Annotated in this window: 51 protein-coding genes and 2 pseudogenes; 24 read left to right on the top strand and 29 right to left on the bottom strand. The window is 71.8% G+C overall.

The annotated features are described in order from the left end of the window. Positions 1 to 181, top strand: a pseudogene (locus tag ABZ318_RS16230) (class F sortase); the annotation flags it as partial. A gap of 12 nt (positions 182 to 193) precedes the next feature. Here the strand turns inward: ABZ318_RS16230 and ABZ318_RS16225 are convergent. After that, on the bottom strand, positions 194 to 979 hold the full coding sequence (locus ABZ318_RS16225) for a TSUP family transporter (RefSeq protein ID WP_356903103.1): 786 nt from the start codon (positions 977 to 979) through the stop codon (positions 194 to 196). Between the two features lie 170 nt (positions 980 to 1,149). Here ABZ318_RS16225 and ABZ318_RS16220 point away from each other — a divergent pair, with 170 nt between their 5' ends. From ABZ318_RS16220 to ABZ318_RS16200, 5 genes are all read left to right on the top strand, one after another. Continuing rightward, positions 1,150 to 2,340: an FAD-dependent oxidoreductase gene (locus ABZ318_RS16220; RefSeq protein ID WP_356903102.1), complete on the top strand. Its 1,191-nt coding sequence runs from the start codon at positions 1,150 to 1,152 to the stop codon at positions 2,338 to 2,340. Continuing rightward, positions 2,337 to 4,871 carry a nitrite reductase large subunit NirB gene (gene nirB, locus ABZ318_RS16215; RefSeq protein WP_356903101.1) on the top strand — a complete coding sequence of 845 codons (2,535 nt, stop codon included), beginning with the start codon at positions 2,337 to 2,339 and terminating at the stop codon, positions 4,869 to 4,871. The genes ABZ318_RS16220 and nirB overlap by 4 nt, the downstream gene beginning before the upstream one ends. Continuing rightward, entirely contained in the window at positions 4,868 to 5,245 is a 378-nt protein-coding gene (nirD, locus tag ABZ318_RS16210; RefSeq protein ID WP_356903100.1) for a nitrite reductase small subunit NirD, read from the top strand. The genes nirB and nirD overlap by 4 nt, the downstream gene beginning before the upstream one ends. Before the next feature lie 38 nt (positions 5,246 to 5,283). Beyond that, positions 5,284 to 5,868 carry a TetR family transcriptional regulator gene (locus ABZ318_RS16205; protein WP_356903099.1) on the top strand — a complete coding sequence of 195 codons (585 nt, stop codon included), beginning with the start codon at positions 5,284 to 5,286 and terminating at the stop codon, positions 5,866 to 5,868. A 73-nt stretch (positions 5,869 to 5,941) separates the two neighbouring features. Further along, a complete protein-coding gene (locus ABZ318_RS16200; protein ID WP_356903098.1) occupies positions 5,942 to 6,706 on the top strand; it encodes an SDR family oxidoreductase in 765 nt (254 codons plus the stop codon). A gap of 16 nt (positions 6,707 to 6,722) precedes the next feature. On the opposite strand, the gene ABZ318_RS16195 is transcribed toward ABZ318_RS16200, so the two are convergent. Then, a complete protein-coding gene (locus tag ABZ318_RS16195; RefSeq protein ID WP_356903096.1) occupies positions 6,723 to 7,136 on the bottom strand; it encodes a VOC family protein in 414 nt (137 codons plus the stop codon). 112 nt (positions 7,137 to 7,248) lie between these two features. Next, positions 7,249 to 7,692, bottom strand: coding sequence for a group III truncated hemoglobin (locus tag ABZ318_RS16190; protein WP_356903095.1), 444 nt, complete (start codon positions 7,690 to 7,692; stop codon positions 7,249 to 7,251). A 412-nt stretch (positions 7,693 to 8,104) separates the two neighbouring features. Here ABZ318_RS16190 and ABZ318_RS16185 point away from each other — a divergent pair, with 412 nt between their 5' ends. Next, positions 8,105 to 9,262, top strand: a complete 1,158-nt coding sequence (locus ABZ318_RS16185; protein ID WP_356903093.1) for an alkaline phosphatase PhoX — start codon at positions 8,105 to 8,107, stop codon at positions 9,260 to 9,262. Positions 9,263 to 9,321: 59 nt separating this feature from the next. Here the strand turns inward: ABZ318_RS16185 and ABZ318_RS16180 are convergent, their stop codons facing one another. The 3 genes from ABZ318_RS16180 to dusB all read right to left on the bottom strand — a co-directional run bounded on the left by ABZ318_RS16180 (position 9,322) and on the right by dusB (position 15,057). After that, positions 9,322 to 10,356: a helix-turn-helix domain-containing protein gene (locus tag ABZ318_RS16180; RefSeq protein ID WP_356903092.1), complete on the bottom strand. Its 1,035-nt coding sequence runs from the start codon at positions 10,354 to 10,356 to the stop codon at positions 9,322 to 9,324. A gap of 495 nt (positions 10,357 to 10,851) precedes the next feature. Continuing rightward, complete coding sequence (gene ppdK, locus ABZ318_RS16175) at positions 10,852 to 13,563, bottom strand: pyruvate, phosphate dikinase (protein ID WP_356903091.1); 2,712 nt, start codon at positions 13,561 to 13,563, stop codon at positions 10,852 to 10,854. A gap of 357 nt (positions 13,564 to 13,920) precedes the next feature. After that, complete coding sequence (gene dusB, locus ABZ318_RS16170; protein ID WP_356903090.1) at positions 13,921 to 15,057, bottom strand: tRNA dihydrouridine synthase DusB; 1,137 nt, start codon at positions 15,055 to 15,057, stop codon at positions 13,921 to 13,923. 52 nt (positions 15,058 to 15,109) lie between these two features. Here dusB and ABZ318_RS16165 point away from each other — a divergent pair, with 52 nt between their 5' ends. Next, the gene (locus tag ABZ318_RS16165) at positions 15,110 to 16,594 is read left to right on the top strand and encodes an MFS transporter (RefSeq protein WP_356903089.1); all 1,485 of its coding nucleotides are present in this window, start codon (positions 15,110 to 15,112) and stop codon (positions 16,592 to 16,594) included. On the opposite strand, the gene ABZ318_RS16160 is transcribed toward ABZ318_RS16165, so the two are convergent. Further along, on the bottom strand, positions 16,570 to 17,472 hold the full coding sequence (locus ABZ318_RS16160) for a helix-turn-helix domain-containing protein (protein WP_356903088.1): 903 nt from the start codon (positions 17,470 to 17,472) through the stop codon (positions 16,570 to 16,572). The two genes, ABZ318_RS16165 and ABZ318_RS16160, sit on opposite strands and share 25 nt — an antisense overlap. A 101-nt stretch (positions 17,473 to 17,573) precedes the next feature. Between ABZ318_RS16160 and ABZ318_RS16155 the strand changes: the two genes are divergently transcribed. The 4 genes from ABZ318_RS16155 to ABZ318_RS16140 all read left to right on the top strand — a co-directional run bounded on the left by ABZ318_RS16155 (position 17,574) and on the right by ABZ318_RS16140 (position 21,530). Further along, entirely contained in the window at positions 17,574 to 19,016 is a 1,443-nt protein-coding gene (locus ABZ318_RS16155; RefSeq protein ID WP_356903087.1) for an MFS transporter, read from the top strand. A 53-nt stretch (positions 19,017 to 19,069) separates the two neighbouring features. Continuing rightward, positions 19,070 to 20,113: an aldo/keto reductase gene (locus tag ABZ318_RS16150; protein WP_356903086.1), complete on the top strand. Its 1,044-nt coding sequence runs from the start codon at positions 19,070 to 19,072 to the stop codon at positions 20,111 to 20,113. Between the two features lie 16 nt (positions 20,114 to 20,129). After that, a complete protein-coding gene (locus ABZ318_RS16145) occupies positions 20,130 to 20,720 on the top strand; it encodes a TetR/AcrR family transcriptional regulator (RefSeq protein ID WP_356903085.1) in 591 nt (196 codons plus the stop codon). Between the two features lie 114 nt (positions 20,721 to 20,834). Beyond that, positions 20,835 to 21,530, top strand: coding sequence for a VC0807 family protein (locus tag ABZ318_RS16140; RefSeq protein WP_356903084.1), 696 nt, complete (start codon positions 20,835 to 20,837; stop codon positions 21,528 to 21,530). 69 nt (positions 21,531 to 21,599) lie between these two features. On the opposite strand, the gene ABZ318_RS16135 is transcribed toward ABZ318_RS16140, so the two are convergent. After that, positions 21,600 to 22,979, bottom strand: coding sequence for a glycine--tRNA ligase (locus tag ABZ318_RS16135; RefSeq protein ID WP_356903083.1), 1,380 nt, complete (start codon positions 22,977 to 22,979; stop codon positions 21,600 to 21,602). Positions 22,980 to 23,133: 154 nt separating this feature from the next. On the opposite strand from ABZ318_RS16135, the gene ABZ318_RS16130 reads away from it, so the two are divergent. The 4 genes from ABZ318_RS16130 (at position 23,134) to ABZ318_RS16115 (ending at position 26,271) form a co-directional block, all read left to right on the top strand. Then, on the top strand, positions 23,134 to 24,102 hold the full coding sequence (locus ABZ318_RS16130; protein WP_356903082.1) for a metal ABC transporter substrate-binding protein: 969 nt from the start codon (positions 23,134 to 23,136) through the stop codon (positions 24,100 to 24,102). 23 nt (positions 24,103 to 24,125) lie between these two features. Further along, positions 24,126 to 24,890 (top strand): metal ABC transporter ATP-binding protein, encoded by a 765-nt coding sequence (locus ABZ318_RS16125; protein WP_356903080.1) that lies wholly within the window; start codon positions 24,126 to 24,128, stop codon positions 24,888 to 24,890. A gap of 2 nt (positions 24,891 to 24,892) precedes the next feature. Then, positions 24,893 to 25,789 carry a metal ABC transporter permease gene (locus tag ABZ318_RS16120; protein WP_356903079.1) on the top strand — a complete coding sequence of 299 codons (897 nt, stop codon included), beginning with the start codon at positions 24,893 to 24,895 and terminating at the stop codon, positions 25,787 to 25,789. Between the two features lie 71 nt (positions 25,790 to 25,860). Further along, complete coding sequence (locus tag ABZ318_RS16115; protein ID WP_093876193.1) at positions 25,861 to 26,271, top strand: Fur family transcriptional regulator; 411 nt, start codon at positions 25,861 to 25,863, stop codon at positions 26,269 to 26,271. 58 nt (positions 26,272 to 26,329) lie between these two features. Here ABZ318_RS16115 and ABZ318_RS16110 read toward each other — a convergent pair whose 3' ends face one another. The 6 genes from ABZ318_RS16110 to ABZ318_RS16085 all read right to left on the bottom strand — a co-directional run bounded on the left by ABZ318_RS16110 (position 26,330) and on the right by ABZ318_RS16085 (position 30,386). Then, positions 26,330 to 26,548, bottom strand: a complete 219-nt coding sequence (locus ABZ318_RS16110) for a YcxB family protein (protein WP_356903078.1) — start codon at positions 26,546 to 26,548, stop codon at positions 26,330 to 26,332. A gap of 313 nt (positions 26,549 to 26,861) precedes the next feature. Next, entirely contained in the window at positions 26,862 to 27,686 is an 825-nt protein-coding gene (locus ABZ318_RS16105) for an isoprenyl transferase (RefSeq protein WP_356903077.1), read from the bottom strand. A gap of 12 nt (positions 27,687 to 27,698) precedes the next feature. Continuing rightward, entirely contained in the window at positions 27,699 to 28,448 is a 750-nt protein-coding gene (recO, locus tag ABZ318_RS16100) for a DNA repair protein RecO (RefSeq protein ID WP_356903075.1), read from the bottom strand. A 70-nt stretch (positions 28,449 to 28,518) separates the two neighbouring features. After that, the gene (locus tag ABZ318_RS16095) at positions 28,519 to 29,820 is read right to left on the bottom strand and encodes a S8 family serine peptidase (RefSeq protein WP_356903074.1); all 1,302 of its coding nucleotides are present in this window, start codon (positions 29,818 to 29,820) and stop codon (positions 28,519 to 28,521) included. Positions 29,821 to 29,952: 132 nt separating this feature from the next. Next, the gene (locus ABZ318_RS16090; protein ID WP_123452141.1) at positions 29,953 to 30,168 is read right to left on the bottom strand and encodes a hypothetical protein; all 216 of its coding nucleotides are present in this window, start codon (positions 30,166 to 30,168) and stop codon (positions 29,953 to 29,955) included. After that, on the bottom strand, positions 30,165 to 30,386 hold the full coding sequence (locus tag ABZ318_RS16085) for a hypothetical protein (RefSeq protein WP_190156855.1): 222 nt from the start codon (positions 30,384 to 30,386) through the stop codon (positions 30,165 to 30,167). Before ABZ318_RS16085 ends, ABZ318_RS16090 begins: the two co-directional genes overlap by 4 nt. A gap of 132 nt (positions 30,387 to 30,518) precedes the next feature. On the opposite strand from ABZ318_RS16085, the gene ABZ318_RS16080 reads away from it, so the two are divergent. Next, positions 30,519 to 31,109: a Scr1 family TA system antitoxin-like transcriptional regulator gene (locus ABZ318_RS16080; protein WP_356903073.1), complete on the top strand. Its 591-nt coding sequence runs from the start codon at positions 30,519 to 30,521 to the stop codon at positions 31,107 to 31,109. Here the strand turns inward: ABZ318_RS16080 and ABZ318_RS16075 are convergent. Further along, entirely contained in the window at positions 31,015 to 31,434 is a 420-nt protein-coding gene (locus tag ABZ318_RS16075) for a hypothetical protein (RefSeq protein WP_356903072.1), read from the bottom strand. The two genes, ABZ318_RS16080 and ABZ318_RS16075, sit on opposite strands and share 95 nt — an antisense overlap. Positions 31,435 to 31,477: 43 nt before the next feature. Between ABZ318_RS16075 and ABZ318_RS16070 the strand changes: the two genes are divergently transcribed. From ABZ318_RS16070 to ABZ318_RS16060, 3 genes are all read left to right on the top strand, one after another. Beyond that, positions 31,478 to 32,275, top strand: coding sequence for a hypothetical protein (locus ABZ318_RS16070; RefSeq protein ID WP_356903071.1), 798 nt, complete (start codon positions 31,478 to 31,480; stop codon positions 32,273 to 32,275). Positions 32,276 to 32,412: 137 nt separating this feature from the next. Beyond that, positions 32,413 to 33,786 (top strand): FAD-dependent oxidoreductase, encoded by a 1,374-nt coding sequence (locus tag ABZ318_RS16065; protein WP_356903070.1) that lies wholly within the window; start codon positions 32,413 to 32,415, stop codon positions 33,784 to 33,786. Positions 33,787 to 33,991: 205 nt separating this feature from the next. After that, positions 33,992 to 35,698 carry a LuxR C-terminal-related transcriptional regulator gene (locus ABZ318_RS16060; RefSeq protein ID WP_356903069.1) on the top strand — a complete coding sequence of 569 codons (1,707 nt, stop codon included), beginning with the start codon at positions 33,992 to 33,994 and terminating at the stop codon, positions 35,696 to 35,698. Positions 35,699 to 35,747: 49 nt separating this feature from the next. Here the strand turns inward: ABZ318_RS16060 and ABZ318_RS16055 are convergent, their stop codons facing one another. From ABZ318_RS16055 to leuA, 3 genes are all read right to left on the bottom strand, one after another. Beyond that, a complete protein-coding gene (locus ABZ318_RS16055) occupies positions 35,748 to 36,440 on the bottom strand; it encodes a TerB family tellurite resistance protein (RefSeq protein WP_356903067.1) in 693 nt (230 codons plus the stop codon). A gap of 132 nt (positions 36,441 to 36,572) precedes the next feature. Beyond that, on the bottom strand, positions 36,573 to 37,841 hold the full coding sequence (locus ABZ318_RS16050) for a choice-of-anchor A family protein (protein WP_356903065.1): 1,269 nt from the start codon (positions 37,839 to 37,841) through the stop codon (positions 36,573 to 36,575). A 215-nt stretch (positions 37,842 to 38,056) separates the two neighbouring features. Then, complete coding sequence (gene leuA / locus ABZ318_RS16045) at positions 38,057 to 39,829, bottom strand: 2-isopropylmalate synthase (protein WP_356903064.1); 1,773 nt, start codon at positions 39,827 to 39,829, stop codon at positions 38,057 to 38,059. Positions 39,830 to 40,122: 293 nt separating this feature from the next. Between leuA and ABZ318_RS16040 the strand changes: the two genes are divergently transcribed. Then, positions 40,123 to 41,169, top strand: a complete 1,047-nt coding sequence (locus ABZ318_RS16040) for a M4 family metallopeptidase (RefSeq protein WP_356903063.1) — start codon at positions 40,123 to 40,125, stop codon at positions 41,167 to 41,169. 20 nt (positions 41,170 to 41,189) lie between these two features. Further along, positions 41,190 to 41,444, top strand: a complete 255-nt coding sequence (locus ABZ318_RS16035) for a protealysin inhibitor emfourin (RefSeq protein ID WP_356903062.1) — start codon at positions 41,190 to 41,192, stop codon at positions 41,442 to 41,444. A gap of 140 nt (positions 41,445 to 41,584) precedes the next feature. Here ABZ318_RS16035 and era read toward each other — a convergent pair whose 3' ends face one another. The 6 genes from era to ABZ318_RS16005 all read right to left on the bottom strand — a co-directional run bounded on the left by era (position 41,585) and on the right by ABZ318_RS16005 (position 47,160). Further along, on the bottom strand, positions 41,585 to 42,526 hold the full coding sequence (era, locus tag ABZ318_RS16030; RefSeq protein ID WP_093876178.1) for a GTPase Era: 942 nt from the start codon (positions 42,524 to 42,526) through the stop codon (positions 41,585 to 41,587). Positions 42,527 to 42,556: 30 nt separating this feature from the next. Then, the gene (locus ABZ318_RS16025) at positions 42,557 to 43,513 is read right to left on the bottom strand and encodes a DUF916 domain-containing protein (protein ID WP_356903061.1); all 957 of its coding nucleotides are present in this window, start codon (positions 43,511 to 43,513) and stop codon (positions 42,557 to 42,559) included. Positions 43,514 to 43,583: 70 nt separating this feature from the next. After that, the gene (locus ABZ318_RS16020) at positions 43,584 to 44,918 is read right to left on the bottom strand and encodes a beta-xylosidase (RefSeq protein ID WP_356903060.1); all 1,335 of its coding nucleotides are present in this window, start codon (positions 44,916 to 44,918) and stop codon (positions 43,584 to 43,586) included. A gap of 190 nt (positions 44,919 to 45,108) precedes the next feature. Beyond that, a complete protein-coding gene (locus ABZ318_RS16015) occupies positions 45,109 to 45,588 on the bottom strand; it encodes a hypothetical protein (RefSeq protein ID WP_356903059.1) in 480 nt (159 codons plus the stop codon). Positions 45,589 to 45,844: 256 nt separating this feature from the next. Then, complete coding sequence (locus ABZ318_RS16010) at positions 45,845 to 46,207, bottom strand: cytidine deaminase (protein ID WP_356903058.1); 363 nt, start codon at positions 46,205 to 46,207, stop codon at positions 45,845 to 45,847. A 65-nt stretch (positions 46,208 to 46,272) separates the two neighbouring features. Then, the gene (locus tag ABZ318_RS16005) at positions 46,273 to 47,160 is read right to left on the bottom strand and encodes a helix-turn-helix transcriptional regulator (protein ID WP_356903057.1); all 888 of its coding nucleotides are present in this window, start codon (positions 47,158 to 47,160) and stop codon (positions 46,273 to 46,275) included. A 102-nt stretch (positions 47,161 to 47,262) separates the two neighbouring features. Here ABZ318_RS16005 and ABZ318_RS16000 point away from each other — a divergent pair, with 102 nt between their 5' ends. Next, positions 47,263 to 48,693 carry an MFS transporter gene (locus ABZ318_RS16000; RefSeq protein ID WP_356903056.1) on the top strand — a complete coding sequence of 477 codons (1,431 nt, stop codon included), beginning with the start codon at positions 47,263 to 47,265 and terminating at the stop codon, positions 48,691 to 48,693. An 85-nt stretch (positions 48,694 to 48,778) separates the two neighbouring features. Here the strand turns inward: ABZ318_RS16000 and ABZ318_RS15995 are convergent, their stop codons facing one another. The 5 genes from ABZ318_RS15995 to ABZ318_RS15975 all read right to left on the bottom strand — a co-directional run bounded on the left by ABZ318_RS15995 (position 48,779) and on the right by ABZ318_RS15975 (position 53,178). Continuing rightward, positions 48,779 to 49,132, bottom strand: coding sequence for an MmcQ/YjbR family DNA-binding protein (locus ABZ318_RS15995; protein ID WP_356903055.1), 354 nt, complete (start codon positions 49,130 to 49,132; stop codon positions 48,779 to 48,781). After that, positions 49,129 to 50,424, bottom strand: coding sequence for a hemolysin family protein (locus tag ABZ318_RS15990; protein WP_356903054.1), 1,296 nt, complete (start codon positions 50,422 to 50,424; stop codon positions 49,129 to 49,131). Before ABZ318_RS15990 ends, ABZ318_RS15995 begins: the two co-directional genes overlap by 4 nt. A gap of 5 nt (positions 50,425 to 50,429) precedes the next feature. After that, complete coding sequence (gene ybeY / locus ABZ318_RS15985) at positions 50,430 to 50,927, bottom strand: rRNA maturation RNase YbeY (protein WP_041129173.1); 498 nt, start codon at positions 50,925 to 50,927, stop codon at positions 50,430 to 50,432. 12 nt (positions 50,928 to 50,939) lie between these two features. Next, positions 50,940 to 51,953 carry a PhoH family protein gene (locus tag ABZ318_RS15980; RefSeq protein WP_356903053.1) on the bottom strand — a complete coding sequence of 338 codons (1,014 nt, stop codon included), beginning with the start codon at positions 51,951 to 51,953 and terminating at the stop codon, positions 50,940 to 50,942. 106 nt (positions 51,954 to 52,059) lie between these two features. Beyond that, positions 52,060 to 53,178 (bottom strand): PfkB family carbohydrate kinase, encoded by a 1,119-nt coding sequence (locus ABZ318_RS15975; protein WP_356903052.1) that lies wholly within the window; start codon positions 53,176 to 53,178, stop codon positions 52,060 to 52,062. A gap of 255 nt (positions 53,179 to 53,433) precedes the next feature. Between ABZ318_RS15975 and ABZ318_RS15970 the strand changes: the two are divergent. After that, a pseudogene (locus ABZ318_RS15970) lies at positions 53,434 to 53,745 on the top strand (hypothetical protein); the annotation flags it as partial.

Below are 53,745 nucleotides of genomic sequence, written 5' to 3'. Positions count from 1 at the left end.
CGCCGTCTTCACGGTCGACGCGATCGAGGTGTACGACAACAAGCACTTCCCGGACCGCAAGGTGTACGACGAGGCCGACCGGGCCGAGATCAGGGTGATCACCTGCGGCGGCGGCTTCTCGAAGAAGAACGGCTACCAGGGGAACGTGGTCGCCTTCGGCCACCTCATCGGGGTGAAGTAGCCCCGGCCCCGGTCAGCTCCACTGGTCGAAGGCCAGCTTCGCGACCAGCGACAGGACCACGACGAGCAGCACCCCGCGGACGAACTCGGCGCCCTTGCTCAGCGCCATCCGGGCGCCGAGCGTCCCGCCGACGAGGTTGAAGACGGCCATGACGGCCGCGAGCTGCCAGTACACGGTGCCCTGGTAGGCGAACATGGCGAGCGCGCCCGCGTTGGTGCAGACGTTGACGATCTTCGCGGTGGCGGAGGCGGTCACCAGGTCCAGGTGGAGCACGGCGGTCAGCGCGAGGACCAGGAAGGTGCCGGTGCCGGGCCCGAACAGTCCGTCGTAGAAGCCGATCCCGCCGCCGACGACCACGATCGCGGTCACGATCCGCGCCCGGGTCAGCGGCGCCCGCTCCTCCCCCTCGGCCTTCGCGCCGAAGGAGGGCCGCAGCATCACGAAGGCCGCGACGCCGAGCAGCACCACCATGATCACCGGGCGTAGGACCTCACTGCTGATCCCGGCCGCGAAGAAGGCGCCGGCCATGGAGCCGGCGAGGGCCGCGAGCCCGATCCGCACCGCCGTCCACACCCGCACGGGCGCCTTGCGGAGGTAGGTGACGGCGGCCCCCGTGGTGCCCACGATCGAGACGGCCTTGTTGGTGCCGAGGACGTACGCGGCCGGGACGTGCGGAAGACCGAGCAGCAGGGCGGGCAGCTGGAGCAGCCCGCCACCGCCCACCACGGCGTCGATCCAGCCCGCCACGAGCGCGGCGATACAGAGCAGGACAAGGGTGGTCAGTGAGATGTCGGGCATGACCGTGAGCCTAGGGAGGCGGTCGTTGCCCCGTCCATCGATCGCCTGATCGTTGAGCTGGTTCAGAGCTTGCGGCCTCACAGCGGCCCCCGGCCCGGGCGGAGATCAGCGTTCCGTACGGGAAACAGTCGGGATGCCGACGGGTAACACCGGCCCCGCACCCTTCCGGTATGAGTACACGGATCGTGGTGGTCGGGGGCGGGACGGCGGGCGCCCGGCTCGCCCAGCGCCTGCCCGTCACCCTCCTCGGCGAAGAGCCGCACGCCCCCTACAACAGGGTGCTGCTCGCCGACGTCCTCGCCGGACGGTACGCCCCCGAGGTGATCGCCCTGCCCGGGACCCGCGAGCCGGTACGGCTCGGGGTGCGGGCGGTGCGGATCGACCGGGTTGCGCGGACCGTCGAGTGCGCGGACGGCTCCCTCGTCGCCTACGACCGGCTCGTCCTGGCCACCGGCTCCAACCCCGTGCTTCCGCCGCTGCGCGGACTGCGCGGGGCGGCGCTCCCGGCCGGCGTCCACCCCTTCCGCACCCTCGACGACTGCCTGGAGCTGCACGCCCTGGTGCGGCCCGGGGTGCGGGCCGTGGTCATCGGCGGCGGGCTCCTGGGGGTCTCCGCCGCGCGGGCCCTCGCCGAGCGGGGCGCGGACGTGGTCCTCACCCAGCAGGGCGAGCGCCTGATGGAGCGGCAGCTCGACGAGCACGCCTCGGCGCTGCTCCGGGAGCACGTCGAGGCCCTCGGCGTCGAGGTCCACACCGAGTGCCGAGTCAGCGGCCTGCGGCAGCGGGACGGGGCGGTCACGGCGGTCGAACTCGCCGACGGCTTCGTCCTCGACGCGCAGGTCGTGGTCCTCGCGTGCGGGGTGCGGCCCCGGGTCGCGCTCGCCCGGGAGGCGGGCCTGGAGGTCGCGACGGGGATCGTGGTCGACGACGAGCTGCGGACGTCGGACCCGTACATCCACGCGATCGGCGACTGCGCGGAGCACGGGGGGCGCGTGTACGGCCTGGCGGGCCCGGCGCTGGAACAGGCGGACGCCCTGGCGGACGTGCTGCTGACGGAGACCACCCGCTACACCGGCACCCGCGCCCTCACCCGGCTCACCCTCGGCGGTCCCCGCCCCCTCGATCTCGCCGCGTTCGGCGAAGTCACCGCCCGCCCCGGTGACGACGTCGTCCAGCTCACCGATGCCACGCGCAGCGCCTACCGGAAGGTCGTCGTCCGCGGGGACCGGCTCGTCGGGGGCGTTCTCCTCGGCGACCTGGCCGCGGTCGGCGCGCTCGCAAGGGCCTGGGAGGGCGACGAAGCCCTGCCCGACGAGGCCCCCCTGCTCCACCTGCTCACCCACGACGGAGGCTCCTCATGACCACTCCCACCATCGTCCTGGTCGGCCACGGAATGGTCGGCCAGCGGTTCCTGGAGGCGCTCGCCGACCGTGGCGTCACCGAGCGGGCCAGGATCGTGGTCCTCTGCGAGGAGCCGCGTCCGGCCTACGACCGCGTCCAGCTGACCTCGTACTTCTCCGGCAAGACGCCCGACGACCTGTCGATGGTCGAGGCCGGTTTCATGGAGAAGCACGGCATCGAGCTGTACACGGACGACCCGGCCGAGACCGTGGACCGGGAGGCCCGGACCGTCACGGCCCGTTCGGGCCGGGTCTTCGCGTACGACACCCTCGTCCTCGCGACCGGCTCGTACCCCTTCGTGCCTCCCGTCCCCGGCAAGGACGCCAAGGGCTGTTTCGTCTACCGCACGATCGAGGACCTGCTCGCGATCGAGGAGTACGCGAAGACGGCGACGACCGGCGCGGTCGTCGGCGGCGGTCTGCTCGGCCTGGAGGCGGCGGGCGCGCTGAAGGGCCTCGGCCTGGACACGCACGTCGTGGAGTTCGCGCCGCGTCTGATGCCGGTGCAGGTCGACGAGGGCGGCGGCGCGGCCCTGCTCCGCACGATCGAGAAGATGGGCCTGACCGTGCACACGGGGACGGGCACGCAGGAGGTCGTGGCGGCGGACGGCGCCGTGACGGGCATGAAGCTGTCGGACGGTTCCGAACTGGCCACGGACATGGTGGTGTTCTCGGCGGGCGTACGGCCCCGGGACCAGCTGGCCCGCGACTGCGGCCTGACGGTCGGCGAGCGCGGCGGCATCGCGGTCGACGAGCTGTGCCGTACGTCGGACCCGGCGGTCTTCGCGATCGGCGAGTGCGCGCTGGCCTCGGACGGCCGGGTGTACGGCCTGGTGGCGCCGGGCTACGAGATGGCGCAGACGGCGGCGGCGGCGATCGCCGGGGAGGGGGCCGGGGACGGCTTCACGGGCGCCGACATGTCGACGAAGCTGAAGCTGCTCGGCGTGGACGTGGCCTCCTTCGGCGACGCGCACGGGACGGCCGAGGACTGCCTCGACGTCGTGTACTCCGACTCCCGCTCGGGCGTCTACAAGAAGCTGGTGGTCTCCACCGACGGGGTGCTGCTGGGCGGTGTCCTGGTCGGCGACGCCGAGCAGTACGGTCTGCTTCGCCCGCTGACCGGCACCGTGCCGCCGGTCTCGCCCGAGCAGCTGGTGCTCCCGGCGGGCGCGGGCGCGCCGGTGGCGCTCGGCCCCTCGGCGCTGCCGGACGACGCGGTGATCTGCTCCTGCCACAACGTGACCAAGCACGCCATCGGCCAGTGCGAGTCGCTGGCCGAGGTGAAGAAGTGCACCAAGGCCGGTACGGGCTGCGGCAGTTGCGTGAAGGTGATCGAGAAGCTGCTGCCGGCTCCCACGGACAAGGGGCTCTGCGGCTGCTTCTCGTACACCCGGAGCGAGCTCTACGAGATCGCCCGCACCCTGCGGCTGACCTCCTTCGCGGCGCTGCTCGACTCGCACGGGCGGGAGGAGGCGCGGGGCGGCGAGGGCTGCGAGGTCTGCAAGCCGACCGTCGGGTCCATCCTCGCCTCCCTCGCCCCGACAATCGGTTTGGGCGGTTACATCCTCGACGGCGAGCAGGCCTCCCTCCAGGACACCAACGACCACTTCCTCGCCAACATGCAGCGCAACGGCTCCTACTCGGTGGTGCCGCGCATCCCCGGCGGTGAGATCACCCCGGACAAGCTGATCGTGATCGGCGAGGTGGCCCGCGACTTCGGGCTCTACACGAAGATCACCGGCGGTCAGCGGATCGACCTCTTCGGCGCGCGGGTGGACCAGCTGCCCTCGATCTGGACGCGGCTCGTCGACGCGGGCTTCGAGTCGGGGCACGCGTACGGCAAGGCGCTGCGCACGGTGAAGTCCTGCGTCGGGCAGACCTGGTGCCGCTACGGCGTCCAGGACTCCGTGAAGATGGCGATCCAGCTGGAGCTGCGCTACCGGGGCCTGCGCGCCCCGCACAAGCTGAAGTCGGCGGTCTCGGGCTGCGCCCGCGAGTGCGCGGAGGCGCAGTCGAAGGACTTCGGGATCATCGCGACGGCCAACGGCTGGAACCTGTACGTCGGCGGGAACGGCGGCGCGACCCCGCGCCACGCGGACCTGCTCGCGCAGGACCTCTCGGACGCCGAACTGGTCCGCCTCATCGACCGGTTCCTGATGTTCTACATCCGGACGGCGGACCGCCTGGAGCGGACTTCGACCTGGCTGGAGCGCCTGGAGGGCGGGCTCGACCACCTCAGGGACGTGGTGGTGCACGACTCGCTCGGGCTCTGCGACGAGCTGGAGGCGCTGATGGCGGCGCACGTCGAGGACTACCGGGACGAGTGGGCCGAGACCCTGGACGACCCGGAGCGGCTGCGGCGCTTCGTCTCCTTCGTGAACGCGCCGGGGGCACCGGACCCGTCGGTCCGGTTCGTGCCGGAGCGGGACCAGATCAAGCCGGACCTCACGATTCTCACGATCGGAACGCTGGAAGGAGCCACCTCCCGATGACGACGACACTCGAACCGGCGGGGACACTCGAACTCTCCCTGTCCCCCGACCTGTCCGACGACTCCTGGATGGCGGTCTGCGAGGAGGCCCGGCTGACCCCGGGCCGGGGCGTGGCGGCGCTGCTGCCGGACGGCCGGCAGGTGGCGGTCTTCCGGGACCGGTCGGGCCGGACGTACGCGATCGACAACCGCGATCCCTTCACGGGGGCGCAGGTGCTGTCCCGGGGTCTCGTCGGTACGGCGGGCGGGCGGCCGTTCGTGGCCTCGCCGCTCCTGAAGCAGCGCTTCGACCTGGAGACGGGCCGGTGCCTGGACGACGACGAGGTCGCGGTGGCGGTGTACCCGGTCCGCGTGAACCAGCCTGCCCACTCGTAAACTTGACCGATCGTTCCAGATGGTCGTACGGTCTTCTCGTGGCCAGGACCAAGGAATTCAATCCGGAGGCCGCGCTCCAGTCAGCCCTCGAACTGTTCTGGGCGCGCGGCTACGAGGCGACGACGATGTCCGACCTCGTGGAGCACCTCGGCATCGGCCGCGCCAGCATCTACGCGACCTTCGGCAACAAGCACGAGCTGTACCTGAAGGCGATGGACCGCTACGCGGAGGCCCAGGATCCGCGGATCGTCGAGGAGCTGTCCGCGCCGGGCCCGGCCCTGCCGGCCGTGCGGGCCCTCGTCCGCCGCTTCGCCGCCGAGGCGGCGGCGGACGGGGGGCGGCTGAACGGCTGCTTCGTCACCAACTCGGCGGCGGAGCTGGGGCCGCACGACGCGGTGGTCGCCCGGCGGGTCGAGCTGAGCTGGGAGCAGATCGAGACGCTCCTGCACGGGGCGCTCGTCCGGGCCCGGGCCGGGGGCGAGCTCCCGGCCGACAGGGACCCGCGGGCCCTCGCCCGGATGCTGCTCGTGCTGCTGCAGGGGATCCGGGTGGTCGGCAAGGTGTCGAGCGAGCCGGGCCGGGTCACGGACGCGGCGGAGCAGGCGCTGGCACTGCTGGACTGAGGAAGGGGCGCCCACGGGGCGCCCCTTCTCCGGCACTTATTTTGGAATGTACGGTCAAGTTCAAGGAGCTCTCATGTCCGCACGCTTCACCGGTCGCACCGTCCTCGTCACCGGCGCCGGTTCCGGTCTCGGCCGGGCCATCGCCCTCGCGTTCGCCGCCGAGGGCGCGAAGGTCGTCGCCGCCGGCCGTACGGCGGAGTCCCTCGACGGGACGGTCGCCCTGATCGAGGCCGCCGGGGGCACCGCCGCCGCGGTCACCGCCGACGTGTCGAGCGCCGGGTCCACCAGGGAGCTGGTCCGGCGCACGGTCGAGCTGTTCGGCGGCCTGGACGTCGCCGTGAACAACGCGGGGGTCTTCCGGGGCGGCGGCCACAGCGCCGCCGACTTCCCCCTGGAGGACTGGCGGACGCTGCTCGACATCAACGTCACGGGCGTGCTGCACGCCCTCCAGGCCGAGGTCGGCCACATGCGGGCGAACGGCGGCGGGGCCATCGTGAACATCGCGTCCAACCTGGGTCCGCACGTCCGGTTCCCCGGCGTCTTCGGCTACCAGGTCTCCAAGGCGGCGGTCTCGGCGCTCACCCGGGCCGCGGCCCTGGACCACATCGGCGACGGGATCCGGATCAACGCCGTCAGCCCCGGCGCCGCGGAGTCCACGATGTCGCTGCAGCCCGGCGAGACGGAGGCCGAGCGCGAGGTCCGGATGAAGGAGCAGTCGCCGCTGGGCCGCATCTCGTCCGCGGCCGAGGTGGCGGCGGCGGTGCTGTACCTCGCGTCGGACGACGCGGGCTCCGCCGTCGGCACGGACCTGGTGATCGACGGCGGCGTCTCGGCCTGAGTACGGCTCCGGGCGCTCAGCCCTGGACGGCCGCCGGGTCCATCCAGAAGACCTCCCAGTGGTGGCCGTCCAGGTCGGTGAAGGAGCGGCCGTACATGAAGTCCATCTCCAGCGGCTCCTTCGCCGGGCCGCCGCCGGCCGCGAGGGCGGCGTCGGCGAGCCGGTCGCACTTCTCCCGGCTCTCCGCGCTCAGCGTGACCAGGACCTCGGTGGTCCTGGTCGCGTCGGCGACCTCCTTGCCGGGGGCCATGAACGACGTGAACTTGGGCTCTTCGAGGAGCATCACGAAGATCGTGTCGCTGATGACCACGCAGGCCGTGGTCTCGTCGCTGAACTGCGGGTTCGAGGAGTAGCCGAGCTTCTCGAAGAAGGCCTTGCTGGCGTCGACGTCCTTGACGGGCAGGTTCACGAAGATCATCTGGGGGGCCATGGCGCTCTCTCTTCCGTCGTGCGGTGCTGTCGAGAGGTAAGACGGCCCCGCCCCTCGGAACTCATCGCCCCCGAAGAAACTTTTCTCCCCTCGCTCCCGGAGAGTCCTTCGCTCAGGCCACGGAGCGCAGTGCGAGGGCCGCCAGCGGGACGAAGCCGCCGCCCGTGCCCTCCGTCGACCCGTCGCCCAGCCGCCTCAGCATGGCCAGGGCGATCCGCTCGCCCTGCGCCTTGGCCCGCTCGGCCCGGGGCCCGCTGTGGAGTCCGTCGACGCTCGCGCGCCAGAGCTGCACCCAGCGGCCGAAGTGGGCGGCGGTGAGCGGCCGGGCGGTGTGCAGGGCGGCGTGCGGGGCGAAGGCGTCGCGGCCGTAGTCGGCGGTACGGAAGAGGGCGCGCTCCCAGAAGTCGGTGATGCGCGGCAGGTGGACCTCCAGGTCGGTCCCGGCGATCTCGGTGAAGAAGGGCCCGATCAGCGGATCGGCGAAGGCGGCGCCGTAGAAGCGCCGCAGCAGCACGTCGAGGTCGTGGCGGTCGCCGATGTCGGGGGTCTCACGCATGCCCCCAGTGTGCCCCGCCGCCGGGCGGGGCCCCAGTGCCGAAGGTCCCCCAGGTCGTGGACCTCCAGGCCGTCGCCGTGGAACAGCAGGGCGCGGCGGGTGCCGTCCCGGCGGCTCTCGTAGACGTCGCCGTTGACCAGGCTCCGGGCTCCGGGCTCCGGGCTCCGGGCTCCGGGCAGCCGTACGGAACCGCTCAGGTGCGCGTGAATCGACATGGCGGGAACCTGGCGGGTGTCTTGTCGATCAGGCCGGGCTCGCGACGCCTGGCACCGCGCCCCGCACCGACAGCAAGACCCCGTCTCCCCGTCACCGCTCGTTGACGCGCAGTCAACTCCGTACTCCTAGGTTCCGGAAGCGCGCGACCCCGTCGCCGACCGGTGCGGCGGGGCACCACCCTTCTCGGGAGTGAGACGTGGAGCGACGCACTTTCCTGCGTGGAGCGGTCATCGGCACCTCGGCCGCCGCCTTCGGCGGCAGCCTGTGGCAGAGCGCGGCCGTCGCCGCCCCCGCCCAGCCCGGCGCCGGCCCGTACGGGGCGCTCGGCGCGGCCGACGCGAACGGCATCCAGCTGCCGGCCGGGTTCAGCAGCCGGGTGATCGCCCGGTCCGGCCAGACCGTGACCGGCACCTCGTACGCCTGGCACAGCGCCCCCGACGGCGGCGCCTGCTTCGCCGACGGCACCGGCTGGATCTACGTCTCGAACTCGGAGATCAACCCCGGCGGCGGCGCGAGCGCGGTGCGGTTCGACTCGGCGGGCGCGATCACCGGCGCGTACCGCATCCTCTCCGGCACCCGCCAGAACTGCGCCGGTGGCAAGACCCCGTGGAACACCTGGCTGTCCTGCGAGGAGGTGTCCCTCGGCTACGTCTACGAGACGAACCCGTGGGGCGGCACCGCCACCCGCCGGGACGCGATGGGCCGGTTCAAGCACGAGGCGGCGGCCGCCGACCCGGTGCGCCGGGTGGTCTACCTGACCGAGGACGAGACGGACGGCTGCTTCTACCGCTTCGTCCCCACCGCCTGGGGCGACCTCTCCTCCGGCACCCTCCAGGTCTTCACGGCCGGCACCGGCACGTCCGGCACCTTCGGCTGGCAGAACGTGCCGGACCCGGACGGCTCCCCGACCACCACCCGCACCCAGGTCTCCGGCGCCAAGCACTTCAACGGCGGCGAGGGCTGCCACTACGCGAACGACACCGTCTGGTTCACCACCAAGGGCGACAACCGGGTCTGGCAGGTGAACCTCGCCGCCGGCACGTACGAGCTGGCCTACGACGACTCGCTGGTCGTCGGCGGCGGCGCCCCGCTGACCGGCGTCGACAACATCACCGGCTCCTCCTCCGGCGACCTGTACGTCGCCGAGGACGGCGGCACCATGGAGATCTGCCTGATCACGCCGGACGACGTCGTGACGCCGTTCCTGCGGATCAACGGCCAGTCCGGCTCCGAGATCACCGGACCGGCCTTCTCCCCCGACGGCACGCGCCTGTACTTCTCCAGCCAGCGCGGCACGACCGGCAGCTCCTCGGGCGGCATCACCTACGAGGTGAAGGGCCCGTTCCGCGCGTAGCCGCGAGGTGAAGGGCCCGCTCCGCACCCGGTGACGGGGCGGGCCTTCTCCGCGCGTAGCTATGGCGTGACCTGCCCGTTCCGCGCGTAGCCGCCCGGGTAGCAGCGCAGGTCCACCGCTCGCTGGGCGCCGCCGAGCAGGGCGGCGCCCAGCGGCGTCAGCGTGTGCAGGACCGCGTTGCCGTGGCGGAGGGTCGCGATGAGCCCGGCCTCGCGCAGCACGCCCGCGTGCTGGCTGGCCGAGGCCAGCGACACCCCGGCCCTGCGGGCCAGCTCACTGGTCGTCCCGCCGTCCCCGATGGCGTGCAGGACGGCCGAGCGGGTCTGGCCGACCAGCTTGGCCAGCGAGGAGCCGCCCGGCGCGCGGACGGTCGGCGCCTCGCCGTGCGTGACGGGGTAGACGAGGACCGGCGGCAGCGCGGGGTCGCGCAGCACCACCGGGGTCCCCCGGCAGAAGAACGAGGGCTGGAGCAGCAGCCCGCGCCCGTCGAGGTGGACGTCCCGGTCGACCGGGTAGTCCGCCTCCAGGACGGGCGCGCGCCAGCGCAGCATCGGCGGCAGCGAGGCGAGCAGCTCCTCGGCGCCGCCGTCCAGGAGGGCCCGGCCGCGGCGGGCCCGGTCGGCCTCGACGCGGGCCCGGATGTGCGGCCAGTACGGTTCGATCGCGGCCCGGTGGTAGCCGCGCAGGGCCCCCACGAGCCGGTCGAAGGGCTCCGCCCCGCCGTCGGCGAGGGCGCGCAGCGAGTGGGGCACGGTCCGGCCGCCGGAGCGGTCGGCGGCGAGCAGCGAGAGTTCGCCGCGCAGCCGGCCGGGGTCGGTGGCGCGGATCGCCTGGAGGCCCTCGTCGAGGCCGTGGACGCCTTCGGCGGGCGTCAGGAAGTCGGGGAAATAGCCGCGGCTGGGAACGAGCGCGGCGAGGAGCCGGGTCTCGCCGCCGAGCCGCATCCGGGCGTCGGAGCGCCATTCTCCGTACACGACGGAGCCGCGCCGGTCCCTTAAACGGTGAAAGCTCAGAATCGTTTCCCACAGAACGTCCGGCCGGGCGGCCGTCCGCACTCCCGCCAAGTCGTCTCCGGTGAAATGAATCCGCAGCATGAACGTCCCCACCTGTGCACTCGCAACCACCCCCGACGACGAGTATGCACAGCATCACTGCACGTTACCAGGGTGTTTCAGCCACAGTTGAAAGGCATCGCGGCGATCAGGGGGGAACCGAAAAGCTGTACGGGTCGGGCAGGAAACCTTCAGGACCGAGGTGACGTGGTGAAGACCGTGGGGGGCTTTGCCCGTCCGGCGGCGGTCGGCGAGGTTGTGGCTCACCTGCCCGGCATCGGTAAAGGGCGCGGCCTCCGGGTGGGGATCCGGAGGCCGCGCCGCCCCGTTCTTTGCGCCGAGGAATCCAACAAGTTCAATGGCCAATAATCCAATCAGCCGCAATTGAACATTGACTCACATCAGCTCGACCAACAAACGAACAAAGAACGGGACGGACACCTCCGCACAAAGGTGTCCGTCCCGTCTCTTTTGTGAATCCGGAGCCGCCGCCCGTCGGTGAGGGTCAAGGCGTGACCGACGGCGGCCCCGGTGGACTCAGCGGCTGTCGCTGCCCTTCGCCTCGGCCGCGGCGCGGCCGGCCTCCAGGCGCGCCACCGGAATCCGGAAGGGCGAGCAGGAGACGTAGTCGAGGCCGACCTCGTGGAAGAAGTGCACCGACTCCGGGTCACCGCCGTGCTCGCCGCAGACACCGAGCTTGATGTCGGGGCGGGTGGCCCGGCCGGCCTGGACGGCGCTGCGCACGAGCGCGCCGACGCCGTCCTTGTCGATGGTCTCGAAGGGGCTGACGCCGAAGATGCCCTTCTCCAGGTACGCGGTGAAGAACGAGGCCTCCACGTCGTCGCGGGAGAAGCCCCACACCGTCTGCGTCAGGTCGTTCGTGCCGAAGGAGAAGAACTCCGCGGCCTCGGCGATCTGACCGGCGGTCACGGCGGCGCGCGGCAGCTCGATCATGGTGCCGAGCGCGAGCTTCAGCTCGACGCCGGTCTGCGCCTGGACCTCGGCGATGACCTGCTCGGCCTCCTCGCGGACGATCTCCAGCTCCTGGACGGTGCCGACGAGCGGGATCATGATCTCGGCGCGCGGGTCGCCCTTGGCGTCGATGCGGTGGGCCGCGGCCTCCGCGATCGCCCGGACCTGCATGGTGAACAGGCCGGGGATGACCAGGCCGAGGCGGACACCGCGCAGACCCAGCATCGGGTTCTGCTCGTGCAGCCGGTGCACGGCCTGGAGCAGGCGCAGGTCGTTCTCGTGCGGCTCCTTGCGGGACTCGGCGAGGGCGACGCGCACCGACAGCTCGGTGATGTCGGGCAGGAACTCGTGCAGCGGCGGGTCGAGCAGGCGGACCGTGACGGGCAGCCCGTCCATGGCCTCGAAGAGCTCGATGAAGTCCTGCTTCTGCAGCGGGAGCAGCGCCTTCAGCGAGTCGTCGCGCTCGGCGTCCGTGTCGGCGAGGATGAGCCGCTCGACGTACTGGCGGCGCTCGCCGAGGAACATGTGCTCGGTGCGGCACAGGCCGATGCCCTGGGCGCCGAAGCGGCGGGCGCGCGAGGCGTCCTCGGCGTTGTCGGCGTTGGCGCGGACGCGGAGGCGGCGGACGCGGTCGGCGTAGGCCATGATCCGGTGGACGGCGGCGACGAGCTCGTCGGCGTCGTCGGCGCCGGCGTGCATGCGGCCCTCGAAGTACTCGACGACCGGGGACGGCACGACGGGTACCTCACCGAGGTAGACCTTGCCGGTGGAGCCGTCGATGGAGACGACGTCGCCCTCCTCGACGACCTGGCCGTCGGCCGTGGTCATCCGGCGGCGCTTGGTGTCGACCTCCAGCTCCTCGGCGCCGCAGACACAGGTCTTGCCCATGCCGCGGGCGACGACGGCGGCGTGGGAGGTCTTGCCGCCGCGGGAGGTGAGGATGCCCTCGGCGGCGATCATGCCGTCCAGGTCGTCCGGGTTGGTCTCGCGGCGGATCAGGATGACCTTCTCGCCGGAGCGAGACCACTTGACGGCCGTGTACGAGTCGAAGACGGCCTTGCCGACGGCGGCGCCCGGGGAGGCGGCGATGCCGCGCCCGATCTGCTCGACCTTGGCGTTCTCGTCGAACTTGGGGAACATCAGCTGGGCGAGCTGGGCGCCGGTGACGCGCTGGAGCGCCTCGGCCTCGTCGATCAGGCCCTGGTCCACGAGCTGCGTGGCGATGCGGAAGGCGGCACCGGCGGTGCGCTTGCCGACGCGGGTCTGGAGCATCCAGAGCTGGCCGCGCTCGATGGTGAACTCGATGTCGCAGAGATCCTTGTAGTGGGTCTCCAGCGTCTCCATGATGTGCATGAGCTGGTCGTACGACTTCTTGTCGATCGACTCGAGGTCGGCCAGCGGCACGGTGTTGCGGATGCCGGCGACGACGTCCTCGCCCTGCGCGTTCTGCAGGTAGTCGCCGTAGACGCCCTGGTGGCCGGAGGCGGGGTCGCGGGTGAAGGCGACGCCGGTGCCGGAGTCCGGGCCGAGGTTGCCGAAGACCATCGAGCAGACGTTGACGGCGGTGCCGAGGTCGCCCGGGATGCGCTCCTGGCGGCGGTACAGCTTGGCGCGGTCCGTGTTCCAGGAGTTGAAGACGGCCTCGATGGCGAGGTCCATCTGCTCGCGCGGGTCCTGCGGGAAGTCGCGGCCGGTCTGGGCCTTCACGATCTTCTTGAAGTGCTTGACGACCTTCTTGAGGTCGGCGGCGTCCAGGTCGGTGTCGCTGGCGACCTTCTTCGCGGCCTTGGCCTCGTCGAGGGCCTCCTCGAAGAGCTCGCCGTCGACGCCGAGGACGGTCTTGCCGAACATCTGGATCAGCCGGCGGTACGAGTCCCACGCGAAGCGGTCGTTGTCGGCCTGGCGGGCGAGGCCGTTCACGGACTCGTCGGAGAGGCCGATGTTGAGGACGGTGTCCATCATGCCCGGCATGGAGAACTTCGCGCCCGAGCGGACGGAGACGAGCAGCGGGTCGTCGGCCTGGCCGAGCTTCTTGCCCATCTTCTGCTCGAGGGCGTCGAGGTGGGCGGTCACCTCGTCGCGGAGCTCGACCGGCTCCGAGCCGCTCTCGAGGTAGACCTTGCACGCCTCGGTGGTGATCGTGAAGCCCGGAGGCACCGGCAGGCCGAGGTTGGTCATCTCGGCGAGGTTGGCGCCCTTGCCACCGAGCAGGTCCTTCAGGTCCCTGTTGCCCTCGGTGAAGTCGTACACGAACTTCTGATCAATGTTTCCCGACACGGGTCTCGACTCCTCGACGACTCGGTTGGCTGCCCTGACGGCGAGGAACATACCCAGATCGAAGGCTTCTAGGGAGGTACGCCTGCCGGTCACACGGTCTTAACCACCCATCCGCCAGCACTTCGAAAGTTACCGATGCGAAGTATCCGGTTTCACGGCCCGAAGGCCAGTTGACCCAAACCAGGAAGGAGACGCTCTTATGAGCGCCCAATCGAGCATTTGCGTTCAACTCTTGAATGCAAAAGGGGTGGCACCCAGTGCCACCCCTTCAGGCTGTACAACCGACCCCGATGTGCTCATCTGAGCGCAACCCCCCTCAGGGGTGGCGAGGATCACTCCCCCGGGAGGGGCTGAATCTCAGCCTCCGGACGTGTCCAGCTCGGCGTCCTCGCTCACTCCGGCGCAGTCGTACGGGTCCTTCAGCCACCCATCCGGCAGGACAACCCGGTTGTTTCCGGACGTACGACCCCGGGGGCCGTCCGCACCCACCGGCCACGGCTGGTCCAGGTCGAGCTCGCTCAACTGAGCACGCAGCTCGTCCAGGGAAGAGGTGATCGCGAGCTTCTTGCGCATCTCGGAGCCGACCGCGAAGCCCTTCAGGTACCAGGCCACGTGCTTGCGGAAGTCGATGACACCGCGTGCCTCGTCGCCCAGCCACTCGCCGAGCAGCCGCGCGTGCCTCACCATCGCGTCCGCGACCTCCCGGAGGCCGGGCTGCGCGTAGGCGCCCGTACCCTCGAAGCCCGCCACCAGGTCCCCGAAGAGCCAGGGGCGGCCCAGGCAGCCGCGGCCCACGACGACGCCGTCGCAGCCCGTCTCGCGCATCATCCGCAGGGCGTCGTCCGCCGACCAGATGTCGCCGTTGCCGAGCACCGGGATCTCCGGCACGTGCTCCTTGAGCCGCGCGATCGCGTCCCAGTCGGCCGTGCCGCCGTAGTGCTGCGCCGCCGTCCGCCCGTGCAGGGCGATCGCCGTGACGCCCTCCTCGACCGCGATCCGCCCCGCGTCGAGGTAGGTGATGTGGTCGTCGTCGATGCCCTTGCGCATCTTCATCGTGACCGGCAGGTCGCCCGCGTTGCCCACGGCCTCGTTCAGGATCGCCCGCAGCAGCGGCCGCTTGTAGGGCAGGGCCGAGCCGCCGCCCTTCCGCGTCACCTTGGGGACCGGGCAGCCGAAGTTCAGGTCGATGTGGTCGGCCAGGTCCTCGTCGACGATCATCCGCACGGCCTTGCCGACCGTCACCGGATCGACCCCGTACAGCTGGATCGAGCGCGGCTTCTCCGTCTCGTCGAAGCGGATGAGCTGCATCGTCTTCTCGTTGCGCTCGACCAGGGCGCGCGTCGTGATCATCTCGCTCACGAACAGCCCCTTGCCGCCGCTGAACTCACGACAGAGGGTACGGAAGGGGGCGTTGGTGATGCCGGCCATGGGGGCGAGCACCACCGGGGGCTGCACGATGTGCGGCCCGATGGCGAGAGGGGTGAACGCGGTCATTGGGCCATTGTCCCGCACTGCGGAGTTTCTTAGACAGCCATACGATCCGCACATGCCCGAGCTCACACGCGGTCGCCGCCTCGTCGTCCTCGCGATCTGCTGCATGAGCCTGCTGATCGTCAGCCTGGACAACACCGCCCTCAACGTCGCCCTGCCCGCCATGCGCCGCGACCTCGGCGCCACCGTCGCCGGCATGCAGTGGACGATCGACGCCTACACCCTGGTCCTCGCCTCCCTGCTGATGCTCGCCGGCTCCACCGCCGACCGGATCGGCCGCCGCAAGGTCTTCGTCACCGGCCTGACCGTCTTCGCGCTCGGCTCGCTGCTCTGCTCCCTCGCGCCGAACCTGGAGGCCCTCATCGCCTTCCGGGCGGTCCAGGCCGTGGGCGGCTCGATGCTGAACCCGGTCGCCATGTCGATCATCACCAACACCTTCACGGACCCGGCGGCACGCGCGCGTGCCATCGGGGTCTGGGGCGGGGTCGTCGGCGTCTCCATGGCCGCCGGACCCCTGGTGGGCGGGGTGCTCGTCCAGTCGGTCGGCTGGCGGGCGATCTTCTGGGTGAACCTGCCGGTCGCCCTCGCCGCCCTGCTCCTGACCCTGCGGTACGTCCCCGAGTCCCGCGCGCCCCGGCCCCGGCGCCCCGACCCCGTCGGACAGGTCCTGGTGACGGCACTCCTCGGCTCGCTCACGTACGCGATCATCGAGACCGACCCGCTCTTCGCCGGGATCGCGGCCGTGGCGCTCGCCGGTCTCCTCCTCTACGAGCCCCGGCGCCGCGAGCCCCTGATCGACCTGCGGTTCTTCCGCAGCGCGCCGTTCGGCGGGGCCACCGTCATCGCGGTCTGCGCCTTCGCCTCGCTCGGCGGCTTCCTCTTCCTCAACACGCTGTACCTCCAGGACGTGCGCGGGCTCTCCCCGCTGTCCGCCGGACTCTGGATGCTGCCGATGGCCGGCATGACCTTCGTCTTCGCCCCGCTGTCGGGGCGGCTCACGGCGGCGCGCGGGCCGCGCGCCTCGCTGCTGCTCGCGGGGACGGCGATGGCGGCCGGGCCGCTGCTCTTCGCGGCCTTCGCCGCCGAGACGAGCGACGCGCTGCTCTTCACCGGGTACGTGGTCTTCGGCATCGGCTTCGGCCTGGTGAACGCCCCGATCACGAACACCGCCGTCTCCGGGATGCCCCGCGCGCAGGCCGGGGTGGCGGCGGCGGTGGCCTCGACGAGCCGCCAGGTCGGGCAGACGCTGGGGGTCGCGGTGATCGGCACGGTCCTGGCGGCGGGGGTCGGCGCCGTGCCGCACGCGGACGCGTTCGTGGCGGCGGCCCGCCCGGGCTACTGGATCATCACGGGCTGCGGGCTCGCCGTCCTGGCGGTCGGCGCGCTGACCAGCGGTCCGTGGGCCCGGCGCACGGCGGAGCGGACGGCACGGTGCCTGGCGTCCGAGGACGGCCGGGAGGAGACCAGGGAGGGCGGCGGGGAGGAGACCCGGGAGGGCGGCAGGGAGGGCGGCCCTCAGACCGCCGTCAGCACGCCCTGAGCCGCCCGCTCCCGGACCACCAGGTCGAGGAGGCGGGCGACGCCGTCCTGGGTGGCGTCGTCCACGGGGACGTACGTGACGAGGCGCATCCCGGCGTTCGGGCCGAGCCAGAGGTTGGTGTGCTCGAAGCTGAGGAGACCCACGCGGGCGTTGCGGATGATCTTCACGCGGCCGCCGGGGGCGACCACCTCGTGCCGGGCCCAGAGCTCCCGGAACTCGGGCGAGGCCTCTTCGAGGCGGCGTACGAGCTCCTTCCAGGCGGGCTCGGCCAGGTGCTCGGCCATGGCGGCGCGGAGCTTCCCGGCGAGCGCGCGCATGACCTCGGGCAGGTCGGTGACGGAGGCCCGGAAGTCCTCGTTGGTGAAGGCCAGCCAGAGGGAGTTGCGGTCCTCGCGGGGCAGCGCGTCGAGGTCGCAGAAGAGCTGCCCGAAGGTGCGGTTGTGGGCGAGGAAGTCGTAGCGGCTGTTCTGGATCGCGGCGGGCACGGGCTCCAGCTGGTCGAGCAGCCGGCGCAGGGTGGGCGTGACGGCGGAGCAGGACGCCTCGGGGTGCGGGTCCGCGGCTCCGGCGAGGGCGAAGAGGTGGCTGCGCTCGGTCGGGTCGAGCAGCAGGGCTCCGGCGAGGGCGTCCAGGACCTGCGGGGAGACCTGGATGTCGCGGGCCTGTTCGAGCCAGGTGTACCAGGTGACGCCGACGGCGGAGAGGTGCGCGACCTCCTCGCGGCGCAGGCCGGGGGTGCGGCGGCGCCGGCCCCGGGGCAGGCCGGCCTGTTCGGGGGTGATGCGCTCGCGCCGGCTGCGCAGGAAGGCCGCCAGTTCGTGGCGCCGCACGTCGGTCTCGCTCGGTGCCTCGGGTCCGCTCATCGCCATGACGGTCATGCCTCCAGGGTGCCGGGGTGGTCAGCCGGTTTCCAGGTAGTGCTTGTACCAGGATAAAGACACTCTGGTACCAGGCTGAGCGGAGGCGGAGGCTCGGTCGCGTGACTACGACCTCCACCCCCGTCCGCACCGCGGCCCCGGCCGGCCGCCAGGCGCCGCCCGCGGCGCTCGGCGCCCTCGGCCTGTTCACCGTCCTCCTCGGCGCCGCGCTCCCCCTCATCGACTTCTTCATCGTCAACGTCGCCCTGCCGTCCATCGACCACGACCTGGCCGCGGGACCGGCGCTCCTGGAGCTGGTCGTCGCCGGGTACGGCCTGGCGTACTCGGTGCTGCTCGTCCTCGGCGGGCGCCTCGGCGACCTCTTCGGCCGCCGGCGCCTCTTCCTCGTCGGCATGGCCGCCTTCGGCCTGACCTCGCTCGCCTGCGGGCTCGCCCCGGACGCCTGGACCCTGGTCGCGGCCCGGGTGGCCCAGGGCGCGGCGGCGGCGCTGATGCTGCCGCAGGTGCTCGCGACCATCCACTCCTCGACGGAGGGGCCGCGCCGGGCACGGGCGCTGAGCCTGTACGGGGCGACGGCCGGTCTCGCGATGGCGGGCGGCCAGATCCTGGGCGGGGTGCTGGTGACCGCCGACATCGCGGGCTCCGGCTGGCGCGCGGTGTTCCTGGTGAACGTGCCGGTGGCGGTGGCGGGTCTGGTCCTCGCCCTGCGTACCGTGCCGGAGACCCGTTCGGACCGTCCGGCGCCGGTGGACGTGCCGGGCACGCTGCTCCTGGTGCTGGCGCTGCTGGCCCTGCTCGCGCCGCTGACGGAGGGCCGGGCGGCGGGCTGGCCGCTGTGGACCTGGGTGTCGCTCGCGCTGTTCCCGTTCGCGGCGGGGGCCTTCTGGTGGGTGGAGCGGCGGGCGGACCGCCGGGGCGCCGTGCCGCTGGTCCCGCCGAGTCTGCTCGCCCTGGTCCCGCTGCGGCGCGGGCTGATGGTGGTGCTGCCGCTCTCGCTGGGCTTCAGCGGCTTCCTGTTCGCGGTCGCGGTGGCGCTCCAGCAGGGCCTGCAGACGGGTGCGGTGGCCTCGGGCATGGCGATCGTGCCGATGGCGCTGGCGTTCTTCGGCGCCTCGCTGGCGGGGCCGCGGCTCGTGCGGCGCTGGGGCACCCGGGTGGTGCCGGTGGGGGCCCTGCTCCAGGGGCTCGGGGTGGCCGCCATCGCGTGGTCGGTGGGGCACGACTGGCAGGGGCTCTCTGTGTGGGACCTGGTGCCGGGCATGGCGGTGGCGGGTCTCGGTCAGGGGCTCCAGCTGCCGGTGCTGTTCCGGGTGGTGCTGTCCGAGGTCCCGTCGGAGCGGGCGGGCGTGGGCAGCGGGGTCATGGTGACCACGCAGCAGTCGGCGCTGACGCTGGGCGTGGCGACGCTGGGTTCGCTCTTCCTGTCGCTGGCCTCGTCGCCGGCGGAGATGGGGACGGCGCTGAGGACGACGCTCCTGGTCCAGCTGGGGGTGGTGGCGCTGACGCTGCTGCTGAGCCTGCGCCTGCCCCGTACCGTGAAGTGATAGATGGAGTGACAGATATTGAAATCTGTCATCGGTCATGTCATGATTGTTCCATGACCACGACACCGAAGAGCCCCATCTCCAAGACCTCCGTCCCCACCCGCCCGCTCGGCACCACCGGCCCCGCCGTCTCCGCGCTCGGCCTCGGCTGCATGGGCATGTCCGCGCTGTACGGCGAGAGCGACCGCGCGGAGTCGATCGCGACGATCCACGCGGCCCTGGACGCCGGGGTCACCCTGCTCGACACCGGCGACTTCTACGGGATGGGCCACAACGAGCTGCTGATCAACGAGGCGCTGCGCACGGCGCCGGCGGCCGCCCGCGAACGGGCGCTGACAAGCGTGAAGTTCGGCGCCCTGCGCACGGTCGAGGGCGGCTTCACCGGCTACGACGGCCGCCCGGCCGCGGTGAGGAACTTCGCGGCGTACTCGCTCCAGCGCCTCGGCACCGACCACATCGACGTCTACCGGATCGCCCGCGTCGACCCGGACGTGCCGATCGAGGAGACCGTCGGCGCCATCGCCGAGCTGGTCGAGGCCGGGCACGTCCGACACATCGGCCTCTCCGAGGTCGGCGCGGACACCCTGCGCCGGGCGGCGGCCGTCGCCCCGATCGCGGACCTCCAGATCGAGTACTCGCTGATCTCCCGGGGCATCGAGGACAAGATCCTGCCGACCGCCCGCGAACTGGGCATCGGCATCACCGCGTACGGAGTCCTCTCCCGCGGCCTGATCAGCGGCCACTTCACCCGGGACCGCGAACTGGCCCCGGGCGACTTCCGCGGCTTCAGCCCGCGCTTCCAGGGCGAGAACCTCGGCCGGAACCTGGACCTGGTGGACCGGCTGCGCGCGGTCGCCGAGGCCAAGGGCGTCACGGTCGCGCAGACCGCGATCGCCTGGGTCCTGGCGCAGGGTCAGGACATCGTGCCCCTAGTCGGCGCCCGCCGCCGGGACCGGCTCGCGGAGGCGCTCGGCGCCCTGGACGTCACACTCGACGCCGCCGACCTGGCCGCCGTCGAGGAGGCCGTCCCGGCGGGCGCGGCGGTCGGCGCCCGCTACCCGGAGGCCCAGATGGCCCACCTGGACAGCGAGCACTGACGGGTACTGTCGTCACATGGCCGCCACCGAGACCCTGACCGCAGAGCGCATCCTCGAAGCCACCGAGGAGGTGCTGCGACGCTACGGCCCGGCGAAGGCGACCGTCGTCGACGTGGCCCGGGTCCTCGGCGTCAGTCACGGCAGCGTCTACCGCCACTTCCGCACGAAGGCGGCGCTGCGCGAGGCGGTCACGGAGAGGTGGCTGGAGCGGACGATCGTCGCGCTCGGGCCGTACGTCGAGGCCGGGGGTCCGGCGGACGAGCGGCTGACTGACTGGCTCGCGGCCCTCTTCGCCCTGAAGCGCAAGAAGGCGGGCGGCGACCCGGAGCTGATGGCCACCTTCCAGGTGCTGATCGGCGAGAACAGCGCGGTGGTCGACCGGCACGAGGAGCATCTCGTCGAGCAGATCGCGCGCATCCTGGAGGACGGTCACCGCGAGGGCCTGTTCGCGGCGCCGGAGCGGGACTTCACGAGCACGGCGCGCGCCGTCTTCCACGCCACGGACCGCTTCCACAACCCGGCGCACGCGGCCGACTGGTCGGCTCCGGAGGTCGAGGGCGCGTTCACGGCGGTCGTCTCCCTGGTCCAGCGAGCACTACGGGCCTGAAAACCTCCCGTTTTGAAGATCATTTGGCGTGGAGTTTCCCCTTCCCTGTCCGGTGCATGACTAGCGTTCTCCCGCACCGCGACCGCAAGACCGTGAAAGCACCCAGGGGGAACCATGTCCACACCCGCCAAGCCGGCCCGATCGGGCGGGGCCTCCGCGATCGGGTGGGTCCTCACCATCGGCCTCAACGTCGTCGCGCCGATCGTCACGTACAACACGCTGACGGAGGACCACGGTTGGTCCGAGTTCTCCGCCCTGCTCCTCAGCAGCGCGTGGCCGGTCCTCGACACCGCGATCATGGTCGCCTGGCGCCGCAAGATCGACGAGTTCGCCATGGTCACCCTGGTCTTCCTGGTGATCACGGCCGTGGTCTCGCTGGTCGGCGCCCACACCGCCCGCGCGCTCCTGATCAAGGACTCGTCGGTCACGGGCCTGTTCGGCCTGCTCTGCCTGGGGACGCTGCTCGCCCCGCGCCCGCTGATGTTCTACTTCGGCCGCAAGTTCGCGACCGACGGGACCCCGACGAGCACGGCCTGGTGGAACGGCATGTGGCAGTTCGAGGGCTTCCGCTCCACCATGCGCACGATGACGCTGGTGTGGGGCGTGGCGTACGTGGCGGAGGCGCTGGTCCGCATCGCCCTCGCGTACGTGCTGCCGACCAAAACCATGGTCACGCTCAGCCCGATCATGATCTACGGAGTCCTCGGCGCCCTCGGCGTCTGGACGGCCTGGTTCGGGAAGCGCCGCGCGGCAGAGGGGGCCCGGCGCCAGGCGGAGGCGGAGGCCGCCGCCGCGACCGCGACCGCCTGACGTACGAGACGCGGGAAAGCCCCCGGTTCCGAGACGGAACCGGGGGCTTTCCCGTGCAGACGATCAGATTCAGCAGCCCAGCAGACGGCTGCCCAGGTAGCCCTGGATCTGGTCGAGGGAGACGCGCTCCTGCTTCATGGTGTCGCGCTCGCGCACGGTCACCGCGTTGTCGTCGAGGGTGTCGAAGTCGACGGTCACGCAGAACGGGGTGCCGATCTCGTCCTGACGGCGGTAGCGGCGGCCGATGGCGCCGGCGTCGTCGAACTCGATGTTCCAGTTCTGGCGCAGGTCCGCCGCGAGGCCCTTGGCCTTCGGGGAGAGCTGCGCGTTGCGGGAGAGCGGGAGGACCGCGACCTTGACCGGGGCCAGGCGGTGGTCGAGGCGCAGCACCGTGCGCTTCTCCATGACGCCCTTGGCGTTCGGGGCCTCGTCCTCGATGTACGCGTCGAGCAGGAAGGCCAGCATGGCGCGGCCGACACCGGCGGCGGGCTCGATGACGTACGGCGTGTAGCGCTCGTTGGACTCCTGGTCCAGGAACGACAGGTTGGCGCCGGAGGCCTTGGAGTGGGCGCTCAGGTCGTAGTCGGTGCGGTTGGCGACGCCCTCCAGCTCGCCCCACTCGCTGCCGCCGAAGGAGAAGCGGTACTCGATGTCGGCGGTGCGCTTCGAGTAGTGGGAGAGCTTCTCCTTCGGGTGCTCGTACCAGCGCATGTTCTCCTCACGGAGACCCAGGCCGGTGTACCAGTTCCAGCGCTGCTCCATCCAGTACTCCTGCCACTGCTCGTCCTCGCCCGGCTTGACGAAGAACTCCATCTCCATCTGCTCGAACTCGCGCGTGCGGAAGATGAAGTTGCCCGGAGTGATCTCGTTCCGGAAGGACTTGCCCATCTGCGCGATGCCGAACGGGGGCTTCTTGCGCGCGGTGGTCTGCACCTGGGCGAAGTTGGTGAAGATGCCCTGGGCGGTCTCGGGACGCAGGTACGCGACGGAGCCGGTGTCCTGGGTCGGGCCGAGGTGCGTGGAGAGCAGGCCGGAGAACTGCTTGGGCTCGGTGAAGGTGCCCTTGTTGCCGCAGTTGGGGCAGTTGAGGTCGGTGAGGCTCTCGGGGAGACGGCCGTGCTTCTCCTCGTACGCCTCCTCCAGGTGGTCGGCGCGGAAGCGCTTGTGACAGGAGGTGCACTCGGTCAGCGGGTCGGTGAAGGTCGCGACGTGACCGGAGGCCTCCCAGACCTCGGTGGCCAGGATGACCGACGAGTCGATGCCGACGACGTCCTCGCGCGAGGTGACCATGTAGCGCCACCACTGACGCTTGAGGTTCTCCTTGAGCTCGACGCCCAGGTGTCCGTAGTCCCAGGCGGCGCGCTGACCGCCGTAGATCTCACTGCAGGGGAAAACAAAGCCACGGCGCTTGCTCAGGCTGACGATGGTGTCGATCTTGTCGGCGGCCACGGTGCTCTCTTCATTACGACGACGAAGTGCGAATGCCACAGGTTACCGGCGCCCGCGGCCCTTGAATCAAATCGGTTCCGCGCCGGGCCCCGGTGACCCGGAGCACAGGTAAGGCAATTGACAACCGTTTCCAGTTTTGTTGAAAATGAGTGTCATGAACGTACGCCGCCTGATACCCACCACCGCCCTCGCCGGAGCCGTCGCGCTCGGCATCGTCTCCCTCTCCGCCTGCTCCGGGACCTCCGACGCCGCGGACAAGGGGAGCGACGGCAAGCTGGACGTGGTGGCGTCGTTCTACCCCGTGCAGTACCTGGCCGAGCAGATAGGCGGCGGCCACGTCGCCGTCAACACGCTCACCAGGCCGGGCGTCGAGCCGCACGACCTGGAGCTCAAGCCGAAGCAGATCGGCGAGCTCGGCGAGGCCGACGTCATCCTCTACCTCAAGGGCATCCAGCCCGCCGTCGACGACGCCATCGCCCAGGCCGGCGTGAAGAACACCGTCGACGCCGCCACCCTGACGAAGCTCGAAAAGCACGGCACCGAGGTCGGCCACGACCACGGCCACGGCGAGGCGGGCCACGAGGACCACGAGTCCGAGGCCGGCGCCGACCCCCACGTCTGGCTCGACCCCGTGAAGTACGCCGAGGTCGCCAAGGGCGTCGGCAGCGCCCTGGAGAAGGCCGACCCGGCGAACGCCGCCGACTACCGGAAGAACACCGACGCCCTGGTGAAGAAGCTCGGCGCCCTGAACACCGAGTTCGAGACGGGCCTGAAGAACACCGCCACGAAGACCTTCATCACCACCCACTCCGCCTTCGGCTACCTCGCCGAGCGCTACGGCCTGGAGCAGGAGGGCATCTCCGGCATGGACCCCGAGTCCGAGCCGAGCCCCGCCCGCATCAAGGAACTCCAGGACATCGCCGAGCACGACAAGGTCTCCACCGTCTTCTTCGAGACCCTCGCGAGCGACGAGACCGCGAAGACCCTCGCGACCGACACCGGCCTGAAGACCGACGTCCTCGACCCCCTCGAGGGAATCACGGGCAAGTCCAAGGGCGATGACTACATCGAGGTCATGCAGTCCAACCTCGCCGCGCTGAAGAAGGCCCTCGGCGCCAAGTGACCACAGCACAGCAGGAGGCACTCGTGAGCGACGAGCCCGTCCTTTCCGTCCGCGGAGCCACGGCGGCCCTCGGCGCCCGCCCCGTCCTCCGGGGCGTCGACCTCACCGTCCACCGCGGCGAGGTCGTCGCCCTGCTCGGCGCCAACGGCTCCGGCAAGTCCACCGCCGTCCGCGCGGTCATCGGCCAGGTCCCGCTGACCGGCGGCACCATCGAGCTGTTCGGCACCGAGCGGAAGCGGTTCCGCGACTGGGCCCGCGTCGGCTACGTGCCGCAGCGCACCACCGCGGCGAGCGGTGTCCCCGCGACCGTCCGCGAGGTCGTCTCCTCCGGCCGGCTCTCCCGCCGCAGGTTCGGCCTCATGACGAAGGCCGACCGCGCCGCGACGGTCCGGGCCCTGGAGCTGGTCGGCCTCGCCGACCGCGCCGCCGACTCCGTCTCCGCCCTCTCCGGCGGCCAGCACCAGCGGGTCCTGATCGCCCGCGCGCTCGCCTCCGAGCCCGAACTCCTGATCATGGACGAGCCGATGGCGGGCGTCGACCTGGGCAGCCAGGAGATCCTCGCCGCCGCCCTGCGCGAACAGGTCGCCTGCGGCACCTCCGTCCTCCTCGTCCTGCACGAGCTGGGCCCCCTGGAGCCGCTCATCGACCGCGCGGTCGTCCTGCGCGACGGCTGCGTCGTCCACGACGGCCCGCCGCCCGAGGCCCTCGGCCAGCACGCGCTGCCCGGCCACGACCACGTACATCCGCACGCGGCCGACGAGCCGCTCCGCACGGGACTGCTGACCTGATCATGGACTTCCTCGAACCTGCCTTCATGCAGCGGGCGCTCCTCGCGGCCGTCCTCGTCGGCATCACCGCGCCCGCCGTCGGCATCTACCTCGTCCAGCGCCGCCAGGCCCTCATGGGCGACGGCATCGGCCACGTCGCCATGACGGGCGTCGGCCTCGGCTTCCTGCTGAACTCCAGCCCCGTCTGGATGGCGACCCTCGTCGCCGTCGCGGGCTCCGTCGCCATGGAGCTGATCCGGGCGTACGGCAAGACCCGCGGCGACCTCGCGCTCGCCCTGCTCTTCTACGGCGGCATGGCCGGCGGCGTCCTGCTGATCAACCTCTCGCCGACCGGCTCCAACGCCAACCTCAGCTCGTACCTCTTCGGCTCGCTCTCCACCGTCTCGACAGCGGACATCACCGCGATCAGCGTCCTCGCCGCCTTCGTGGTCCTGGTCACGGTCGGCCTGCGCCGCCAGCTCTTCGCCGTCAGCCAGGACGAGGAGTTCGCCCGGGTCACCGGCCTGCCCGTGCGCGCCCTGAACCTGCTCATCGCGGTCACCGCCGCGGTGACCGTCACGGTCGCCATGCGGGTCGTCGGCCTGCTGCTGGTCAGCGCCCTCATGGTGGTGCCGGTGGCGGCCGCCCAGCAGCTGTCGAAGTCCTTCCGCGCGACCTTCGTCCTCGCCGTGGCGACCGGCATCACGGTCACCCTGGCGGGTACGGTCACCTCGTACTACCAGGACGTGCCGCCCGGCGCGACGATCGTCCTGTACGCGATCGGGATCTTCATCGTCCTGACCCTGCTGGCCACCCCGCTCGCCAAGCGACGGGCCAAGGCCGCCGCGCAGGCGACCGCGGACTGCGACACCCGTTGCGTTCCGGCCACCCGTCGGCCGACGGACGACGTGAAGGTCTGATCCTCGACTGATCCCGGGGGTACGGGGGGCTGGCAGAATGGCGGGGCAGACAAGCATCCAAGGAGGCCCCCGTGGCGACGGCAGGACCCCCCGTACGCGGCCGCTCGACCAAGCAGCGGGCCGCAGTGTCGGCGGCACTGAACGAGGTGGACGAGTTCCGCAGCGCCCAGGAGCTGCACGACATGCTCAAGCACCGCGGCGACTCCGTCGGCCTCACCACCGTCTACCGCACGCTCCAGTCCCTCGCGGACGCGGGCGAGGTGGACGCGCTGCGCACCAGCGACGGCGAGACGGTCTACCGCCGCTGCTCGACCGGCGACCACCACCACCATCTGGTCTGCCGCGTCTGCGGCAAGGCCGTGGAGGTGGAGGGCCCGATGGTGGAGCAGTGGGCCGAGACGATCGCGTCGGAGCACGGCTTCGTGAACGTGGCGCACACGGTCGAGATCTTCGGCACGTGCGCGGAGTGCGCCGAGAAGTGACCTGACATACGAAAGGGCCCGCGCCGAAGCGATTCGGTGCGGGCCCTTCGCATGCGCGTCACATGCGGGTGACGTTCCGGTCCAGGACCTGGCGGAGCCGATCGACCCCGTCCGCGTCGGCGAAGCCCCGCTTGGGCAGGGCGGCCACTCCGACACCGCCCTTGTCGCCTGTGAGCAGCACGAACTGCGTGGCCGTCTCGGTGTACCGGGACAGGAACTGCCAGCGGTGGACGACCTCGCTGTCGCGGGTGGTCCAGCGCACGCCGTCCTCGTCCACGCGGGCCCGGAACTCCCCTGCCGTCCGATCAGGGCGTACATCTGCCGGACGGTGACCCACCGCACGAGCGGCCCGAGGGCCACGAGCAGCAGCACGAGCCCCGCCATGCGCACGGCCCCCGCGGGCTTCGGGTCACCGGGCCCGAACAGCTCCAGGACCACCACGAGGGCCGCCAGGACCGCGACGGTCCGCGCCACCCGCGGCAGCCACCGGTACCAGCCGTGCCTCATCTGCACGCGGACGGCGTCGGCCACGTCGGCGCGCGTCGGTGTGTAGACCAGCTCCATCGTCCCCCCTCGGTCCCGGCCGGAGCCTACGCCTTGTCGAGGACGGCGAGGTCGGCCGGGTCGACGCCGCCGAAGCGGCGGTCGCGCTGGGCGTACTCGACGCAGGCCCGCCACAGGTCGCGGCGGTCGAAGTCGGGCCACAGCACGTCCTGGAAGACCATCTCGGCGTACGCGCTCTGCCAGATCAGGTAGTTGGAGGTGCGCTGCTCGCCGCTGGGCCGCAGGAACAGGTCCACGTCCGGCATGTCCGGGTAGTACAGGTACTTCTGGATGGTCTTCTCGGTGATCTTCGCCGGGTCGAGCCGGCCGGCCTTCACGTCCTCGGCCATCGCCTGCGCCGCGTCCGTGAGCTCCGCGCGACCGCCGTAGTTCATGCAGAAGTACAGCGTCAGCTTCGTGTTGTCCTTGGTCTGCTCCTGGGCGATCTGGAGCTCCTTGGCGACCGACTTCCACAGCTTGGGCATCCGGCCCACCCAGCGCACGCGGATGCCGAGCTCGTCGAGCTGGTCACGCGTCTTGCGGATGAAGTCGCGGTTGAAGTTCATCAGGAAGCGCACCTCCTCGGGCGAGCGCTTCCAGTTCTCGGTGGAGAAGGCGTACAGCGAGATCGCCCCCACGCCCATCTCGATCGCGCCCTGGAGCACGTCGAGCACCTGCTCGGCGCCGACCTTGTGCCCCTCGGTGCGCGGCAGGCCGCGCTCCTTGGCCCAGCGGCCGTTGCCGTCCATGACGATCGCGACGTGCTCCGGAACCAGCTCGGTCTGGAGCCTCGGCGGGCGTGCACCGGACGGGTGCGGCTCGGGGGTCCTGTACTCCCGACGCTGGCGCCCGAGGAGTCGTGCGATGGCCATGGGTGGTCTCTCCTAGCTTTTCTCGACATACCGCAGGGAGCGCAGGCCGCGCTCCAGGTGCCAGTGCAGATAGGCGGACACGAGGCCGCTGCCCTCCCTGACGTGACGCGGCTCGCACGCGTCCGCCGTCGCCCAGTCGCCGGTGAGCAGCGCGCTGAGCAGGCCGATGGCCTCCGCAGAGGGTACGACGCTTCCGGGCACCCGGCAGTCGCCGCATATGACCCCGCCCGCCGCGACCGAAAAGAACCGGTTGGGCCCGTGGAGTCCGCATTTGGCGCAGTCCTCGAAGCTGGGCGCGTAGCCGTTCACGGCGAGGGAGCGGAGCAGGAAGGCGTCCAGGACGAGGTGGGGCGCGTGCTCGCCCCGGGCGAGCGTCCGCAGGGCGCCGACGAGCAGCAGGTACTGCTGCACGGCGGGCTCGCCCTCGTGGTCGGTGAACCGCTCCGCCGTCTCCAGCATGGCCGTGCCGGCGGTGTACCGGGCGTAGTCGGTGACGATCCCGCCGCCGTACGCGGCGATGGTCTCGCTCTGCGTGCACAGCGGCAGGCCGCGTCCGACCAGCTCACTCCCCCGGGCGAAGAACTGCACGTCCACGTGCGAGAAGGGTTCGAGGCGCGCCCCGAACTTCGACTTCGTCCGGCGCACGCCGCGCGCGACGGCGCGTACGCGGCCGTGACCGCGCGTGAGGATGGTGATGATGCGGTCCGCTTCACCCAGCTTCTGGGTGCGCAGCACGATGCCGTCGTCGCGGAACAGGCTCATGCCCCCATTCTCGCGCACGCCGACGGAGCCCCGGGCCGGGACCCGGGGCTCCGTCGTGCGGGAGGGCGGCTCAGTAGTCGCCGGCGTGGACGAGGTGTCCGTAGTAGCGCCCGGCGACGGGAGCGTTCGGGTCGCCCGCGAAGCCGTACGAGGGGGCCTGGAGCGCGGCGTCGGCGCGGAGCTTGCCGATCACCTGGGCGGGGGTCATGCCCGCGCAGGGCCCGGTGAGGCACAGCGCGGCCGTGCCGGCCACGTGCGGGGAGGCCATCGAGGTGCCGGAGAAAACGACCGTGGTGCTGTGGTTGCGGGTGGACCGGATGCACACCCCCGGACCGGCGATGGTGTGGGCGGCGTCCGCGGCGCTGACGGCGAAGCTGGAGAAGTTGGCCGCGGTGTCGTCCTGGTTGGACGTCCGGCAGGTCGCGGCGGCGCCACCGCCGGGCTGCCCGTTGAAGTCGGCCATGGCGGTCACGGCGAGGACCTCGTCGAAGGCGGCGGGGGTGTGGTTCGCCAGGTCGTCGGTGCTGTTGCCGGCCGCGACGACCATCGTGACGCCGGCGTCGTTCACCACGCGGCAGATCGCCTGGTGCTCGGGGTCGTTGTTGGTGAGTCCGCAGTTGCCGTCGTCGGCGCCGTCGCCGCCGAGGCTCATGTTCGCGGCCTTGATGCCGAGCGGGGCGGCGTTCCGCGCCAGCCAGTCGAGCCCGCAGAGGATGTTGGAGGCGGATCCGCTGCCGCTGGCACCGAGAACCTTCACCGAGTACAGCCGGGCGCCGGGCACGACACCGACGACGTCGTCGCCGTTGTCCCGGGCGGCGACCGTGCCGGCCACATGGGTGCCGTGGCCGTTGTTGTCCCGGTAGTCGTTGGGCCGCGAGAGGTTCATGCAGTTGATCCCGCCGGCCACGTTGAGATCGCGGTGCCCGGTGTCGATCCCGGTGTCGAGGATCGCCACCGCCGTGTCGACGACACCCGTCCCGTTCCCGGAGAGCGCGCTGCTCGCGTCGCCCTGGATCCGGTCCACCCCGGTCGGCAGCACCTGCTGGGCGGCGTGCACGGGCCGGTCGGGCGCCACCGCCTTCACGTTCGGGTCCGCCCGCAGCGCGGCCACCTGGGACTCCGGCACCACCGCCGAGTACCCGACCAGCGCGTGCCGGTACCGGAAGCCCACCCGCACCCCGTGGTCGCGGCGGTGCTCCCGCTCGACCGAGTCGGCCCGGCCGCGTACCGAGCCGTCGAGGACGACGATGTACCGCCCCTCCGGCTCGGCGGCCCTCGCCCCCGTGAGTCCCCCCGCCAGCAACGCCCCTGCCGCCGCGGACACCGCCGCCAGCCGGTAGGCCGGTCTCGCGACCCGGCCTCTTCCCACCATGCCGAACACCTCGTCTCCTTTCGTGGTCGACGAACCCGAACCGGTTCGTGGCGACCACGTAACCGGTGCGGCGAGGTGTGTGCAGCGCGGGCGCGGCGGATGGACCAACGGACCGCGTTCACCCGGGCGGGCTCACGGCACCTCGCCCCGGCTCCGGGCGTTGACGTGCGCCGTGGCCGCGCTCAGCCGCTCCGCCGTGGTGGCCTCCCGCACCCCCTCGGGCTCCACGTCCCACTCCCGGCCGCCGCCCAGCGGACGGATCTGGACATAAGGGCCCTCGCGCCCCATGAGCCTCCCGACCCGTCCGGTGCGGATCTCGACGACGTACGACCCGATGGGCAGCGTCATGAGCGACCCTCCTCCCTCGGCAGTACGGCGGCGGCGAGGAGCCGGGCCGTTTCCACCGTGCAGCATCCCAATTCCACGAGCGGCCGCGGGGGCTCCGCGGCGAGCGTGACGACGTCGAGCCCGAGCGAGGGGAGGGTGATTCCCGCCCTCGCGAGGGCCTCGCGCAATTCCGCCACTGCCTCTTGTGCGGTTCCGACTGCCCCCGTGGTCGCCTTCATGATGTCTTCCTTCACCAACGTATGCCTTTCTGAATCCATTTCCTGCTTCGCCTCTCCAGGGTGAGGGCAGATCCGTAGAATCGGCAGACGGGCGGGCCGTACAACTGGGCCGTATGGTTGAGGAGTTGGTTCATGGCCAAAGGCAAGCAGCAGGACGCGTGGGCGTTCTTCGGGGAAGTCCTGAAGGAGCGCAGGGAGGCGGCGGGGCTCACACAGGGGGAGCTCGGGGCACGGGTGTTCGTTTCGGGGGCGTACATCGGCCTGTTCGAGCAGGGAATTCGAAAGCCACAGCCGGATGTGGCGAACCGAATCGACGAAGTCCTACAAACCGGCGGTATTTTCGAACGGACGTGGCGCCAACTCATCAACAAGTCGCCGTACGCGTCTTATTTCTCGGAGGTCGCGGAGCTGGAGGCGGTGGCGACGAAGCTGTGCGAGTTCGCGCCGACGGTGGTGCCCCGCACGACGGGGGCACACGCCTCCATGGACGGCTCACTCAGGCTCATGGAGTTCTTGGACCAGCCGCCAACGGCCTATACAGAGACCTCGTTTTCGGGAACGCTCCTGGACGATCCGGCGGTGGTGAAGCGTGCACAGCGCGCGTACGACCTGAGCAACGCCCAGTGGTTCAAGAGCTCCTACAGCAACGGCCAGGGCGGCGCCTGCGGCGCCCGACCGACACCGGTGCGAGCACCGCGAGGACGAGCAGCACGCTCGCGGTGATCAGGTGCGCCGGCGTGCGCCCCTGCGTCAGCACGTACACCGCGCAGACCGCGCCGCCGACGGCGACACCGACCGCCGGCGGCCAGTGCCTCGAAGTGAGCCCGGTGCCCACGACGAAATACGTCGGCATCGCGGCGAGGAAGAACACCCAGCCGTTGGCCTTGTAGCCGTCGGCGGCGACGCAGCCACCCCGTGGGCCGGCCTCGCAGCCGCCCTCGACGAGCCCGAGCAGGCCCCAGGTCGCGGCGGCCAGCACCGCGACGACCAGCGGTATCCACCACGCCTGCCCGTGGTTCTCGTCTCCCAGCGTCCACCTGCTCCGCACGACCCCTCCTCCTGGCCCCACCGGGACCCCTACGATCTCCGCCATGTCGATCATCGCGTCCATACCCGTCCTCAAGGGCCACGGCGGCACCGACCTGACCGCCGTCCCCGAGGGACTGCTCCTGCGGAGCCGCCACGACGAGCTCTCGATCCCCGGCCGGGCCGTGGCCCGGGTCCGGGCCGACGGCGGGTCCGTCGCCGTCGAGCTGCGAGTCCCCGCCGGGGCCGCGCCGGTGGTCCACCGGATCGAGGGTGTGCACGAGGCCGCCGCCACAGCCTTCGCCGACGGCGTGAACTCGCTGCTGCTCGAACCGGACGAGGAGGTCGACGGCCGGTCCCTCGTCGTCCTCAGGACCTTCAAGACGCGCTGGGAGCAGTCGGCCCGGCGCCGGCTGAAGTGGGGGGCGCTCGGCTCCCTCGCGGTGATCGTCGCACTGTCCGTGATCGGCGGGGTGGCGGGAGGCGGCATCTACCCCGTCGCGATCGTCCCGATCGGGGGCATCACGGCCGCGTGCCTGCTGAGCGGCCTGCTGGAGCTGGGGGGATGGACCCACAGGCGGCGCGTGCGCAGGCACGGCGTCAAGGAGTTCGCCCGGCCGGCCAACGTGCCGGGGACGTACCTCTACGTCGACGCGGCCGGGATGAGCCGTACGGTGACCGACTTCGGCGGCGGACCGTACCTGGAGATCGCCTACGACCCGGAGGACCCGGCGGACGTCTTCACCCTGAGGCCGGGGTTCATGCAACGCCTGAACATCTGGGTGGGGTCGTTCCTCTTCGTCGGCGGGCTCGGCGGCGTGGCGGGGCTGGTGGCCGTCATGGCCGACGCCTTCGGGTCCTAGTCGCACTTTGGGAAGTCATAAGATCACCTTATGGGGCCATAGACCGGGGGCGGGTACCTCTCCGCGCACAGGGTTATTTAGGGTGGCCTAAGTGTCGGCGGCCTCGCCGCCACGTCGCTTGCGAAGGGAACCCCGTCATGCCCCGCCCCCTCCGGGTCGCGATCGTCGGCGCCGGCCCCGCCGGAATCTACGCCGCCGATGCGCTGCTGAAGTCCGAGGCCGCCGCCGAGCCGGGCGTGTCGATCGACCTCTTCGAGCGGATGCCCGCGCCCTTCGGCCTGATCCGCTACGGCGTCGCCCCCGACCACCCCCGCATCAAGGGCATCATCACCGCCCTCCACCAGGTCCTCGACAAGCCGCAGGTCCGCCTCTTCGGCAACGTGAACTACGGCACCGACGTCCACCTCGACGACCTGCGCTCCTTCTACGACGCGGTGATCTTCTCCACCGGCGCCATGTTCGACCGCGAGCTCCGCATACCCGGCGTCGAGCTGGACGGCTCGTACGGCGCCGCCGACTTCGCCTCCTGGTACGACGGCCACCCGGACGTGCCGCGCACCTGGCCCCTGGAGGCCGAGAAGGTCGCCGTCCTCGGCGTCGGCAACGTGGCGCTCGACATCGCCCGCATCCTCGCCAAGACGGCCGACGAGCTCCTCCCCACCGAGATCCCGGCCAACGTCTACGACGGCCTCAAGGCCAACAAGGCCGTCGAGATCCACGTCTTCGGCCGCCGCGGACCGGCGCAGGCGAAGTTCAGCCCCATGGAGCTGCGCGAGCTCGACCACTCGCCGAACATCGAGGTCATCGTCAACCCCGAGGACATCGACTACGACGAGGGCTCGATCGCCGAGCGCCGCAAGAACAAGCAGACCGACATGGTCGCCAAGACCCTGGAGAACTGGGCGATCCGCGACGTCGGCGACCGCCCGCACAAGCTCTTCCTGCACTTCTTCGAGTCCCCCGTCGAGATCCTCGGCGAGGACGGCCAGGTCGTCGGCCTGCGCACCGAGCGCACCGAGCTCGACGGCACCGGCAACGTCAAGGGCACCGGCCGGACCACGGACTGGGACGTCCAGGCCGTGTACCGCGCCGTCGGCTACCTCTCCGACGAGCTGCCCAAGATCCCCTGGGACACCGTCTCCGGCACCATCCCGGACGAGGGCGGCCGCGTCATCGAGGAGACCGGCGCGCACATGGCCTCCACCTACTGCACCGGCTGGATCCGGCGCGGTCCCGTCGGCCTCATCGGCCACACCAAGGGCGACGCCAACGAGACCGTCGCGAACCTCCTGGACGACTTCGCGAACGGACGCCTGCTCGCCCCGGAGACCCCGGAGGAGGACGCGGTCGTGTCCTTCCTGGAGGGCAAGGGCGTCACGTACACGACCTGGGAGGGCTGGTACGCCCTGGACGCCGCCGAGAAGGCCCTCGGCGAGGCGCAGGGCCGCGAGCGCGTGAAGATCGTCGAGCGCGAGGACATGCTCCGCGCGTCCGGCGTCGATCTCGGCTGACGGACCCGCCCCGGCTTCCCGGGCCCCCACCGGTCACGCACCGGTGGGGGCCCGGCCCGTTTCCGGCGTGGCCCGGTCCGTTTCCGGTGGAGCCGGTCCGTTTCCGGTGAGGCCCGGCCCGTTCCCGCCCCGGGCCCCCGGCCGACGGGCCCGGGGTCGTACGCGCTCCTATCCTGGAAGGACGCCGGAAGGGAAGTGAGCGGCGATGGCCGTCCCCGTCGAGCAGGCCCCCGCCGTCGAGCGGGCGAGGTCCGCGGCGGCCCGGGAGTCCTGGGCCGAGGCGTACGTGCTGCTGCGCGAGGCCGACCGGCACCCCACGCGCGCCCTGACCGCCGAGGACCTCGACGTGCTCGCCGACGCGGCCTGGTGGTCCGGGCACGTCGACGAGTCCGTCGCCGCCCGGCTGCGGGCGCACGCCGCGTACGTCGCGGCCCATGACCACCGGGGCGCCGGCCTCGCCGCCTGGTGGCTCCACCACGAGTACGCCGGCCTCGGGCGGCCCGCGGCCGCGGCCGGCTGGCTGCACCGCGCCCGGCACCACCTGGAGGACCTGCCGCCCGGCCCCGGGCACTGCTTCCTCGCCTGGACGGACGCCGAGGAGGCCACCGCCCGCGGCGACCACGCGGCGGCCCTCGCGGCGACCGGCCGTATGACCCGCCTCGCCCTCCGCGCCGAGAGCCCCGACCTGCTGGCCCTCGCCCGCCAGGCCACCGCCGCGGCCCTCCTCGCCCAGGGCCGCCGCACCGAGGCCCTGGCCCACCTCGACGAGGCGATGGGCGCGGTGACGGCGGGCGAACTGGGCGGCGTGTTCACGGGCTTCCTGTACTGCCTGGCCATCGCCCGGTGCATGGAGTCCGCGGACTTCGCCCGCGCCGTGGAGTGGACGAACGCGGCGATGGAGTGGTGCGCCCCGCCGTGGACGGGCCGCCACGACGGGGGGACGCCGCCGCTCGGTGCCGCGCCCTCCGGCGAGAACCCCTTCCGGGGCGTGTGCCGGGCGCACCGGGTCGTGGTGCTCGACCTCCTCGGGGCGTGGGCGCTCGCGGAGGCGGAGGCCCGGCAGGCGTCCCGGGAGGTGCCGATGGACCGCCTGGAGTCGGCGGCCGCCGCGTACTACGCCGCCGGGGACGTCCAGCGGCGCCAGGGCCGCCTGGAGGAGGCCGCCGTCTCGTACGCGCACGCCCACGAGCTGGGCCGGATCCCGCAGCCGGGCCTCGCGCTGCTGCGCCTCGCCCAGGGCCGGGCCGAGGCCGCCGTGGCCGGCGTCGACCTGGCGCTCGCCTGCCGGAGCGGTCCCCGCCACGACCTCCTCGGCCGGGCCCGGCTGCTCGCCGCCCGTACCGAGGTGGCCCTGGCGGTCCGTGACGTGCCGGGGGCGGCGGGCGCGGCGGCGGAGCTCGAAGTACTGGCCGGGGACGTACCGCTGCTGCGGGCGACGGCCGACACGGCGCGGGGCGCGGTGGCCCTGGCGGAGGCCCGGCCGGAGCCCGCGCTGCGGCTGCTGCGCCGGGCGCTCGCCGGCTGGCTGGAGCTGCGCGTGCCGTACGAGGCGGCGCGGGTACGGATGCTGCTCGCGGCGGCCTACCGGACGGTGGGCGACGAGGAGGGGGCCCGCCTGGAGCTGGGCGCGGCGCGGGCGGTGTTCGAGCGGCTCGGGGCCGGGCCGGACGCCCGGCGGGCGGCGGCGCTGCTGACCGGCGGGGCGCGTCGACGGTTGCCGGGCGGGCTGACGGCCCGGGAGGCGGAGGTGCTGCGCCTGGTCGCCTCGGGCCGGACGAACAAGGACATCGCGCGGGCGCTGGTGATCGGCGAGCACACGGTGGCGCGGCACCTGCACAACGTCTTCGCGAAGCTGGGCGTCGGCTCCCGCGCGGCGGCCACGGCCTACGCGTACGCCCACGACCTGATCTGACGCCCCGGCCCACCCGCCGTGCGGCCGCGACACCGACGACCAGGACCGGCTACGGCACCGTCCGGGCCGAGGCCAGCAGGCGGACGGTGTCCTCGGGGGCGAGCGCGAGGGCGTTGCCGACGGTCCCGAGGACCTCCGTCTCGGCCGGGGTGTAGGCCCCGTCCGCGAGGGCGATCCGGGCGGCCTGGAGCAGGATCGACTCCCGCCCGGCGGGCGCCAGGTGCGGGGAGAGCGGCTCCAGGGCCTCGTGGAGCTCGATCGACAGGAGCGTCCCCTCGGGGTTCACCTCGGGCATGAAGCGTCCGGTGTCGGCCTCCAGCGCCTCGACGAGGTCGACGAGCTGGACGGCCGTGCACTCGTCGAAGCCGGCGGACCGGACGGCGGTGACGGCCCTGTCCAGGACCTCGCGGGATTCGGTGCCGCCGGCCGCGAGGACGGCGAGGGCGACGGTGTGCACGGCGTCCCGCAGCATCGCGGAGAAGCGGCTCGTCGTCGGGTGGTCGAGCACCTCCGTACCGAAGTGCGTGTGACAGGCCGCGCACTCGACGACGGGGCCGGTACAGCCCCGGGGCAGGACGGGGACGCCCAGGACGGCGAACCTGCGGCGGCCGGTGCGCCGCCGGTAGTTGCGGTCGCCCCCGCACTCCTCGCAGAAGAACTCGCCGTCTCCGACGGTGTTCCATGAGGTGCGGATCCCGCAGACGGTCACCTTCCCACCACGTGAATTCCGGGCAGACCGCACACGCACCTCCTCAACGGCCCGGCTGCACTGCCGGCGTTGGCGTGATGTTAGCCACATCCTTGATGTGACGTCAGCACCTCGTCAGGACTTCGCCGTGGAGATGGCCGAGACACGTCACCGGTTCGGGAGGCCTCAGGAAGCGCGGCGGCGGCGCTTCGCAAAGGCCAGGAAGCCTCCGCCGACGGCGACGGCGGCCACGGCGGCGCCGATCGCCCCGGGCCCGATGGCCGAACCGGTCGTCGCGAGATCACCCTCCGGGGTGGCGGACGGAGCCGGGGTGGCCTCACCGGGAGCGGTCGGGGACGGGGTGGCCGGGGTGGAGGGGGACGCGGAGGCCGAGGGGGTCCCGGGGGCGCCCGGCGTCGCCCCGCCCTGGCTGGGGGTGGGCGCGGGGGTGTCGGTCGGCTCGGGCTTCTCGGGGGTGACGACCGGACCGGAGGTCGCCTCCTTCGGGAGGCAGCCGGTGAAGTTCATCTGGTGGGTCTCGGCGCCGGGGACGGTGTCCAGCGACTCGGCGATGACGGAGCCGTTGATGTGTCCGCTGGTCATGGTGACGGCGGCGTTCGGCGCGAGGATCGTGCCCGGCCAGGCGGCGGAGTTCTTCCTGACGGTCTCGGCCTGCGGGAAGTTCCAGAGCAGCTGGGAGCGGATGCTCTTGTGGCCGTCGGTGTGCTGGTCGTAGTCGTCCTGGACGTACGCGGTGCCGTCCCAGATCCACACGCCGGAGGTGGGCTTCGTCCGCATGTCGTACGAGGTGCCGACGACGTTCACGAGGGTGGAGGAGCCGACCGGGACCTTGAGGTGGATCTCGCCGGCCTTCTCCAGGTCGGCGCTGCTCACGGCGAAGACGTTCAGCTTCGCGTCGGTACCGGTGAGGTGGAGGCCCCGCCCGTCGGCGGCCACCTCGCCGTTGGGCCGCTCGCCCGCCCAGCCGGTGGAGAGCCTGCGCAGCTCGGTGAACTCCTTGCCGAAGTCGATCGGGGAGGGCCCGGTCCCGACCTTGTCGCCGTCGACGTCGAAGCCCTTGCCCCCGGAGTTGTCCACGACCTTGCCGGCGGTGCCGGACCCCTTCACCAGGACCACGCCGTTGGCCTTGAGCGTGCCGCCGACGACGAGGCTGTGCCCGCCGGGCAGCTTCGCGAGGTCGGCGTCGGAGAGGCGGGAGCCGACGGAGAAGCCGGACCGGCCCGGGGCGCCGAAGGTGGCGTCGCCGCCGACCGCGACCGCGCCCTCGGAGTCGGAGTGGCGGACGGAGTCCTTCTCGACGAACTCGGCGTACAGACCGGCCGTGCCGAGCGGCCGCGGCGCGCACTCCGCGGTGGTGGCGGAGGCGGCGGGGGCCCAGGTGAGGGCGGCACCGGTCACCGCGAGGACGGCGGCCACGGCAGCGGTCGTGCGCATGCGAGCTCCAGGTCGGGGAGTGTGGAGAAAGAGTGTCCGAGTGGACGAGCCGACCTTCCGCCAGACGCCGATGTGGCGTCAACTCCCCTCATATGACGGTGATTCCGGCAGCTCTGAACAATGTTCCTTAAGCGAACCTGAAGCCGTGACGCAGGTCACAAAAGAGGCCGCCCCGCACCCTTCGCCGGGTGCGGGGCGGCCCGGGGACCGGGGGGTCAGCGGGCGGAGCGGTTGACCGCCGAGATGACCGCCTTCAGGGAGGCGCGGGTGGTGTTGGCGTCGATGCCGATGCCCCACAGGACCTTGCCGTCGATGGCGCACTCGATGTACGAGGCGGCCTGCGCGGAGGCGCCCTCGCTCATCGTGTGCTCCTGGTAGTCCAGCAGGCGGGCGTCGACGCCGATGGACTGCAGCGCGGCGAAGAACGCGGAGATCGGACCGTTGCCGGAGCCCGTCAGGACGGTGTCGACGCCGTCGACGACCGCCTCGACGGTCAGGGTGTCCGTGCCGTCGGTGTCGGAGGTGGTCTGGCCGGAGCGCAGCTGGATGCGCCCCCAACGAGCCGCAGAGTTGTCCGGGTTGGGCAGGTACTCGTCCTGGAAGACGGCCCAGATCGCGGCCGGCGTGACCTCGCCGCCCTCGCTGTCGGTCTTCTGCTGGATGATCTTCGAGAACTCGATCTGCATCCGGCGGGGCAGGTCCAGCTTGTGGTCGTTCTTCAGGACGTACGCGATGCCGCCCTTGCCGGACTGCGAGTTGACCCGGATGACGGCCTCGTAGGAGCGGCCGACGTCCTTCGGGTCGATCGGCAGGTACGGCACGGCCCACTCGATCTCGTCGACGGTCTTGCCCTGGGCGGCCGCGTCGGCCTCCATGGCGTCGAAGCCCTTCTTGATGGCGTCCTGGTGGGAGCCGGAGAAGGCGGTGTAGACCAGGTCGCCCGCGTAGGGGTGGCGCGGGTGGACCTCCATCTGGTTGCAGTACTCGGAGGTGCGACGGATCTCGTCGATCTGGGAGAAGTCGATCTGCGGGTCGACGCCCTGCGAGAACAGGTTCATGCCCAGCGTCACCAGGTCGACGTTGCCGGTCCGCTCGCCCTGGCCGAACAGGCAGCCCTCGACGCGGTCGGCACCGGCCATGATCGCCAGCTCGGCCGCCGCCACGGCGGTGCCGCGGTCGTTGTGCGGGTGGACGGAGATGCAGATGTGCTCGCGGCGGGTCAGGTTCCGGGCCATCCACTCGAACCGGTCCGCGTGCGTGGACGGCGTCGAACGCTCCACGGTGGCGGGCAGGTTGAGGATGATCTCGCGGCCCGGGCCGGGCTGCCAGACGTCACAGACCGCCTCGCAGACCTCCAGGGCGAAGTCCAGCTCGGTGTCGGTGAAGATCTCGGGGCTGTACTGGTAGCCGAAGGTGGTCTCCGGGCCCAGCAGCTTCTCCGCGTACTCCATCACCAGCCGCGTGCCGTCCACGGCGATCTGCTTGATCTGCTCCTTCGAGCCGCGGAAGACGACCCGGCGGAAGGTGGGCGCGGTCGCGTTGTACAGGTGGACGGTGGCGCGCTTGGCGCCCTTCAGGGACTCCACGGTCCGCTCGATCAGGTCCTCGCGGGCCTGGGTCAGGACGGAGATGGTGACGTCGTCCGGAATCGCGCCCTCTTCGATGATGGAGCGCACGAACGCGAAGTCGGTCTCGCCGGAGGACGGGAAGCCGACCTCGATCTCCTTGTAGCCCATGCGTACGAGCAGGTCGAACATCTCGCGCTTGCGGGCCGGGGACATCGGGTCGATCAGGGCCTGGTTGCCGTCGCGCAGGTCGGTGGACAGCCAGCGGGGCGCCTTGGTGATGCGCTTCTCGGGCCAGGTCCGGTCGGGGATGACCACGGCCTCGTACTGGCCGTACTTGTGGATCGGCATCCCGGACGGCTGCTGCGTGTGGGTCGCGTTGGTGATCGGCGTGGGGCGGCTGACGAAAGGCGACTGAGACATTGCGTAGGGCTCCTCGGGTCCAGCAAGAAGGACGGCCGACTGTCGAACGCAACACCAGGTCCCGCGGGGAGGGGGTCGGCCTACGACTACAGGCCCTCGCCGCGGCAGCTAAGGAGAAGCAGCCCGAAACGCATGATGTGCGTCACCATAGCCCAGGTCCGTGGAAGGCGGACGTCCTGTTTCAGTATGCGGGACGGCGGCCACGTCAAGGGCGAAAGGTGACCTATCACTCCATTTCGCCAATCCTTGTCTCAGCCCGTGACAGCCACGTCACACAGTGCCACATTCGAGGAATGAATCAGCACTCGCCCGCCTTCTGCACGATCGTCCCGCCGCACCTCCTGGAGCGGCTCGCCGAGTCCGACGACCCGGCGATCTCCGAGGCCGCACGGCGCACGCTCCTGGTGGACACGGCGCAGCGCACGGCGCGCGCGCAGGGGCCGGCCGCCCCCGCGGACGCCGGGCCCTCCGACAAGCCGAAGCGCACCGTCTACGACGCCCGGAACCGCACGGAGCTGCCCGGCGACCAGGTGCGCGCCGAGGGGGACGCCGCGGTGCGGGACGCCACCGTGAACCGTGCCTACGCCGGGCTCGGCGCGACCTTCGACCTCTTCGCGAAGGTCTACGGCCACCGCTCGATCGACGGCGCGGGCATGCCGCTCCTCGCGAGCGTCCACTTCGACGAGAAGTACGACAACGCCTTCTGGAACGGCGAGCAGATGGTGTTCGGCGACGGCGACGGCGAGCTGTTCCTCGACTTCACGCTCCCCGTCGACGTCATCGGCCACGAGCTGGCGCACGGCTTCACCCAGCACACCGCCGACCTCGCCTACTACGGCCAGGCCGGGGCGCTCAACGAGTCGGTCTCCGACGTCTTCGGCTCGCTCGTGAAGCAGTACGCGCTGGGCCAGAGCGCCGCCCAGGCCGACTGGCTGATCGGCGCCGGGCTCCTCGGCCCCGCCGTCGACAACGGCGTCGCGCTGCGCTCCATGAAGGAGCCTGGCACGGCCTACGACGACGACGTCCTCGGCAAGGACCCGCAGCCGGCCACCATGGCCGACTACGTGCGCACCAGCTCCGACAACGGCGGCGTGCACATCAACTCCGGCATCCCCAACCACGCCTTCTACCTGCTGGCCACCGAGCTCGGCGGGAACGCCTGGGAGCGGGCCGGACAGATCTGGTACGACGTGATGACCGGCGGCACGCTGACCGGGGAGGCCCGCTTCTCGGAGTTCGCGCGGGCCACCGCGGCGGCGGCGAAGGCGCGGTTCGGCGACGGGGAGGAGATCCAGGCCGTCCTGAAGGCCTGGACGGCGGTGGGGGTGCCCGCCGAGTGACCGCCTGGTAGACAGGGCCCATGCGGATTCGAGTGCGGCGCACGGGCGGTTTCGCGGGCATCGAGCGGTCGGCGGAGGTGGAGGTCTCGGGACCCGAGTGGGAGTCCCTCACCGCCGCCGCCCTCGCGGACGGCGACGACGGCGGCGGCCGGGGCGTGCCGGACGGCTTCTCGTACGAGATCACCGTCGACGGCCGCACGGCCCACTGCCGCGACCCCCACCTCACGGACGCCCAGAGGACCCTCGTCACGAGGGTCCTCAAGGAAGGCGCCTGAGCCCTTACGGGCCTAGAAGCCCAGCTTGCGCAGCTGCTTCGGGACCTCTCTTCACTGCCGTCCTCGCACCGCGAGGCCCCAGGGGGCCTCGCGGGCTTCGCACGGCTGCGCCGGCCTCCGGCCGGACGGTGGCGCGGCCCCTAGAACCCCAGCTTGCGCAGCTGCTTCGGGTCGCGCTGCCAGTCCTTCGCGACCTTCACGTGGAGGTCGAGGAAGACCGGGGTGCCGAGGAGCGCCTCGATGTGCTTGCGGGACTTCATGCCGACCTCCTTGAGGCGGCTGCCCTTGGGGCCGATGATGATGCCCTTCTGGCTGGGGCGCTCGATGTACACGTTCGCGTGGATGTCGAGCAGCGGCCGGTCCGCCGGGCGGTTCTCGCGCGGGATCATCTCCTCGACGACCACCGCGATCGAGTGCGGCAGCTCGTCCCGTACGCCTTCGAGCGCGGCCTCGCGGATCAGCTCCGCGACCATGACCTGCTCCGGCTCGTCCGTGAGGTCGCCCTCCGGGTAGAGCGGCGGGGACTCCGGCAGGAGCGGGATGAGCAGGTCGGCGACGAGCTGGACCTGCTTGTCGCCGACGGCCGAGACCGGGACGATCTCCTGCCACTCGAAGCCGAGCTCCTTGCCGAGCTGGTCGATCGCGATGAGCTGCTCGGCGAGCGTCTTGGAGTCGACCAGGTCGGTCTTGGTGATGATCGCGACCTTCGGGGTCTTCTTGATCCCGGCGAGCTCCTTGGCGATGAAGCGGTCGCCGGGGCCGAGCTTCTGGTCGGCGGGCAGGCAGAAGCCGATGACGTCGACCTCGGCCCAGGTGGTGCGCACGACGTCGTTGAGCCGCTCGCCGAGGAGGGTGCGCGGCTTGTGGAGGCCGGGGGTGTCGACCAGGATCAGCTGCGCGTCCGGGCGGTGCACGATGCCGCGGACGGTGTGCCGGGTGGTCTGCGGCCGGTTCGAGGTGATGGCCACCTTCTGGCCGACCAGAGCGTTCGTGAGGGTGGACTTGCCCGCGTTGGGGCGGCCGACGAAGCAGGCGAAGCCGGCCCGGTGGACGGCTTCGGTTTCTTGGTTGCGAGCGCTCATGGGGGCCATTGTCCCCGATGAGCGCCCGCGTCACGCACTCAGTGCCCGGCGGCGGCGTATCCGCAGGCCGTGGAGCCCGGCCGCGCCGCCCACGACGAGGACCGCGGCGGCGAGCCAGGGCAGGGCCAGGAAGGACACGGTGCCGGTCTCCCTGACGTCCTTCGCGGTGGCGGTGAGCGTCACGTCGCCCCAGTCGAGCTGCGGGGAGCCGGTCCAGCGCTCGGTGAGCCGGATCTTCTGGCGGGGCAGCAGCTCGGCCGGCACCTTGACCAGGTCGCGGTCGAGGAGGGTGCGGCCGAAGAGGCCCCGGGCCTTCAGGACGACCTTGGGGTTGAGGGTGACGTTGCCCCGGTTGTGCAGGGTGTACGAGACGAGGGCGCTGCTCGTGCGCGTGCCGGGGACCAGCGGCCGGTCCTGGTCGAGGGTGACGTCCTCGACGGCGAGGGCGGGGACGGTCGGCCCGTTGACCCGGAGGTAGACGCGGGCGCCGACCGCGCGCTGGACGCCGACGGCGACGGAGCCCTTCCCGCCCCGGGCGATCCGCTCGTCGAGGGCGACGAGGGCCCCGGGATGGTCGCCGGGGTCGGCGTCGGCGGGGACGGTCAGGGTGTAGGGGACGGTGACGGCGGAGCGGGCCGGGACGGTGATCCGGGTCCGCTCGGGCTTGATCCAGGCTCCGGCGCCGGTCTGCTTCTCCTGCCGGGTGCGGACGGCGAAGCCGCCGTCCCGGTCGGTGTTGTAGGCGTCGGCGCCGTACAGCCGGAAGGTGAGCGGGGCGGACGTCTTGTTGGCCACGGTGACGCGGTCGGTGAGCGTCGTGCCGGGATCGGCGGAGAGGTAGAAGTACGGGCGGCCGCCGAGCTTCGAGGCGGCCGGGTAGACGGCCCACTCGCCGTTCTCGGCGGCCCGGGCGCCCGGCGCGAGGCCGAGCAGCACGGCGAGGGCGCTCAGCGTGCTCAGGAGGAGGACGTACGGCTTCGTGCGCACGGGTGCGGACCCCCCGGGGGTGCGGATGGCGGAGCGGGCCGGCCGGGTGCGCGCCCGGCCCGCGGGACGGTCAGGACAGGGTCAGCGTGAGCACGCCCGCGTACGCGCCGGGCGCGGTGAACGCCGGGACGTCGAGGGAGAGCTGCGCGTCGACGGTGAACTCGCCGCCCGTGAGGGTGCCGTTCGGGGTGGAGGCGAGGGTCGCGCCGCCGCTGCCGACCGGTCCCGCCGAGCCGGCCGCGCAGGCGCTGGGGCTGCCGGCCTTGGCGGTGCAGGCGGGGGTCCAGCTGAGCTTGTCGCCGCCGATGGCGCCGCCGGGGCCGGTGAAGTCGGTGACCTTGCCCGTCAGGGACCAGCCGGCGGGGCCGCCGCGGAAGTCCTTGACTGTCACCGTCTGCAGTGCGCCGGTGGCCGCGCCGCCCGCGCCGAAGTCGACGGAGGACAGCTGGACGGCGTCCCCGGCCTGCGTCATGGACAGCTCGCCCGCCGTGACGGCCGCGGTGATCGTCTGGCTGTTCGGCGGCGCCGGCACGACGACCTTGTACGCGGCGGGACCCGCGCCCTTCTCGGGATCCCAGACCGCACCCTCGTATGCCACGATCCCGGTGGTCGCCGGGTCGTTCACCTTCAGTCGCGCGGCGAAACCGCCCTCGCTGTCGGTGGTGACGGTCATCTTGTCGGCGGTCTCCGCCGCTCCGGCGCGGCCGACGACGGTGACCTCGGTGAGCGGGGTGAACTTCGAGCCGGTGACGGTGACCCGGACGCCCGGGTCGCCGGAGGCGCTGTCGAGCTGGAGCGCGCGGGTGTTGGGACTGGTCACGGGGCTCGCGACGACCGTCTCGGAGACCGGGGCGGGCGGGTTGAGCACCGTACAGGGGGTGTCCAGCTCCATGAGGTAGCTGGTGTGGATGTTGTAGTCGCCGGGCGAGAGGGTGATCGACCCGGCCTCGGTGGCGGTGAAGGTGCCCGTCATGGAGAAGGCCGGGAAGGAGCCCTTGCCGGGGACCGGCGGGTTCTTCTTGGGGCCGGTGACGGTGACCGTGCCGGTCTGGGCGCCGCCGAGGGCCACCTTGCCGCTGGGCGTCATGATGTCGGCCGGGAGCGCGAGGTCGACGGGGTTGGACGCGGCGGGCTTGGTGACTGTGTAGGTCACGGTCACGGTCTCGCCGACCTTGGGACTGGCCTTGTCGACCGTGATCCGGGCGGTGGTGGTGCCCTCGATGGGCGGGATGCCGGCGATCGGCGGCGGGACGCAGCGGGTCTGGAAGTCCACCGACTGCGAGGTGGTCGTCGCGCCGGCCGGGGCGGCGAGCGCGCCCGTGCCGGCGGCCGCGAGGGCGGTGACGCCGAGGACGGCGGTCCAGCGCCGTCTTCGGGCCGCCGCCCGGGATCGGGTGAATGCCATGGTGTGCCCCCTCCTGAGGGATGAGTGGGCGCCATTGACGGCTGCGGGCGGAGAGAAGTCAATGGAATCGAGTTCCCTCGACTGATGACCCATCAGATAATGTCAAGATCGGCGGATTTCCGTCGTTTCCGCAGGTCACGACAGAGACCGGCGCCGCCGAAGGCGACACCGGTCCGGGTGGGGACGGGGCTCAGCTGAAGACGAACGGGCCCGGCGACTGCGAGGTCACCGCGTCACAGTTCACCGTGACCCCGAAGATCACCATCTTGAGGGCGACCCCCGCGAAGTACGAGTTGAGGCTGTCGCCCGAGGCCACGGTCCCGCCGAGCGGGCCGATGACGACGGACTGCCCGGCACCGAGCGCCGGGTTCTTCTTCCCGGTGAAGACCCGGGTGCCGCCGCCGCCCTTGGCCATCGTCAGGGTGGCGCTGATCTGGTCGGCGCCGACCGCGATCGGCGTCGTGATGGCCGAGGTGAGCTTGATGGTCGCGGCGGTGCCGCTCTGCGTGGCCGTGAGGGTGGCGGTGCCACCGCCCCAGCTGCCGCAGTCGTACGTCGCCGTGGCCGTGCCCGGCGAGACGGCGCCGGCCGCCGGGGCGAAGGCGAGTCCGGCGGCGGCGAGCGCCCCGGTGAGTACCGCGACGGCCCCTAAGGTGCTTCTGCTTCTCATGGCGGGTTCGAACCCCTTCCGATACCGAACGCAGGGGTGCGGGCACTGCGTGAACATGGAGATCTGACGGTAGATCTGACGGTCCGTCGGACGAACCGCTGTCATTGACGCGCAGACCGCCGGGGAAGGCAAGAGAAGATGCGGTGATCCTTCACAAACACACAAAGGCACGAGGGCCCGGCGCGCCGCCGGACCCTCGCTGTCCTGATCCCGGCACTCCGCCGGATGCCTCGCCGCCCTGTTCCCGCCGCTCGGCTCAGCCGGCGGTGACCGCCGCGCGCAGCTTGCCGTCGGGGCCGGCGAGCAGCACCGGGGTCTCCGGCCCGCCCAGGTCCCGTACCGCCGCGCGGTCGTCGTCCGACGCGGCCTCGGCGTTCGACACCACGGCCGCCGCCTCCAGGGACTCGGCACCGCTGGCCACGGCCATCGCGACCGCGGTCTGCAGCGCGCTCAGCTTGAGCGACTCCAGCTCCACGGTGCCGGCCACATAGGTGCGGCCCGTCTCGTCGCGCACGGCCGCGCCCTCGGGCACGCCGTTGCGGGCGCGGGCGCTCCGCGCAAGGGTGATGATCTTGAGGTCCTCGGCGCCGAGGTCGCCGTGCTCGCTGCTGAGTGTCATGGACCGAGCATAGGTCGGGGTCCGGGTGCACCCGGATCCGTCTCAGCCCGCGACCCGCCCGGGTCTCAGCCCGCGACCGGGTACATCGCCCCGCGGCGCCCCTCCGGCGAGACCAGCCACTCCAGCTTCTCGGCCGTGTCCGCCTCCGGGAGCGGGGTGTGCATCACGATGACCAGGTCCGGGCGGGCCGGGACCCTGAGCTGGGTGGACTCGACGACCAGCGTGCCGACCAGCGGGTGCTCCATCTCCTTGCGGTTCTGGCCGCCCGGCAGGATGTCCCGCCGCTCCCACAGCTCCGCGAACTCCGGGCTGAGCTCCTTGGCCTCCTCGACCACCGCCCGGAAGCCCTCGTCGTCCGGGCACTCGGAGCACGCCGAGCGGAACTGCGCCACGACCTTCGGCGCCAGCTCCTCCCAGCGCGTCGACCGCGAGCGGTACAGCGGGTCCGTGAAGAACGCGGTCAGGCAGTTCTGCACGATCTCCTTGCGCATGCCGAGCACGATCGCCGCCGCGTCGTTCCACATCACGGTGTTCCAGTACTGGTCCATGATGTGCGCCGGGAACGGCATCCACGCGTCGATGAGCCGCCGCAGACCCTGGCACATGTCCAGGTCCTCCGGGGCCGCCTCCAGCGGCGGCGGGTTCAGCGCCGCCAGGACGTACAGATGGCGCCGCTCGGCCGGGCTCAGCCGCAGCACCCGCGCCACCGAGTCGAGGACCTGCGGGGAGACCGTGATGTCCCGGCCCTGCTCCAGCCACTGGTACCAGGAGACCCCGACGCCCGCGAGGACCGCGACCTCCTCACGGCGCAGGCCCGGGGTGCGGCGGCGCGCGCCGCCGTCCGGGAGTCCCGCCTCGGCCGGGCTGACCCGGGCCCGACGGCTCATCAGGAACTCGCGCAGTTCGCCGAGTCGGTGCTGCTTCGCGCTGGTGCTCTCGAGAGCGGTGGCCACGTGTGCTTCCTCCCCCTGGACGCATGGTGGATGCCTGGTGGTGCGACCAACAGGATAAGTACCCGCTCCCCGGCATTGTTCCCGTCCGCCGAAGGTGGGGGCATGGCAACGACGACCACCCCGCCCGAGTCCCCCACCTCCCCCTCTGCCTCCGGCGCCTCCGCCGCCCCGGCCGCTCCCCCGGCCCTCACCGGCCGCGACCGGCTCGTCCTCTTCGTCCTGTGCGCCGCCCAGTTCATGGTGGCGCTCGACTTCTCCGTCCTGAACGTCGCCCTGCCCGTCCTCGGCGCCGACCTGCGCTTCGACCCGTCCGCCCTCCAGTGGGCGGTCACCGCCTTCGCCCTGCCCTCCGGCGGCTTCCTGCTGCTCTTCGGCCGGATCGGCGACCTCTTCGGCCGCAAGAAGCTCTTCCTCTCCGGCCTCGTGCTCTTCGGCGCGGCCTCCCTGCTCGCCACCCTCGCCTGGAGCCCCGGCGCCTTCCTCGCCGGCCGGGCCCTCCAGGGCCTGGGCGCGGCGGCGATCGTGCCGACGGGCATGGCGCTGCTCACCACCGTCTTCCCCGAGGGCCCGCTGCGGGCCAGGGCGCTCGGCATCTCCGGCACCCTGATGTCCCTCGGCTTCACCATCGGCATGGTGCTCGGCGGCGTCATGACCGACACCCTCGGCTGGCGCTCCACGATGGCCCTGCTCGCCGTCTTCACGCTGATCGTGCTGCCGCTCGCCCCGGGCCTGCTGCCCGAGTCCCGCACCCCCGAGCGGCCCCGCCTCGACGTGCCCGGTGCGATGACCGTCACCGGCGGTCTGCTCTCCCTGATCTACGCCCTGACGACGGCGGCCGAGCGCGGCTTCGGCGGCGTGGACGTTCCGGTCACCCTCGCCCTGGGCGTCCTGCTGCTCGTGGCCTTCGGCGTGATCGAGTCCCGGCACCCGGCCCCGCTGGTCTCGCTGCCGGTGCTGCGCCGCCGTACCGTCGCCTTCGGCAACGTGGGCGGTCTGGTCACCTTCTCGATGATGTCGACGATCGTCTTCGTCCTGACCCTGTACCTGCAGGAGACCCTCGGCCTCTCGGCCTTCGCCTCCGGCATCGTCTTCGGCGTCCAGGGCGCCTTCTCGGTCCTCGCCGGCATGATCACCCCGAAGGTGATCGGCCGGATCGGGGCCCACCGCACCCTGGTGGTCTCGCTCGCCGGTCAGGGCCTGCTCACCGCCGCGATCCTCGGCATCGGCCGGGAGTCCGGCGCGGTCCTGGCGACCGTGGCCGTCTCCCTGGCGTCGATGCTGCACCTCGGCGCGATCATCTCGTACGGCGTGACCGTCACCTCCGGCGTCCGCGACGAGGAGCAGGGGCTCGCGACCGGTCTGGTCACCACCACCCAGCAGGTCGGTCTCACCGTCGGCATCCCGCTGCTCGGGGTGCTCGCCACCACCGGCACGGACCTCTTCGCCGGTGTCCGCACGGTCATCGCCCTGGACGCGGCGATCGTGCTGGGCGCGGCGGCCCTGGTCGCCCTCGGCCTGCGGCGCCGGTCCTGAACCGCGGCCGGCGAGGTCCGGAGCCGCACGACCTCCGCCTCGGCCACGGCCGGCCAGGGCCGGAGCCGTACGGCCTCGGCCTGGACTACGGCCTGTCGAGGCGGAGCCGTACGGCCTTCGGCAGACCCGCGACCACCAGGTCGTACGAGTCCTCGACGAGCTCCCGGACCATCCGGTCCGGGAGCTCTTCGACGGTCACGGTGTTCCAGTGCCGCTTGTTCATGTGATAGCCGGGAGCGATCGCCGGGTGCTCCTCGCGGAGCCGTACGGCCTCGTCCGGGTCGCACTTGAGGTTGACCCGCAGCGGCTCGGCGTCGAGCCACGAGAGCGCGAACATCTTCCCGGCGACCTTGAAGACGGAGACGCCCGGACCGAACGGGAACTCCTCCGCCGCGTCGTTGAAGTCCAGGCAGAGGGCGCGCAGCTCGTCGGGGGTCATTCCGGCTTCTCCTCCGGTTCCAGCGGTTCCACGAGTACGGTGACGATCTTGTTCCGCCGGCCGGCGGGGGCCTCGGCCGTCAGCCGCAGCGAGCGTCCGTCCGGCAGCTCCACGACCGCCCTGGCGCCCGAGATCGGGACCCGGCCGAGGGCCTTGGCGAGCAGACCGCCGACGGTCTCCACGTCCTCGTCGTCGTACTCGTCGGGGCCGAAGCCGTACAGCTCGCCGAGGTCGCCGACGTCGAGGCGGGCGGTGACCCGGTAGCGGTCCTCGCCGAGCTTCTCGACGGGCGGCAGCTCCCGGTCGTACTCGTCGGTGATCTCGCCGACGATCTCCTCGAGGATGTCCTCGATGGTGACGATGCCGGCCGTGCCGCCGTACTCGTCGATGACGACGGCGACGTGGTTGCGCTCCTGCTGCATCTCGCGCAGCAGGTCGCCGGCGTTCTTGGTGTCGGGCACGAAGGCGGCGGGCCGCATCGCGGTGGACACCAGGTCGGCCTCGGAGTCCCGGTTGATGTGGGTCCGGCGGACCAGGTCCTTCAGGTAGACGATGCCGACGATGTCGTCCTCGTTCTCGCCGGTGACCGGTATCCGGGAGAAGCCGGAGCGCAGTGCGAGGGTGAGGGCCTGACGGATCGTCTTGTACCGCTCGATGCAGATGAGATCGGTCCGGGGCACCATCACCTCGCGGACGAGGGTGTCGCCCAGCTCGAAGACCGAGTGCACCATCCGGCGCTCCTCGTCCTCGATCAGCGACTCCTGCTCGGCGAGGTCGACCATGGCCCGCAGCTCGGCCTCGGAGGCGAAGGGGCCCTTGCGGAAGCCCTTGCCCGGGGTCAGCGCGTTGCCGATGAGGATGAGCAGCTGCGGGATCGGGCCCATGATCCGGGCCAGCGGCAGCAGCACGTACGCGGCGGCGGTCGCCGTGTTCAGCGGGTGCTGGCGGCCGATGGTGCGCGGCGAGACGCCGACGGCCACGTACGAGACGAGGACCATCACGGCGATGGCGACGAGGAGTGCCTCCCAGGTCTCCGGGAAGGCCTCCAGGCAGGCGTACGTGACGAGGACGCCGGCCGCCATCTCGCAGGCGACGCGGACGAGCAGCGCCACGTTGAGGTAGCGGGTCGGGTCGGAGGCGACCTGGGCGAGCTTCTCCGAGCCGCGCCGCCCGGACCGGACGGCCTCGGCGGCGCGGAAGCTGGAGACGCGGGCGAGACCGGCCTCGGCGCAGGCGGCGAGCCAGGCGACGACGACCAGCGCGACCGCGCCGAAGATCAGCGAAGCGTCCATCGGGGTCAGGAGACGGTCGGCGCCGGGGACGGGCCGGTGAGACCCTTCTCCGCGCGCCAGCCGTCGACGATCGCCGCCTGGAGGCCGAACATCTCGGCCTTCTCGTCCGGCTCCTCGTGGTCGTACCCGAGCAGGTGCAGCACCCCGTGGACGGTGAGGAGCTGGAGCTCCTCGTCCATGGAGTGCTGCGTCGGCGCGTCCTTGCCCTGCTGGGTGGCGACCTCGGGGCAGAGCACGATGTCGCCGAGGAGGCCCTGCGGGGGCTCCTCGTCGTCCTTCGACGGCGGGCGCAGCTCGTCCATCGGGAAGGACATGACGTCCGTCGGTCCGGGCAGGTCCATCCACTGGATGTGGAGCTGCTCCATCGCCTCCGCGTCCACGACGATCACCGAGAGCTCGGAGAGCGGGTGGATGCGCATGCGCGCGAGCGCGTAGCGGGCGATGTCGAGGATCGCCTGCTCGTCGACCTCGGTACCGGACTCGTTGTTGACGTCGATCGACATGGTGCTTGTGTACTACTTCCCGTTGCGGTTGTCGTACTGCTCGTACGCGTCGACGATACGGCCGACGAGCTTGTGCCGGACGACATCCTGCGACGTGAGGGTCGAGAAGTGCACGTCCTGGACCCCGTCGAGGATGTCCCGGACCTGCCGCAGACCGCTCTTCGTCCCGTTCGGCAGGTCGACCTGGGTGACGTCACCGGTGATGACGATCTTCGAGTCGAAGCCGAGGCGGGTGAGGAACATCTTCATCTGCTCGGGGTTCGTGTTCTGCGCCTCGTCGAGGATGATGAACGCGTCGTTCAGCGTCCGTCCGCGCATGTACGCCAGCGGCGCCACCTCGATCGTCCCGCTCGCCATGAGCTTGGGGATGGAGTCCGGGTCGAGCATGTCGTGCAGGGCGTCGTAGAGCGGCCGCAGGTACGGGTCGATCTTCTCGTAGAGCGTGCCGGGCAGGAAGCCGAGGCGCTCGCCGGCCTCGACGGCGGGGCGGGTCAGGATGATCCGGTTGACCTGCTTGGACTGCAGGGCCTGGACCGCCTTCGCCATGGCGAGATAGGTCTTGCCGGTGCCGGCGGGGCCGATGCCGAAGACGATCGTGTGCTTGTCGATCGCGTCGACGTACCGCTTCTGGTTGAGCGTCTTGGGGCGGATCGTGCGCCCCCGGCTGGAGAGGATGTTCTGCGTGAGCACCTCGGAGGGCGTCTCGGCGGCCGCCTCCCCGGTCTCCTCCCGCAGCATGGCGATCGAGCGTTCCACTGCGTCCTCCGTCATCGGCTGACCGGTGCGGAGCACCAGCATCATCTCGTCGAACAGGCGCTGGATGAGCGCGACTTCCACCGCGTCGCCGACCGCGCTGACCTGGTTGCCCCGGACGTGGATGTCCGTCTGCGGGAACGACCGCTCGATCACGCGGAGCAGCGCGTCACCGGAGCCGAGCAGGGTCACCATCGGATGCTTGGCGGGGACGGTGAAGTGGGCTCGGGCTTCGCCGGGCGCGCCGTTCTGGGATGTGGGTGTCTGAGTCATGGGCCGGCACTGTGGCCTGCGCACACCTCCCGTTGCAGGACCGTCGCCGCTCGACGGTCTCTGGGTTACCAAGCCTACGACTCGGGTCCGACAAGCCCGTAGCGGTTTACGAGGCGGCCGCGCGGAAGCCGATGGTCGGGACGGCCCTGCGCAGCGGCCACGCGCGGGCGGGGGCGGGCAGGAGTCGCTCCAGGAAGGCGTAGCGGCCGCGCAGCGCCTCGGGGTCCTGCCGGGCGTGGCCCTGGACGTGCTGCCACCAGGCGGCGATCTCGCCCCAGGTCGGGGCGGACAGCGAGCCGCCGAACTCCTGCACCGACAGCGCCGCGGTCAGGCCGGCGAAGGCGAGCCGGTCGGCGAGCGGCCAGTCGGCGAGGGTGCCGGTGACGAACCCGGCGACGAAGACGTCCCCCGCGCCGGTCGGGTCGAGGGCGGAGACCTGGATGGCGGGGACCTCGGCGGTCTCGCCGGTGGCGCCGTCGACGGCGTAGGCGCCCTCGGCGCCGAGGGTGACGACGGCGTAGCGGACCTTGTCGGCGAGGGCGCGGGCGGCGGCCCGGGGGCAGTCGGTGCGGGTGTAGCGCATCGCCTCGGCGGCGTTGGGCAGGAAGGCCTCGCAGTGCTGGAGGTCGGTGAGGCCGGCCAGGTCCCAGCGGCCGGTGTCGTCCCAGCCGACGTCGGCGAAGACCTTGGCGCCGCCGCGGGCGGCCTGGGCGACCCACTCCTCGGAGCGGCCGGGGACGAGGGAGGCGACGGCGGCGCGCGCGTGCGGCGGGTAGGCGGGCAGGGCGCCGTCGAGCGGCGGGGCCTCGTGGCCGTGGGAGACCATCGTGCGCTCGCCCTCGTAGGCCATGGAGACGGTGACGGGCGAGTGCCAGCCGGGCACGGTCCGGGAGAGCGAGAGGTCGATCCCCTCGCCCTGCTCCAGGGCGTCCCAGCAGTACTCGCCGTAGTGGTCGTCGCCGAAGGCGGCGGCGAGCGAGGTGCGGAGCCCGAGCCGGGCGAGGGCGGTGGCCATGTTGGCGACGCCGCCCGGGCTCGATCCCATCCCCCGGGCCCAGGACTCGGTGCCGCGGACGGGCGCGCTGTCCAGGCCGGTGAAGATGATGTCCAGGAAGACGGTGCCGGTCAGGAAGACGTCGCAGGCCGGGTCGGTGGGCTCGCGCAGGCACACCAACGGGTCGACCCCTGCGTCGTGTTGCGGCTGCTCTCCCCTTGCTGTGGTCACGGCAGACTCCCCGGTCGCGGTGCGGATCAGATCAGTGTGCCTGATGGGGGTGGGGAGCCGGGCAGGACGCACAGAAATACGCTCCCTTACCCCCACCCCGACCCGCCAAACCATTAGTGACTCAGATCACATACCCAACCGGCGGAAACCACCTTCTCCGGCTGCCCGCCCGCTTGATACACATGGTTCCGCGACCCCGTGCCCCGCGCACGCCCCGGGCGCTCCACCCCTCCCCTTCCGTTCCTGGGAACGCCCATGTCCTCGCGGACCCGCGGCGGGGCTCTCGTCGCCCTCGTCGCCCTCTTCACCGCCGGCTACCTCGCCCCGTACCTGCTGCCGACCGTCGTCGGCCGCCTCTCCGCCGGACTCGGCCTCACGCCCTCCCAGGCGGGCCTGGTCGGCTCCGTCCTCCTCCTCGGCTCCTCCACCGCCGGCTTCACGCTCGCCGCACGCGGGGAGCGGATCGGGCCGCGTCGCACCGCCCGCGCCGGCCTGCTCGCGATGGCCGTCGGCGGCGTTCGTCACGACCTCGCTGACCAGCAGCTCGACCGAGTCCGTCAGCTCCTC

Origin of the sequence: Streptomyces sp. NPDC006197 (genome assembly GCF_040613865.1) — a bacterium.
In the GTDB taxonomy this organism is placed as follows: domain Bacteria; phylum Actinomycetota; class Actinomycetes; order Streptomycetales; family Streptomycetaceae; genus Streptomyces.
The sequence above is the reverse complement of the archived record's forward strand: the minus strand, read 5'-3'. Positions and strand labels throughout refer to the sequence as shown.

What these genes read in the sequence shown, in the direction of transcription:
- ABZ318_RS15995 (WP_356903055.1), bottom strand. Translation starts at nt 49,132, where the DNA reads ATGACCCCCGACGAGCTGCGCGCCCTCTGCCTGGACTTCAACGACGCG.
- nirB (WP_356903101.1), top strand. Translation starts at nt 2,337, where the DNA reads ATGACCACTCCCACCATCGTCCTGGTCGGCCACGGAATGGTCGGCCAG.
- ABZ318_RS16165 (WP_356903089.1), top strand. Translation starts at nt 15,110, where the DNA reads ATGCCCGAGCTCACACGCGGTCGCCGCCTCGTCGTCCTCGCGATCTGC.
- ABZ318_RS16140 (WP_356903084.1), top strand. Translation starts at nt 20,835, where the DNA reads ATGTCCACACCCGCCAAGCCGGCCCGATCGGGCGGGGCCTCCGCGATC.
- ABZ318_RS15980 (WP_356903053.1), bottom strand. Translation starts at nt 51,953, where the DNA reads ATGACTCAGACACCCACATCCCAGAACGGCGCGCCCGGCGAAGCCCGA.
- nirD (WP_356903100.1), top strand. Translation starts at nt 4,868, where the DNA reads ATGACGACGACACTCGAACCGGCGGGGACACTCGAACTCTCCCTGTCC.
- ABZ318_RS16195 (WP_356903096.1), bottom strand. Translation starts at nt 7,136, where the DNA reads ATGGCCCCCCAGATGATCTTCGTGAACCTGCCCGTCAAGGACGTCGAC.
- ABZ318_RS16180 (WP_356903092.1), bottom strand. Translation starts at nt 10,356, where the DNA reads ATGCTGCGGATTCATTTCACCGGAGACGACTTGGCGGGAGTGCGGACG.
- ABZ318_RS16190 (WP_356903095.1), bottom strand. Translation starts at nt 7,692, where the DNA reads ATGCGTGAGACCCCCGACATCGGCGACCGCCACGACCTCGACGTGCTG.
- ABZ318_RS16080 (WP_356903073.1), top strand. Translation starts at nt 30,519, where the DNA reads ATGGCCAAAGGCAAGCAGCAGGACGCGTGGGCGTTCTTCGGGGAAGTC.
- ABZ318_RS16105 (WP_356903077.1), bottom strand. Translation starts at nt 27,686, where the DNA reads ATGGCCATCGCACGACTCCTCGGGCGCCAGCGTCGGGAGTACAGGACC.
- ABZ318_RS16085 (WP_190156855.1), bottom strand. Translation starts at nt 30,386, where the DNA reads ATGAAGGCGACCACGGGGGCAGTCGGAACCGCACAAGAGGCAGTGGCG.
- ABZ318_RS16060 (WP_356903069.1), top strand. Translation starts at nt 33,992, where the DNA reads ATGGCCGTCCCCGTCGAGCAGGCCCCCGCCGTCGAGCGGGCGAGGTCC.
- ABZ318_RS16020 (WP_356903060.1), bottom strand. Translation starts at nt 44,918, where the DNA reads ATGGCATTCACCCGATCCCGGGCGGCGGCCCGAAGACGGCGCTGGACC.
- ABZ318_RS16120 (WP_356903079.1), top strand. Translation starts at nt 24,893, where the DNA reads ATGGACTTCCTCGAACCTGCCTTCATGCAGCGGGCGCTCCTCGCGGCC.
- ABZ318_RS16145 (WP_356903085.1), top strand. Translation starts at nt 20,130, where the DNA reads ATGGCCGCCACCGAGACCCTGACCGCAGAGCGCATCCTCGAAGCCACC.
- leuA (WP_356903064.1), bottom strand. Translation starts at nt 39,829, where the DNA reads ATGTCTCAGTCGCCTTTCGTCAGCCGCCCCACGCCGATCACCAACGCG.
- ABZ318_RS16160 (WP_356903088.1), bottom strand. Translation starts at nt 17,472, where the DNA reads ATGACCGTCATGGCGATGAGCGGACCCGAGGCACCGAGCGAGACCGAC.
- ABZ318_RS15990 (WP_356903054.1), bottom strand. Translation starts at nt 50,424, where the DNA reads ATGGACGCTTCGCTGATCTTCGGCGCGGTCGCGCTGGTCGTCGTCGCC.
- ABZ318_RS16225 (WP_356903103.1), bottom strand. Translation starts at nt 979, where the DNA reads ATGCCCGACATCTCACTGACCACCCTTGTCCTGCTCTGTATCGCCGCG.
- era (WP_093876178.1), bottom strand. Translation starts at nt 42,526, where the DNA reads ATGAGCGCTCGCAACCAAGAAACCGAAGCCGTCCACCGGGCCGGCTTC.
- ABZ318_RS16010 (WP_356903058.1), bottom strand. Translation starts at nt 46,207, where the DNA reads ATGACACTCAGCAGCGAGCACGGCGACCTCGGCGCCGAGGACCTCAAG.
- dusB (WP_356903090.1), bottom strand. Translation starts at nt 15,057, where the DNA reads ATGACCGCGTTCACCCCTCTCGCCATCGGGCCGCACATCGTGCAGCCC.
- ABZ318_RS16220 (WP_356903102.1), top strand. Translation starts at nt 1,150, where the DNA reads ATGAGTACACGGATCGTGGTGGTCGGGGGCGGGACGGCGGGCGCCCGG.
- ABZ318_RS16035 (WP_356903062.1), top strand. Translation starts at nt 41,190, where the DNA reads ATGCGGATTCGAGTGCGGCGCACGGGCGGTTTCGCGGGCATCGAGCGG.
- ABZ318_RS16090 (WP_123452141.1), bottom strand. Translation starts at nt 30,168, where the DNA reads ATGACGCTGCCCATCGGGTCGTACGTCGTCGAGATCCGCACCGGACGG.
- ABZ318_RS16015 (WP_356903059.1), bottom strand. Translation starts at nt 45,588, where the DNA reads ATGAGAAGCAGAAGCACCTTAGGGGCCGTCGCGGTACTCACCGGGGCG.
- ABZ318_RS16070 (WP_356903071.1), top strand. Translation starts at nt 31,478, where the DNA reads ATGTCGATCATCGCGTCCATACCCGTCCTCAAGGGCCACGGCGGCACC.
- ABZ318_RS16040 (WP_356903063.1), top strand. Translation starts at nt 40,123, where the DNA reads ATGAATCAGCACTCGCCCGCCTTCTGCACGATCGTCCCGCCGCACCTC.
- ABZ318_RS16000 (WP_356903056.1), top strand. Translation starts at nt 47,263, where the DNA reads ATGGCAACGACGACCACCCCGCCCGAGTCCCCCACCTCCCCCTCTGCC.
- ABZ318_RS16095 (WP_356903074.1), bottom strand. Translation starts at nt 29,820, where the DNA reads ATGGTGGGAAGAGGCCGGGTCGCGAGACCGGCCTACCGGCTGGCGGCG.
- ABZ318_RS16130 (WP_356903082.1), top strand. Translation starts at nt 23,134, where the DNA reads ATGAACGTACGCCGCCTGATACCCACCACCGCCCTCGCCGGAGCCGTC.
- ABZ318_RS16065 (WP_356903070.1), top strand. Translation starts at nt 32,413, where the DNA reads ATGCCCCGCCCCCTCCGGGTCGCGATCGTCGGCGCCGGCCCCGCCGGA.
- ABZ318_RS16150 (WP_356903086.1), top strand. Translation starts at nt 19,070, where the DNA reads ATGACCACGACACCGAAGAGCCCCATCTCCAAGACCTCCGTCCCCACC.
- ABZ318_RS16200 (WP_356903098.1), top strand. Translation starts at nt 5,942, where the DNA reads ATGTCCGCACGCTTCACCGGTCGCACCGTCCTCGTCACCGGCGCCGGT.
- ybeY (WP_041129173.1), bottom strand. Translation starts at nt 50,927, where the DNA reads ATGTCGATCGACGTCAACAACGAGTCCGGTACCGAGGTCGACGAGCAG.
- recO (WP_356903075.1), bottom strand. Translation starts at nt 28,448, where the DNA reads ATGAGCCTGTTCCGCGACGACGGCATCGTGCTGCGCACCCAGAAGCTG.
- ABZ318_RS16050 (WP_356903065.1), bottom strand. Translation starts at nt 37,841, where the DNA reads ATGCGCACGACCGCTGCCGTGGCCGCCGTCCTCGCGGTGACCGGTGCC.